This is a genomic window from Paenarthrobacter sp. NPDC058040, from assembly GCF_042885775.1.
In the GTDB taxonomy this organism is placed as follows: Bacteria; Actinomycetota; Actinomycetes; order Actinomycetales; family Micrococcaceae; genus Arthrobacter.
In genome coordinates, this window is record NZ_JBHVRN010000002.1 from 284,177 (window position 1) to 340,410 (window position 56,234).

Genomic DNA, 56,234 nt, shown 5'->3' on the forward strand with positions numbered 1-56,234 from the left:
AGGTCCTGACCACCTATCGGTCGTACCACGGGGGAACCACTACTGCGGTCAACATGACCGGCGACCCCCGCCGTTGGGCCAACGACTATGGAAATACCGGGACCGTCCATTTTTGGGGACCCTTCCTGTACCGGTCAGCGTTCCATTCAGAGACAGAAGAGCAGGAATGCCAGCGCGCGCTTGAACACCTTGAACGCACCATCGCCTTTGAGGGACCCACCACCATCGCGGCAGTCGTTCTGGAATCAATCCCGGGGACGGCGGGCGTCATGGTGCCGCCCCCGGGTTACATGCAAGGCGTGCGTGAAATCTGCACCACGTTTGGGATCAAAATGATTGCCGACGAAGTCATGACGGGATTCGGCAGGGCTGGATCCTGGTTTGCCATGGGCGACATGGGAGTCACGCCTGACCTGCTGACTTTTGCCAAGGGCGTTAACTCCGGGTACGTTCCCTTGGGTGGCGTTGCGATCAGCGACGAAATCGCGTCCTTCTTCGGCTCGCGCGTCTATCCCGGTGGCCTGACCTACTCGGGCCACCCACTCGCTGCCGCCTCCGCAGTTGCTGCGATCAACGTCATGGAGGACGAGGGCCTCATAGACAATGCGCGCCGCCTGGGACAAGAGGTGATCGGACCACGACTTCATGAAATGGCTCGCTCCCATCCCAGCCTCGGCGATGTGCGCGGTAAAGGCGTCATGTGGGCCCTGGAGCTGGTTAGCGACCCAGCTACCCGTGCGCCGATGGCACCCTATGGCGGTTCAAGCCCTGCCATGAACGAGGTTTCTGCGTTCTTGAAGGCTCAGGGAATGTTGCCGTTCGTCAACTTCAATCGAATTCACGTGGTGCCCCCTTGCAACATCTCGGATGCAGATACGCGCAAGGGACTGGACATGATCGATGCAGCACTTGCCATTGCGGACAAATATGTAGTCGGCAGTGACAGCTGACGACATGAAGAGGCGCCTCAACCAAGCCACACTGCACAAAATCAGCCATTCACAAGGAGTAATTCACATGGTGCGCGAGCTTTCACATTATGTAGGCGGGCAACGGATCGAGGGCACATCGGGCCGGTTCAGTGACGTTTATGATCCCTGCACGGGCGTGATCCAGGCGAGGCTTCCGCTGGCCAGCGCGGAAGAGGTCCGTAACGCGGTAGCGAATGCGGAGAAGGGCCAGCTCGAATGGGCGGCCATGAACCCGCAGCGGCGGGGACGGATCTTGCTGAAGTTCGTGGACTTGGTGAATGAGAACATGGACGAGCTCGCCGCGCTGCTCTCTTCAGAACACGGCAAGACCTTCGCCGACGCCAAGGGCGATATCCAGCGCGGCATCGAAGTGGTGGAGTTCTCCGCCGGGGCCCCACACCTGCTTAAGGGCGAGTTCTCGGACAGCGCCGGTGCGGGGATCGACGTCCACTCGTTGCGGCAGCCGCTCGGGGTGGTTGCGGGCATCACGCCGTTCAATTTCCCGGCCATGATCCCGTTGTGGAAGTCCGGCCCGGCGCTTGCCGCCGGCAACGCGTTCATCCTGAAGCCCTCCGAGCGTGACCCGTCCGTTCCGTTGCGCCTGGCCGAGCTCTACAGCGAAGCCGGGGTCCCGGACGGCGTCTTCAACGTGATCAACGGGGACAAGGAAGCAGTGGACGCCCTCCTGGAGGACCCGCGGGTCAAAGCGATCGGCTTTGTGGGGTCCACGCCGATCGCGCAGTACATTTACGCCACCGCGGCAGCGCACGGGAAGCGGGCTCAGTGTTTTGGCGGGGCGAAGAACCACATGGTGATCATGCCCGACGCCGATCTGGACATGGCTGCCGACGCCCTGATTGGTGCCGGGTACGGTTCCGCGGGAGAGCGGTGCATGGCGATCTCGGTGGCGGTCCCCGTGGGCCAGGACACCGCTGATGCGCTGGTGGCCAAGCTGAGCGAACGGGTCAAGGACCTCCGCGTCGGGCACAGCATGGACAAGGACGTGGACTTCGGCCCCGTCGTGGCCGCCTCGGCGAAGGAACGGATCGAGGGGTACATCCAGTCCGGCGTCGACGAAGGCGCAACCCTCGTCGCAGACGGCCGCGGCCTCACCGTCGAGGGTTACGACGGTGGGTTCTGGGTGGGTCCCACACTCTTCGATAATGTCACCAAGGACATGAAGATCTACAAGGAAGAGATCTTCGGACCCGTCCTGAGCGTGCTCCGCGCCGCTGACTACGACGAGGCACTGAGGCTTTGCAGCGAGCACGAGTTCGGCAACGGCGTCGCTATTTTCACCCGCGACGGCGATTCCGCCCGGGACTTCGCCAGCCGCGTGGAAGTGGGCATGGTCGGCATCAACGTTCCGATCCCCGTCCCGATCGCGTATTACACCTTCGGTGGCTGGAAAGCGTCCGGTTTCGGTGACCTCAACCAGCACGGAGCCGACGCCTTCCGCTTCTACACCAAAACCAAGACCGTCACCTCACGGTGGCCCTCCGGCATCCGCCAAGGCGCCAGCTTCATCATGCCTGAAGGAAGCTAGCCTTAGTCCATCTATGACAGCACGCAGTGACCAGCTGCCCTCAACCGACGCGAAAGCCAACCCCGAAAGGAGTCAGTTCATGAACGACTACACGCCGTGCACCTTTGAGTCAGGCCCCGCCTCCGCGCCGATTGGAGGTGGCCGCCCATGATCAAACGGCAGGCCTCCCCGGCGCAAGTAGCCGGCCCGCCGCCGTCGGGCCGGGCGACGCGCCGCCACAACCTGATGGTGCCAATGCGTGACGGTGTCGAGTTGGCGTTGGACGTGCTCCTGCCGGACGGCGAAGGCCCGTTCCCGACCGTGCTGGTCCGCACCTGCTACGACAAGAACAGGCACATCGACACGCCACGTCCGGTACTGCAGGCGCTGCTCGGAGCGGGCTACGCGATCGCGGCTCAAGACGTTCGTGGCCGGTTCAACTCCGACGGTCGGTGGGGGATGTACTTCGCCGAATTCGACGACGGGTTCGACACCCTGGAATGGCTGGCCGGGCAGCCGTGGTGCGACGGCAACATCGGCATGTACGGCGTCTCCTACGAGGCGTCGGTGCAGTGGTTCGCGGCCCGCAGCGGCAGCGAACACCTCAAAGCCATCGTGCCGATTGCGGCCACGCCGAGCTCTATGTGGAACAACGAACCCCTTCGCGGCGGGGCATTCCTTGCGCCGATGGTGCAGTACGCGGTGGACATGGGGTATCGCTCCTTCCAAAGTATCGACTTCGGCAACACGCTGTGGGCCGAGGACCGCCCCTCATCGATGGCGTTGCCATTCGCCGACGTTCCCGCAGCCCAGGGCTCGCAAAGCCCATGGATCGCGGAGATGCTGCAGCACCCCACGCTGGACGAGTTCTGGGCGCGCGGCGACTTCAGCTGCTGGGACCAGATCCGGACACCGGCACTGCACATCACCGGCTGGTGGGACATGAACCTGCCGGGTGCCCTGGACAACTACCCGGGAATGCGCGCTGGCGCGGCGACCGCCGAAGCTCGTGACGGTCAGCGGCTCATCATCGGACCGTGGCCGCACTGGATGAACAACACCCGTCAGCTCAACGGCGTCGACTTCGGCGACCAAGCCATCATCGACCTCGACGGGCACATCGTTGAGTTCTTCGACCGGCACCTGAAGGGCGTGCAGGCCGCGCCCGACGAGGACCCGGTGCACGTCTTCGTGATCGGCGCCAACGAGTGGTGGGCCTCGGACCAATGGCCGCTCGCCGAAGGCGCCGACCGCGAGCTGTTCCTCAGCTCGGATGGCAGCGCCAACAGCCTGCACGGCGACGGCGGGTTGACCTGGGAGAGCCCGGGCGACAGCCCCGCGGACGAATACGACTACGACCCCTTGAACCCGGTGCACGCGTTCTTCCACATGTGCGCCGACGGTCCGGTGGATGACCGGATCCCGAGCCAGCGGCCGGACGTGCTCTGCTACACAACCGCTGCCCTGGACAAGGACATCGACGTGGTGGGTCCGGTGCTGCTTCGGCTCTGGGCCGCCTCCTCGGCAACGGACACCGACTGGCACGCCCGCCTGGTCGACGTCCACCCGGACGGCTCCGCCCGGTACCTGTGTCACGGCGTGCTGCGTGCCAGGTTCCGGGACGGCTTCACTACACCGGCCCTGCTTGAGCCGGACCGCCCCTACGAGTACGAGATCCCGATGGACGCGGTGGGCATCCGGTTCGGCGTCGGGCACCGCATCCGACTGGAGATCACCAGCAGTTGGTCACCCCGTTACGACCGCAACACCAACACCGGCGCGGACAACCCGTTCCAGGAGAGCCGTACAGTTGTGGCGCACCAGACGATTCTGCACGACGCAGAGCATCCGTCCCGGCTCGTTGTACAGGTGGTCGAACGGGACGCCGATCAGGCGTCAGCGCCCCACCAGCCATGACCGCGATCAGGTAGAGCCCTGATCCGGCCAGCGAGCCGACGGCGGCGGCGCACCATAGCGTCGCGGCAGTGTTGAGGTTCAGTCCCTCACGCATGATCACCCCGGCAACCAGCGCGTTGGTGCGGATTCCAGCCCTCCGGGGCAGTCAGGGGTTGCAGCGGCTTTGTCATCTTGGCACTCCTCTTCAAAGTCATGCGACACAAAGAGGTAGACGACGCCGGGTACGGTCCTGGATCTCCACCAGCAAATCCAGGACCCCGGGGCGCTTTGTCCTCACTACAGGTGAGGGCCCGGCCTCGCCGCTACGAGGAATGGTGACTCCTGCTTCGAGGCCTCGGCCATGCTGCGCCTGACGAGTTCGTACCCGTTCTTCAAGCAGTCTGCGGGTGTCGCACCATACGGTCCCGCACCGGTCGACTCAGGAGACCACCAGCTGGCCGCGAAGCCGGGAGACCAGAGTCTCATCCAGGCCTGCGGCCCGCAGGGGCTCCAGGGCGTCGCCGTATTTCTCGTCGAGCTTCAGCAGGGCCAGCCGGAGGACCGAGGGCCTGGCATCCAGCATCGGAGGCAGGTTGTCCAAGTCCAGGGACTCAAGGAACTCCCGCGGACCAGCGGGCGAGTCACCATCCGCTGCTCCCCCGGGCTCGACGCCGTTGCCCGTCGTCGGAGCCGCCGGCGCAGCGGCCAGCCATCGCGCGACCATAGTACGGAGATTCCCGGCCGTGACGCCGTAGTCCCGGATGATCTCTTCATCCTCGGCACCAAGGATTCTCAACAGCAGCGCGGCCAGGATCCCGGTGCGGTCTTTGCCTGCGGCGCAGTGGAACACCAGGCCTCCCGCACTCCAGGCAATGAGGCTCAATATGCTCACCATTTGCCTTGAATGCTGCTCGACCAGGCGTACATAGATTTCGGCCATATCGTCGTCGTCGGCCGGCGTTGCGTAGCCGTCCATCACCTGACCGCCGAGCGCCACATTATGGTAGTCAATCCCGCGGGAGCCCAGCCGCGCAAGATTCACCTTGGCGGTTTCCTCCGCACCTCGAAGGTCCACCACATCAGTGATTCCGTGCTCCGCCAGGAGAAGGTCAAGAAACTCATCAGTTGCCGTACTGAGATCATCGCTGCGGAACACGCGCGATGAGCGCACCTCTCCGCCGGAGACAGGAATCCCGCCAAGGTCGCGGAAGTTTCCCGGTTGGGTAAAAATCGTTGAAGGCATAGTCGCCATCTTTCTCTTTGAAGCCCCTGTCCGAGGGGCTAGAAGAAACTGTGAATGTCTTGACGCTCGTGGGGCTCGCAGACGGGACTGCGCGGGCCCTGACCAAACAGCAGGAGGGGGCCCCCGGGTGCAGGTCCCGGGAGCCCCTCTTGTCTGGCCGCTGAGGAGAATCTAGGCGACTACTTTCTCGTACAGCCGCCCGCCATAGAGAAATTCGACGCCGTCGATGACCAAGTGCTGGAATTCGGTAGCCGATCCTTCGGGATCAGCGACGAATCTGGAATTCGACAGCAGGTGAGCCTGGAGCGGCGGCTGGTCAGGTTCTCCGGAGAGATCAACCTTCGCCGAAGCAGCCAGCAGAAGTTGCCCGTCCTCCCCGCGGGTCAACTCGATGCGGGTCGTCGTCGTTTCATAGGTGCCGAGCAGGCCACTGCTGTCGAAGTCCGCGCTGATGCCTTCATCGAGGGGTTTCGGATAGGTGAGTCCCAGCTCAGCACCGATGGCCGTCTCCAACTCCTTTGCCAGAAGGTACCCGCCACGTGAATTGGTCAGAACACTCATCGCAACATTTGCTTCCGGGAACGTGTGAAGACTGGCAATCTGACCGATAGTCGCCCCGCCATGACGAACAGCCCTCGCAGTCCCCCAGTCCGACAAAACCCAGCCCAACCCCCATGCCTTATCCACCGTGGAGACGCTGGACAGGTCCACCTGCGGTGCCCGCATCAGCCGCGCCGACTCCTCCGAAAGGATCCGCTTCCCATTCAGGCCCAGCCCATCACGCATATGCGCCGACGCGAACATGAGCAGATCCTCAACCGTGCCCGTAATGACCCCCGCCGGGCCCATCGACCTGACAAGAACCCAGTCCTTGGTCGGGACAACCTTTTCCCCGGACGCCGGATCAGCACTTGCCAGATGCCCCACCGCGGCACGGAACAGCGGAGCATCCTTGGTCCTGGTGATCACGTGGCTGAGCCCCAACGGTTCATAGAGATAATCAACCAGCACATCATCCCAGGCCCGCCCGCGGAGAACTTCAATGATCCTTCCGGCAACCGTGAACCCGGAGTTGCAATAACTCAGCGGCCCTCCAGGCGCGGTAATGCTGGTCGCCGTGGACAACGACGCAACGTACTTCTCAATGCAGTCATCGCCATACCCCGTGTCAGTGAAGAGATCACCATCGATCCCACTGGTGTGGGTCAACAAGTGGCGAACGGTAATCCGGCCCGAATACTCAGAGTTGGCAATCCTGAAGTCAGGAAGAACATCAACAACCAGGGTATCGAGAGTGAGTTTCCCCTCATCAACCAACTGCATGATCAGCGTTGTGGTCCAGATCTTCGTGATCGACCCGTACTGGAAGATCGTTTCTGGAGTGACCTCCACACCAGTGGCGAGACTGGTCACTCCAGTCGTCAAAACACGCAGATCCACACCGCCGGTTGAATCAAGCGCGATCAACCCAACCTGCACCCCCGGCACGGAGTGCTTCGCGGCAAGAGAATCAAGTCGCTCCTGCCACTCCGGCGCGGTCAGCAAATCAGAAGGAATTTTTACGGACATCGATGCTCCTAAAAATTATCAGTTCCCGAAGTGGGAGAAAACTGGACTGGAAGGTAAGTGAGATTTCCCTGCCCGTTACTCAGACTGGCGGAATGACCAAGGATCAATAACGCCAGACAGGTTGGCCGTAAATCCCCGCATGTAGATCTTGCTATCGAACCAACCCAACGGAAGGATGTCCGCATCGGAAACAAGCGCGCGCTCTGCTGCCTGCCATTCAGGGCATCCCGCAGTTCCAACAGTCCCCATTGCCGCAGCAACGTTCTTGTTATAGGTAGCATTCTGAATGTTGGAGAAGTTGTTCGACGTATTGCCGCTGAAGTAAGTAGTCAGAACGTTAGGAAAGGAGTTGAGGACATTAATGTCGACAATATCCCAGTCTGATGCACCTGGCTTGAAGAGTATGTCGATGATGGTCGCGACATCCGTGGATTTCAGGGTCACATCAACTCCCAGCTTTTTCCAAATGTCGGCCTGGTGCTCAAAGGCCGCATTCTTCTCAGCCCCAGAAGTGTAAACGAACGTGACGGCTAGCTTTTGGCCGTCTTTTTTGCGCGCACCGCCATCTGACATTTTCCAGCCGGCATCATCAAGTGTCTTGGCCGCGGCGTTCAGATCGAATGCCGGGATGGACTTGTAGACGTCGTCAAGGGCGCAGGTGCGTGGCTTCCCTACGAGGAGAGACTGGGTGGGACTTCCCTTGCCACCGGCAAGAATGTCGATGACTTCCGAGGTGTTCGTGCTTTGTACGAGAGCCTTCTTGACCGCAGGATCTGAATTTACCCGAGAACTTCGCTGGTTGAAAAACAACTCGCTCGAAGGTTGCTGAACGGAAAGGCCATTCATCTTAAGTGCGTCAAGCCGTCCGGTATCTGCTCCAGTGACAGAAGCAACACTCGCGTCTCCGGAAGCAAGCAGGTTGGCCCGGGTTGTGTTGTCCTCCACAACAGTGACCACTACCGACTTTGGCAATCCTGGAGTTTCAGAAGTTGTTCCCTCAGGCCCCCAGTTGTACCCTGTCCGACGGGTCATCGTATAGCTTTCTCCTGGCTTCACGTCGCTGAGGGTGTAGAGACCGGTTCCACCGAAAGCTCCGGCATACTTGGCGGGGTCCTTAAGCGCAGCGCTACAGGCAATAAAGACGCGGCCTACATTCTCAACGAGGAAAGGCGATGGAGTCTTCGACGTCAAGGTAACCGTTCGGCTCGCGTTGTCGGCCTTAGCCTTCAAGTCCTCCGGAACCTTCGCACCCAGCTCAGACGAGTTGTTCGCCGGATCCGTAATCCATGTGAAATTATCGGCTACTGTCTGCGCCGTCAGTTCGGATCCGTCGTTGCAGGTAATTCCGGGCTTCAGAGTGAAGGTGGCTTCCGTGGTCGTCGCCGTCCATGATTCAGCCAACCAAGGCCTTGGCTTTCCATCATTATCCAGGGAAATCAAATTATCATAGCCAAAGGCGATCACTTGCTTACCGTCTGAAGATGCATTCGACAACGGGAATAGGTTTCCGGGTTCTCCAGAAGCTGCGATTTTCAGTGTCCCGTCGGTCACCACTTTCCCGGACGATGTGTTTCCGTCCGGGCTGGATCCGCAGGAAGTCAGGGCAAGCGCTCCTGCCGCAAAAATTGCAGCACAGGGCATTAATTTCTTGTTCATTAAGGCATCCTTCAGGTAAGTAGACTCGAGAAGATAGGTATAACGACTGGTCGCGTTGGTTACATCGAATTGCGCGGTTCGGAAGCAGTTCTGGCTCCTGCAGCCTCGAACAACGGAACTCCGATCTGAGGGACTGCCTCGATCAGCAACCGTGTGGAAGGATGCTGGGGGTTGGCCAGGACTTCGTCTACGGCACCGAACTCGACGAGGTTTCCTTTGTCCATAACCGCAACGAAGTCACATACATAGCGAACGATGGCGAGGTTGTGTGAAATGAATAATGAGGTCAAACCCAGTTCCGACTGAAGCTTGCGAAAAAGGTTCAAGACGGTTCCTTGAACGGAAACGTCCAGGGCTGACGTCATTTCATCGGCGAGCAAAACCGACGGCTTGGCACCGAGGGCCCGAGCCAGGGCCACCCTTTGGCGTTGCCCGCCAGAGAGTTTCTGGGGGTACCTGGACGCGAAACTACGATCCAGTCCCACGAGGTCAAGCAACCCGTGAGTCTCTGCAACAAGTGTGCTCTTTGATCGCCGGACAACTGTTGGCTCTCCGGGTTGCCTGTCACCTGCGCGCAGCCCCTCAATGATCGAGTCGCCGATGGTCATCCGAGGATTCAGTGAAGAATATGGATCCTGGAAGACCATCTGCAGGGCCCGTCGATGGCGCCTACTGGCGCTCCCGGATCCCAAGAGGGACTTCCCATCCAAGAGAACTTCACCTGACGTAGCATGTTCCAGACCTATAGCAACCCGGGCAAGCGTCGATTTGCCTGAACCGGATTCCCCCAACAAACCAACAGTCGAGCCCGAGGGTACAGTAAATGACACGTCCTTCACGGCACGAACTGTCTTTGATCCACGTCCGAAATTCACTACGAGATTCTGAAATTCAAGTGTCGTCATGATCGCTGCTCCTTCATAAAGTCACCAACTGTTGCCAACGGGCGGGTCTTGTCTGTTGTCAGCGTTGGGATTGAGGCCATGAGCGCACGCGTGTACGGATGGACAGCCAGACCAGCGACCAAATCCGACGTTGAAATGTCTTCGACCAGCTCTCCCTGGTACATGACCAGGACCCGATCGCAGAACCCAGTCACCAGCGCAATGTCGTGGGAGATAAACATGACGGCTGAGCCGTGTTCGACTGAAACTCGATCCAAGACTTGAAGGACAGTTCGCTGGACAGTCGCGTCAAGCGCAGTGGTGGGTTCATCAGCAATGATGAGGCGCGGATTTCCCATAAGGCCCATCGCAATCATGGCCCTTTGGCGCATACCTCCCGAGAATTGGAAGGGATATTGCTTGAAACGCAGTTCGGGATCAGGTATCCCCACTTCGTTCAAGCGATCGATTGCCATATTCTTTGATGCGGACGCCGAATGGTGTCCGTGAACTTTGGCGACTTCAGAAACCTGTGGACCAATTCGTGTTGAGGGATTCAGGGAAGACATGGGGTCTTGGAAGACCATTGACATTGTGAGACCGAGCTTGGCCGCATGTGAGTCAATTTCCCGCCGGCTCAAACCGGCAAGTTCCACACCATCAAACATGATGGACTCCGCATCGACGCGGGCAGGGTCTTCAATGAGCTGGCTGATTGCGAGGGCCGTGAGGCTCTTCCCCGACCCGGACTCTCCAACTATGCCTACCCGTTCGCCGGCCGCAACATCAAAACTTACACTGCGGACTGGAGTTATCCATTGTCCAAGTGCGGGAAATGAAACGTGCAAATTCCGAACTGAGAGAACGTTGCCTGACGACGGACGTGCAGGTTCTTCGGCGTCCACCGCCCGCTCGATCGTGTCCCTTCGGCCTGGAAAACCCGCCATCTTTCGAAGCGAAATTACCGGATTCACACCCAATGCGCGCCCGATAGTGTCTCCAAGCATCGTCAGAACAATGCCAGCAAGGGTGACAGCCAGTGCAGGTGCCAAGGCCGCGGCTGGGGAAATGTAAAGCCTGGACAGTCCCTCAGCAAGCAATCGTCCCCAGTCATAGGCGGGAGGCTGCAGGCCGAGGCCCAGGAACGAAAGGCCAGCCATCGCAGTGAGACACCCAGCGGCCACCATCGTTGCGTTGACCACCACCACATCTGTGATGCTGGGGATGATGTGCCGAATGAGGATCACGAATCTGGGCACGCCGAGGATTTTTGCTGCGCTGATAAAGTCACGGCCGCTAACGCTGGCGGACATCGTCTGACATAGCCTCGCCATATCCGGAACAATAGCCAAACCGAGGGCAACGACTGCGCCTGTGGTTCCTTGGCCAAGAACTACGGCCAGGAAGAGCACCAGGAGCAAGGAGGGGAAAGCGATCATCATGTTCACGAACGCAACGACCATTCGCCCTATGGATGGCGGCAGGACACTGGGCAGGCAACCGACAACGATGCCCAGAGTCACTCCGATGACGGTGGCCACCATTCCATACATGAGGGACAGTTGTGTCGCGACAAGAGTCCTGAGGAGGATGTCCCGTCCTGAAGCGTCAGTTCCTAACCAGTGGTCAGCGCTGGGGCCTTGGGCAATCGACGTTACGTCAACAGCGGCCGCTTTGTCTCCAAAGATACTTGGAGCAAAAATTGCAATTCCAATGAGTATAAGAGTCCCAAAGACGGCAATCGCACCCGTTGGCGTGCGAGCCTGTTGCATGAGTGACCGAAACCGACCGGTACTTACTGCAAGGGGATCTTGGTTGGTCGATGACATGAGAGCCTCTAAGTCGTTGTGATTCTGGAACGTGGATCAAATGCCGCGATGAGCAGATCTACGATGAGGTTGATGAGCAAAATGATTCCGCCATAGACCAGGACTATGCCCTGTACCAAGGAATAGTCCCTATTAGCGATGGACCCGACGACAGTGGAACCCATTCCTGGCCAAGCGAACACGGTCTCAACGAATACGCTGCCCGCTATCAGACCTCCGAACATCAAGCCAGCCATCGTCAATGTTGGCGTAATCAGGTTCGCAAGCACATGCCGGGAATACAGCCGGGCCTTACTGATTCGTTTGGACCTCGCCGTCCTAACGAAGTCTGCCTCCAACACGGACAAAGTCTCGGCTCGCACAATACGTGCAATAGCGCAGACCGCCGGTAATGCCAGCGAAAGGACGGGCAATACATAAGAAGTCGGTCCTGAACGGCCCGCTACCGGAAAAATGGGGGAACTTATCGCGAAGAGGAAGATAGAGATTGCTGCAACAACGAACACTGGAGCCACGGTAAAGAACCCCGTGATCGCGGAGAAAGTGGTGTCAAGCCACTTATTGCGACCCCCTCGCGTCATCTCAGCCACCAGCATCCCGAACGGAATTCCTGTAACAAGAATGACGATGATTGTGAGGACGGCCAACTCCAACGTCGCCGGCATTCGTTGAGCGATAATATCGAAAACGGGGAGTCGGTTGCCGTAGGAAGTACCCAGGTTCCCGTGAAAAAGACGTTCCCAGAAATGGAAGTACTGACTAAGCCACGAGTCGTCGAGGCCTAGTTCTGTCCGTCTGCGCAGTACTTGTTCGGGGCTTGCATCGGCCCCTAGCGACAGCCTTGCAGGGTCCCCGGGCAAGAAGCGCACCATTAGGTATGCGGCGGTGACAAGGACGACCACCGAAATGACTAAACGTACAAACCGGCGTGCGGCGTATGCGATCCATGGGTTTCTGGTCCTGGCCGCGGTGACTTTCTGCGACACAACTTCGTTGTTGTTTTCAGGCGATGGTTTTGTTGCCGGGGGAGGCAAGCCAATCCTCTGATCCGTGGATATTGGGCTTTTCATACATTCAAGTTTTCCAGCGTGACGCAGATCATGTACAGTGCGCGTTGCAGCGATATTTGATTGACTATTGTCAAATTGAACAACGCATGAGTGCCAGGGCCGACCACAACCTTCCTGGGAGCCCGTACATGCTGAAAAGTCCCGTGTCCCACCACATGCGTGGCGGGACACGGGACTGTTCCAGTGGATGATCAGCGCGAATCGCGGCCACGATAATTGCGGATCACTTCCAGGAGCCGTTCACCATCCAACGCATGCGCGACGATTCCATCACGCCCGGTCATGTCCTCTGCGGCGAGCATCGCGTTGAGGATTGCCTCTTCCGTTGCATCGGACACGGCTTCAAAAACGGGAGTCAGAAGTTGGTGTGGGACTGCCCTGAGCTCGTGGGTCATGGAAAGGTCAGGGCTGCCGTAGTATTCGCCCGGGATGCTGTCATTGCCCGTTGAAAACGCAATCATGATGTCGCCGCTCGAATCAGAGGCGGCACCGCCCACGCGAGAGAGTCCGACGGCGGCACGCATCGCAAGTCGACGGCATTGACCCGGGAGCAGCGGCGCATCCGTCGCCACGATCACGATGATGGAACCGGCGCCCGCAGGAAGGCGGTGATACGCGGCGGAAGAACGGGAGGATATCGGAACGGGTACCTCCGACTCCGGAATCAGGAATCCCACAGGTACACCGTCCACGCGGAGGGCCTCCCGCGTGCCATAGTTTGCCTGCACGAGAACGCCCACCGTCCATCCACCGTCCTTCTCGGACAAGACCCGGGAAGAAGTGCCGATTCCTCCTTTGAACTCGTGGCAAAGCATCCCGGTTCCGCCACCGACGTTCCCCTCGGCCACCGGACCGGGTTGCGCCGCGTCGAGGGCATCGAAGACATGTTGGGCGGTGACGTGTTGGCCGTGAATATCGTTGAGGACGCCGTCGTAAGTTTCGCCGACGACGGGCATCGACCAGTACGTGTCCGTTCCCGAGGTTCGGGTGTCGTATTCGGCGATCGCATCGCGGACCACCCCGACGCTGAAGGTGTTCGTCAACCCGATTGGCGTCGTCAGCAGCCCACTCTCCCGGACCCATTCGAGACCGGTCAATTCACCGTTGCCGTTCAAACTCACGGCCCCGGCAAAGACGGGCTTGTCGCGCACGCTGTCGGCACGAGGCTGAACGATAGTGACACCGGTACGCACCGGGCCGTCAGATGATGGACTTGTGCCGGAGATCAGGGTTGTATGACCGACGCGGACGCCGGCGACGTCCGTTATGGCGTTGTGTTGCCCGGTGGCAAAAGAACCGATTCCGAGTCCGAGATCCCGAAGGCGTGTCATAAGTTCAGTCCATTCTTCGCGTGCTAGCTGTTTGGGTGCAATTCAGGTGTTGATTTCATCTAGGCGGGGCGGCGCAGTATGTACGAGCCACGGCTATCAAGGCCCATCACCCGGGAACCGGAAGCGAATTCGCTCATGAAGCATTCACGCACAACGGAGCGCCATTCCCGTGCGGCGCCGGGCTGCGTCCGGCGAAGTGACTCAATATCATCCGGTGTCGCCACCGAGACAACTGTTGACTCGGTGGCGACCGAAACATGCGGGTAACCGTTCGCATCCGTCACGATGAGTTCAGTTGCCTTGAGCCGAGGCAACTCATGTTCCGGACTGCCAGGGCTGCTGGAACCGACGATGTCACTGACAAGATCCCAGGTGATGAGAAGCCGATCTGACGCGTCCGAGCCGTTGATTGCGTCGTCCATCTGCCCGTAGAAATTTGGAAGGTACTCCGTTGGTAAGGCACCCAGTTTGACGATATTAAAGAAGGCATTCCGCCGAACGAGCGGATCAACTGTCCAAGTTATGGTGTGCATTGATGACTCAAGTGCCCACGCACGCTGATGCAACTTGATTGCCTGGCCCACTTTGCGGCCCCGCATTGAACCGGAAACACCCGTGATGTGGCTGTGGAGGCAACGCTGATCAGGTTGTTCGCAAAAGCCGACGCTCATCCCGACAAGTTTGGATCCAACATATGCTCCGGATACATAGTTTCCTGTCTTGGCCAATACCCTGAGGATGCCCAGGGTCATACTTAGGTTCGAGGCGTCCGGACGCCACGTCTCCTTGTAGAGCTCATAGGCATCACTGAGTTCGTCGGGCGCGTTGAGCGTCCGTACCGTGACGCCGGCGGAAGCGGCAGCGGCCTCCGCGAGTTGATGAGCCAGCGCTGCGACGTTGGACGCATTGCCCAGGGTGAGTTCAGTCATACTCACAAGCGTGCCGGAGGGCCTGGCCGCGTGTCTTGTGCGTCGGCACCCAATGTGAGCGCCGCACTGTGCTGTTTGACCAACCGCGGATTGGCCATGCCGTCACGCCATGAAACACCAACGGCGAAAGGCCCCACCAGAACGACTGGGAGGGCCTTGCGAAGCCCATCGCCAGGTTCGTGACGGGCTGAGAGCGTGCAAGAGTTCGCAGTGCTTACCCGCGGTCCGGACGCACGGATGCGGTGTGTACCGTCATTTCGGCGAGCACACCTGGGATCGGTTCGACTCCAAGTCCTGGTGCCGTCGGGATCTTGATGTAACCGTCCTCCAGCACAAACGGTTCAGTCAGGTCCTGTTCATAGAAGCGGTCGGAGGCAGAGATATCGCCCGGCAGCGTGAATCCGGGCAAACCCGCCAGCGCCGAGTTCGCAGCTCGTCCAAGGCCTGACTCAAGCATTCCACCACACCACGCCGGAATACCGTTGGCGCGTGCGATCTCATGGATGCGCTTTGCCTCCACGTACCCGCCTACACGCCCCGCCTTGATATTGATGACATCCGCTGCGCCCCAGGCAATCGCGTCGGCAGCTCGTTCGGCAGACACGATGGACTCATCAAGGCACATGGGAGTCCGCATCGTCTTCGCGAGGATTGCGTGCTGCCGCAGGTCGTCCTCGGCCAGCGGCTGTTCTATAAGCAGCAAGTCGAATTCATCGAACCGGCGAAGTGTGGGTGCATCGGCCAGCGTGTAGGCGGCATTGGCGTCGACCTGAAGAGGAATGTCGCCATACTTCTCGCGAACCGCTCGCACTGGCTCGATATCCCACCCAGGCTTCACCTTGAGCTTGATCCGCACGTAACCTTCGCCAAGGAAGTTTCCAACGACATCGAGGAGTTCGGGAATCGAGTCCGCGATCCCGACTGACACCCCCGACTTGACCTTCGAAACAGTTGCTCCAAAGTACGAGGCGAAAGAACGTCCGCTGGCACGCAGTTGCGCGTCCAAAATCGCCATCTCCAAGCCGGCTTTCGCCATCCGGTGTCCGATGATCGGTCGAAGTACGTGCCCCACCGTCTCTGCCGTGACATCGTGGCCGGCAGCTTGGTGCGCGAACAGCATGGGGACGAGATACTTTTCGAGAACGGCCCGGGTACCATCCACGTACTCCTCGGAATACAGAGGATCACTCATCGCCACACACTCCCCCCAGCCAATGGTCTGCACACCGTCTTCGAGAGCTGTAACCTTCACCAGCAGGGGCCGTCGTTCGGTCTGAGTACCGAATGATGTGGTGAATGGGCTCTTGAGCGGCATTCTTACCGTTATCAGCTCAACTTCGATGATGTTCATGCAGAATTCCTTTCGGTGCGGCGTGAACCGCGGGTGTGTTTGCCAAGGCGATCCGCTGATCGACGCCGCAACTTGACCTAACCTTGCCCGTTCGGAGGCCCTCATACATCGTTCGATAGAACAATCCTGCATCCGGCGACTATGCCGCCCGCACACTGACTGCAGAGCCCGTACCCAGGCGATGGGTGTCAGCCGAAGAGGCGTGACTGCAATATGAGACCAAAGCGTGTGTCGGCGTCGGAAAGGTCGATCCCGCCGATCTCGCACAGCCGCGCGAGACGAAACCGGAACGTGTTCCGGTGCACATGAACGGCGTCTGCGGCCATCCTGACGTCGCCGAAATGCTCCAGCCAGCTTCTGAGGGTCTCGACGTAGGCCGTGCCATGTTCTTCGTCATGTGAGATGAGGACTGCCAGCGGCCCACTTACTTGGACACCATCGTCTGCCAACGTGTTGGCAATACGCAGCATCAACCATTCCACCTGCACATCGGCCAGAGTCTGAACGGGCCCCTTTTCGAAGGTGCCACTTTGCAGGACGCGCAGGGCAGCATCCGCTTCTGACCTTGACTGGTCGAGATCCGTAACACTGTGGGCTACTGAACCGACTCCCGCGAGGAACCTGCTGGTCGTGTCCATACGGGCGATAAATTCCCGGGCAAGCCGAACAGCCCTCTGCTGGGCACGCTCGTCGTCGGCGCGGAGGGGCACTACCGCATAGATCGTGCCGCTGATCAGTGCCGCCAGTGCCCCCGGGGAGAGTGGGTGGAGGTACATGTTCAGCGAACTCACTACCCGTTGGAGTTCGGCTTCTGAACGAAGCGGGTCCTCAGCAGCTTCATGTCTGGTCCCGAAGGCGACAACACACGTCGGAAGCGAGGCAATATTCAATTGCTTGGCGGCGTCCCTCGCCTGCTGACCTCCCTCGATCAATGTACTCACCAGCCCGAGACGCTGCCTGGCAAACGAATCAGACGTTGCCCGGGCACGCAGCATGGTGAGAGCAATGACGCTCGCGGCCTCGACAAAACCCTGTTCACGCCGCTCCGTCAGCGGTTCGTGTACCACCGCCCAGATTGACCCGAGTACTTCCTCGCCGGCTTTTACCCTCATGGCAACGCGGGGAAACTCCGTGGGAATACTCGGCTGGATGAAGACCGGACGGTCAGATGTGTAGATGCGCCGGAAGACCCCTTGGGCGCGGTGGTCGTCTCCGTAGACGGCTGGCACTTGCAGCCCGAGGATCGTCAACCGGCGCGATTCGTCCGTGCCGGCTTGGTCGGCGGAAAAGGCCATAACCCGCGAGGAGAGGTCCTCGATGGTCACGGGCGCCTGCAAGAGGGCCGCCACCATGTTCGCCAATTCAAAGAGATCCGTAGGTTCGTCGGAACCGGTTCCGACCGCGAGCCCGTTGGAGTCAGGGACGCTGAGCGCGGAAGACAGCATTGATGCCACCTGGATCCAGGAAGCGCCCCGAATGAGTCCGAAGATCACCATGCCCGTCTCGGCGACGGCCTCCGCGATTGCCGGATCATTTGGGACTGGTTCCTTCATCACCAGGGCCACCGCCCCATCGGCCGAGAAGGATCTTATCTGTTGGGCAGCGCCCTCCGCACTCGCCATTCCCACCCAAAGCACCACCGTACCTGGCACCACAATCGGCGGATCAATCGGATCGTAGAAGGCCACTGAGCTGACGCTGGTCCCGGGTTCGAAGTGCCCGGCCTCAACTGAGAGAAGGGTGGAGCCAAGCCGATCGAAAAGGCGGCCGAGGGTCGCCGTACCAGACACCCCGGCAGGGTAGTGCAAATCGACCATGATGGAACTCTCCTTTCTGGGGCCAGCTGGACGCATTCCGGTGTCAGGACGCTTGTACGATACTCGCGCATCAAAGCCCTGAACAGACGCTATAGGTTCAGGTCGGTGCCGATGACACAGAAAACGCGTCCAATGCTGTCCTTTTTGTACAAGACGCACTCCACCGGATTGGTGCACCGTAGAAAGTGAACATTTCATGGCCCACTCTCAAGAAGGAACTCTCCGATGAATCACGCCGATCTGCTCGAAGGCGTCTATCGCGTGACCGTCAGCGTCGCCCCGTCCCCTTCCAGCGCTTCCGCCCTTCTCCGGCTTGTGTCGGTCATTCATCGTCGGGGTACCGATGTCCAAAGCGTTGATTTCACGGTCGCAGCTGACCACAATGCCCACATGACCGCCACATTCGCGTCGTTTCCAGGGCGGGCCGCCACTCTGGTCAGGTCTTTTCAGGGTGCCGTCTGCGTCACGGATGCCCGGCTGGAGGTTTGGTCTGCCGGCCACTGGGCACCCCAGACCCTTTAGCCTTCGAAGAGTGTCCGCCATGACCGGTCGAAAGTGCTTTGCCATACATCGACAACTCGCCCTTCCGCATCCGTGACGAGGTAACTTGACCACCGATCGAAGGCCGAGCAGGGGTGGGAGATCCCGAAATGAGCAATATCCCCCACGTCAAAGCCATTAGCCTTCTCCAGGACGGTGTGGTGGTCGTACAGCTTCCGGACCACGCCACGGGCCTTGGGCTTTGCTTGGCCGTCAACCCCGAACGCGGCCAAGAGCACCGGGAATCCGGCGTCGTACGGCAGATCACGCTTACCTGCTCCGACGATGACCAGGCCGGGTTCAGGGACGGACAACACCACCGCACGGACTTCCAACGCCGGGATGAGGCCAGGGACAGGGCTAACCCCCGCGTAAGTACCGTGGTCGTGGGCTACGTAGCAACCGGACCGAAGAAGCCGGATCGTGCCAGGCACTTGCTCGTCGGTAGGGAGAAACTCAACAACACGGTCCGGAAACGCGGACCCACCCATTGAAAAGATGGGTGTACCCGTCTCAAAAAGATGGGCGACGTCGAGATAAACGTCCCGCACGCGGCGACAGTGGTCGTCAACCGCTGCGATGGTGTCATCGCCTCGCTCATTCGGCGCGACGCCCTCGTAGCCTGCCACTCCAACCAACTTGAGTTCAGGAGCGTCCGCCACGAGCTCTGCAATCCGTCGGGCCTCAACAATGTCACGGAGGCCGGTGCGTCCATCCGGAGCTCCGATGTCCAAAAGCACTTCAAGCACGGGTCCGGGTTCCGCGAACGCCTGCGAGGCTGCTTTTACACCGCCCTCGGAGTCAACAAAGCACCGAATCTCCCGGCTGGAGTCTTCCGCCAGCAGGGATCTCAACTGTGAGAGACCGAACGAATCCACCACCTGGTTGGCGATGAGGACTGAGGAGTGCCCCCAAGCAAGCACAGTCGCCGCTTGGTCAACGGTTGCGACGGTGACTCCCGCGGCGCCTGCGGCGACCTGCCGCTCGATGATTGGCGCGGACATCGTTGTCTTGACGTGTGGCGCCAGAGCCACGTCCCGCTGACTGCACCAGAAGGCCATGATGTCGATATTGTGCTGAAGCGCATCAACGGACAGGCACAACTGCGGGTATGAAGCAGAGATCACTCTTGGTCCTTTGCAGCGGCTCATGCCACTTCGACAACGAGTTCGATCTCGACGCATGCATTTAAGGGAAGTGCGGCAACACCGACGGCCGAGCGGGCATGTACTCCCGCGTCGCCCAGGACCTCTCCGAGTAGTTTCGATGCCCCGTTTACCACGTCGGGCTGGCCCGTAAAGTCGCTTGACGAGGCAACGAAACCCACCACTTTCACCACACGGACCACGGAGTCGAGCCCCACCAAGTCCTCTATCGCGGCAAGAGCGTTGAGTACGCAGAGTTCCGCGGCTGCCTTCGCATCTGTGACTGAGACTTCGCTGCCAACTTTTCCGGGCCGTTCGATCACGCCCTGAACGATCGGAAGCTGCCCAGAGGTGTAAACCAAGTTCCCGGACCGGACGGCCGGGACATAGATACCAGCCGGTTTGCTCACTTCCGGCAGGGAGTAGTTCGATTCCGCGAGGCGCTGCTCCCACAGCGATGGGGTGCGGGCAGCACCCTGTTTTGGATCGAGTCTGCGAGGGGATGCTGTAAAGGACACGTAGAAATCTCTCTGTGGAAGACGGCTGCCGCGATCCAGTATTCTGCGCTTCACACGAGAAAGCATCGGCATTCCTGACGAATATCTGCGTCAAACCGGTGCGAAAGTACAAAACCCAACGCTCGCTCTCGACGGCGGCGGCGGACCGGCTGACGGCAAAGTACGACGACGGGCGCCGACTTTTGCGCGAAAGGCGGCCACCCGTCGTCGTGCGTTAAGTGCGGGCCCTGTTCCCCGCCCACACCAGCGTCGCCACCCAAACCAAAGCCGCGAGCACGGCATACCCGGCCGTGATGGCGGGGAGGCTGAGGGAACGGGTGAGTTGGCCGGCGACGAGGCTGGGCAGTGCGGATCCCGTGTAGGAGATTGCATAGATGACCGCCAGGAGCCCGGCGCGTTCCTTGGGGAGGGCATGGGGCAGGAGCTTGTTCATGCTGCCAGAGGTGGCAATGCCCATGCCGACGCCGCCCACCACGCCGGCGCCGATGAAGAGAGCCAGGATCCCGGCGATGCTCGCGAAGGCAAGGCCGGCACCGGCGGCGGCAACCAAAGTCATTCCCACCCGCTGCGCCGTGCCGGGACCCAGCCGCCCGGCAAGGAATCCGCCGAGGAAGCCCGGCGCCATGTACGAGGCGAAGACGGCAGCGGCGATGATCGGGCTGTGCGAGCCGAGGTTGTCGGCCGCGATGGAGGGACCGAAGGAGTTGAAGTAGCCACCGAACGCCCACGTCGCCACGAAAACGCCGGACGCGAGGGCAAGGTGCGGCTTCGCGGCAGCGGGCACGGCAAGGTTCGGGAGAAGGGACCGCCATGCGCCGCCCACGCGTTTGACCGTTTCAGGCCGTGTGGCCAGCGCGATGGCGCAGGCGATGAGGAGCAGGGCGAAGACGCAGAAGGTGAGCTGCCGCGGGGCTGGGGCGAACTCCACCAGGATGCCCGAGAGGAATACCCCAAAGGACAGCCCAACGGTGGCACCCGCCGTCGTGACTGCGCCGACGAGCCACCTCGGGTGCTTGGGTGCCGTGTCCACCACATAGGCGCCGATGGCGCTTGAGGCGACGCCGGCCGCGAGCCCTTGGAGCGACCGGCCAAGCAGCAGGGGCAGGAAACTGTGGACCCACAACAGCATGACGCATCCGAGGACGGCGAGCGCCAACGCCGCAATGGACACGGGGCGGCGGCCAAAGTGGTTCGAGAGCCGGCCGAGGAAGAGCAGGGCGAAGACGGCGCAGCAGAAATAGGCGACGGCCACCAGTGAGAATTGGTCGTTCGTGAGGCCATCGGCAACTCGGTAGGTGTCGTACAGCGGAATCACGGCAGCGCCGGCGGCGAAGACACTGGTGAAGGATGCGGTGGCGGCGATGAAACCCCGGCTTTCCTTGGCCGGGGCGGCGACTGCTGCGGTCCGCGGGCCGGTCGAGGCGGTCACGGCTGGGTTGTTCATTCCTGTAACGCTACGGCGGCATTCCGGGCTCAGGGAGTCACTGGCGTTACCCCTACAAGCGCTCCTCCCTTTGACGTAGCGCAGGTCACGTCCTATGATTTATGAATCGATTCAAGATGTAACCCTCCTCACGTCGAAGTGCGGGGAAGAGCTCTTGTTCCTTGCCAATGACGGACAAAGGAGACTCACGAATGAACGTCATGCACCGCCGGGACGTCCAGCCCACCTTCGAGACCGCCCCTCTCGAGAACGGACAGGGCCACAAAGACCCCAAGAAAGCCGCGATGAGCGGTTGGATCGGAAGCGCACTCGAGTACTACGACTTCGCCCTGTACTCGCTGGCTGCAACGCTTCTGTTCCCCACGATTTTCTTCCCCAGCGAAAACCCCACCGTGGGCATCATCGCTTCCCTGGCCACCTACGCTGTTGGCTACGTTTCCCGTCCGATCGGCGCAGTGGTCCTGGGCGCCTACGGCGACAAGCACGGACGCAAGAAAGTCCTCGTCTTCGCGATGCTGCTCATGGGCTTCGCCACCTTTGCCGTCGGACTGCTCCCCACGTACGGACAGGTGGGACTCCTGGCTCCCGTCCTGCTGGTGATCCTTCGCCTCATCCAAGGCTTCGCCGTGGCAGGCGAACTGGGCGGGGCCAGCGCCATGATCGTGGAGCACTCCCCCGACGCCCGCCGCGGGTTCTTCGCGAGCTTCAGCCTGCAGGGAACCCAGGTTGGTTCCATCCTGGCCACGGCCGTCCTGATTCCGCTCGCGTCCCTGCTCCCCGACGACCAGTTCCACTTCTGGGGTTGGCGCATCCCGTTCCTGCTGAGCGCAGTGGTGATCCTGGCCGGCTACATCATCCGCCGCCGCGTCACGGAACCGCCCGCTTACCTGGCACAGTCCGAGGCTGCCCCGGCCAAGCGCCGCTTCCCGCTGTTCGACCTTCTCCGCACCCACCCATGGGTCCTGGTCCGCTGCATCGCCATGACCTTCACCAACGTCATCGGCATGGCAACGCTCATCTTCGGCGTCTCCTTTGCAACGCAAAAGGGCTACGGCATCGGATTCTCCAGCAGCGAGTTCCTGTGGGTCACGATGGCCGCCAACGTTGCCGCGGTGGTCACGATTCCGGTGTTCGGCGCCCTGTCCGACCGCATCGGCCGGCGGACGCTGATGGTTGCCGGTGGAATCGTGGGTGGCCTGCTCACCATGGGGTACCTGTACGCGATCCAGCTGGGCAGCCTGCCCTTGGTGTTCGTGTGCGTCGTGATCGTGCAAGGCATCTTCTTCCAGATGTGGAACGGCACGTTTGCCACGTTCTTCCAGGAACAGTTCCCCATGCGGATGCGCGTTACCGGCTTCGCGGTTTCCCAGAACATCGGCCTCATGATCGCCTCATTCTTCCCGAGCCTCTTCACGGCGATCGCTCCTCCGGGCTCCGCGAACATCCCCATGGTCATTGGCCTGACCACCCTGGGCATCTGCCTGGTCTCCGCCGTCGCCACGCTCCTGTCCTCCGACACCAAGGGCAAGACGCTGGACGAGCTCGAAGCGAACTAATCTGGCCTCATGGCACGACCCGCCTCTTCCGCCCGCGCATGGATCGGCACCATTGCCTTCCTGTTCCTTGCGCCCGGAATTGTCGCGGGGCTGGTGCCGTGGACCATCTCCGGTTGGCGGCGGCACGAGTGGGGTGAGGCCTGGTTCGTTGAGCCGATCGCGATGGTTGCCATCGCCGTCGGGGTTGCCTTCCTGCTGTACGCGTTCGCGCTCTTCGCCATCCACCGCGGGACTCCGGCACCGGTGGCGCCCACCGAGACGCTGGTGGTCACCGGCGTCTACCGTTTTGTCCGGAATCCGATGTATCTGGCGGTCCTCACGATCGTCCTGGGGCAGGCCCTGCTGTTCGCGAACTGGTGGGTTGCGTTCTATGCTGCGCTGGTTTTCCTGGCTGTCTTTACGTTCGTGAAAGGTTATGAGGAGCCGACACTGACCGACAGATATGGCGAGCAGTACCTCGATTACCGACGCCACGTGCCGGGGTGGTGGCCGCGGCTCACGCCGTGGCGCGGGTGAAGGAAGCTACTGCGCGCCGATGTCGATTCCCGTCACGGGATCCCCGGCGCGTTCGTACACCAGGCAGAGGGCGCCCTTGGGGAAAGCCTGCGGCGGCCCCACCAGCCGGAAGGCCGCCGGGATTCCCGTCCCCTCGGTCCACAGCTTCTTGCCCTTGCCGAAAGTGAGCGGATAGACGTACAGGTTCAACCGGTCAACGAGGTCGGCGTTGAGCAAAGAACGGGTAAGGTCGCCGCTGCCCACTACGTGAATATCATCGAAGCGGTCCTTGATGGACGCCACCTCGGATACATTCGACAATGCCGTAGTGCCCTGCCACGACGGGTCCGTTAGTGAATGCGACACCACGAACTTGGGCATGTTGTTGAACTTGCCCGCAATGGGATCGTCGGCACTCTGGTTGGGCCAGTACCCCGCGAAGATGTCGTAGGTCCTGCGGCCCAGGAGCAGGGCGTCCATGCGGTCGATGCCGGCCATGATCACCGCCCCGGTCCCTTCGTCCGAGTAGGCCGCCTGCCAGCCACCGAACTCGAAACCGCCGGAAGGATCCTCGTCGGGACCGCCGGGTGCCTGGTAGACACCATCAAGGGTGATGAACAAATCGACGGACAGCATTCCCATGTGCGCTCCTCCAAGTGGTGGTTTGCCACCACCCTGCCACGGCGAGGGGTTCGTGACCAGAGCTCCCTAGGCGCAAGCGAGGTTGCCCTTGAGCACCTTTCCCGTCCACGCGTTTGATGTGCCGGGAACCTTGTAGTAGCCGCGGATCTCGTAGGACCACGTGCCAATCACTTCGTAGCCGGAGGTGTACGTCTTGCCTGCCGCCTTGCTGAGATCACCCGTGAATTCGAGGTTGCCTGAGCGGTCGAAGATCTTGATCTCGTGGTAGTTGGCGTTGGCCACCGTGCTGAACGAATTCACGGTGACGGTGGCCCGGATGGCGAACTGGCAGCTCATGGTGACGTTGGCGGCAGCGGGGGCGGCCAGGCTCGCTGCGGAAAACTGCGGAGAGGCTTGTTCAACATCCCGGAAGGCCGCGCTTGCCGCCGTCGAACCCGTAAACACGCCAGCCGCCACAACCAGGGCCACAGCGATGCTGCGCAGGAGGTTGAAGCGGCTTTTCACGACTGGTCCTTTCGCGTGGCGTGGTTGGGGGTGCTACTTGACGGTTTCGGTGCGCTGGGTGCCGGTGAAGGAGAAGGCGATGGTGGAGGTGGCGCCTTGGAAGGTGTTGTCCGCGGTGGTCGGGAACGCGGTGGTGACCTTGAGGTTGTCGGTCTTGGCCGAGGTCAGGGAGGTCAGGTTGTTCAGGACCTTGTTCGCGGTGATCACCGGGGCCGAGGCCAGCACGGTGGTCTTGGTCCCGCCGCACGTGTACGGGGCTGCAGTGCCGGTCCACGGAACCGAGCAGTTCTCGATGGTCAACTGCAAACCATTGACGGTATCGGTGGTCAGCAGCGAGCCGGTGGCGCCGGCGGAGGTGGTCAGGGTGACGTTGTTCAGGTCCGAGTTGCCCGTATTGGAGAGCGTGACGAGCTTTTCCACCTTGTCACCGGGCAGCAGGCCCGCGACCGGGACGTTCAGGGTGTTCGAAGCCCCGGTACCCAGGGCGATGGTCACGGTCCCGGCGGTCACGGCCTGGGAAGCGGAGGTGGAGGAGGTGAACGCACCGTAGGTGCCCATCCCGGCGACGGCGGCCGCGGTGCCCACCAGGGCAACGGAAGCGAGGATCTTGCCGGAAGTGGTCTTGAGGCTGATGGCCATGTGAATCAGTGTCCTTTTCAACGTGGCCACCGTTTCCCCGGACGGCCATTCTCTTGTTTCCAGCCTTTCCGGCTGACAAGAAACACTTTGACGCCCACACCTCTAGACGAAATCCCGCAAACCCGCAAGGGTTCAACAGGAAAACCTCAAGACTTACTCAAGCAGGCAGCTCAAGCCTGAAGCCGCAGCCCAGGCACTGCAGGACCTTGGTCCCCAGCCGTACATCGAGGAGCACCAGGTCCTCGCCGGGGATCGGTTTCGCTGTCACACTGCGCCTGACCTCGATGGGGATCCTGGTCATGGGTTCGCCACAGTGGAGGTAGCTGTCGCCGAAGAGGATCAGGCCTTCGAGGTTTGCCTTGGTGTTCAGTTTCGCGGCAACTTCGCGGAAGGGGGTGAAATGGGAGATCACGGACCCGCAGTCCGCGCAGCTGTAGGACACCGCCACCAACAGGCCTACCGTGTGCGCCCGGACGGACTCAATCGAGTGGAGCACCAAGTGCTCGTCCGAGCCGCACGTTGAGCACCACATCCGCGCCCCCTGTGGCACGGACATTTCGCCCGATGGAGTTGAATCCTTTGCCATGGCTGCACCTCACATAACTAAGCATCCTTACTAAATATTAGCGCAGGTGCGGTCAAATGATGCCTAAGTGTTCCAGTTGCGCCGACATGCCGGCACCGTCGGGGGCGTAAATCCAAGGAACTCCAGGCGTCGGCTGGGCGTCGGACGAACGGCCACCGGCAAGCACAGCTTCACCCACCGAGAGCTGCCTGATGGCGATCGCCTTCACGTTCTCCGGGTGGCGCTGCGCGAACTCAGAGTAAATGGCAACATCGTGCTGGCCGTCATCGCCCACCAAGAGCCATTTGATGCCCGGAAACTCTTCCGCAAGGCGTTCCAGGCTGCCCTGTTTGTGTTCCTTCCCGCTCCTGAACCAGCGGTCCGTGGTGGGCCCCCAATCGGTGAGGAGTTTGGGGCCGGCCGGATACAGGTTGCGGGACAGGAAGCGCGAGATCGCGGGTGCTACGTTCCATGCACCGGTGGAAAGGTACAGGACGGGCGCTTCCGGGGCCTTCCTGGTGATCCGCTCGTACAGCACGGCCATGCCCGGCGTCGGGGTACGGGCGTGCTCGTTGAGCACGAACGTGTTCCACGCCGCGAGGAAGGGACGCGGCAGCGCGGTAACCATCACGGTGTCGTCAATGTCGGAGATGAGCCCGAAATCCGCGTCGTCCGGCACCACCTGCACGGGCGCCTCCACCATTTTGGAGGCCCCGGCCTGCAGGGTCACCGTGTGCCAGCCGGGTGCAAGGCCAGCCGGAATCCTGGCGTCCACCACCCCGCCGCGGTCCGCCTCGACGTCGTACTCCACCCCATCCACCGTGATGCGGACGGCAGCGTGCGCCACAGGCGCACTCGTGAAGTTGCGCCAACCGCGCAGCCCATCCGTGAGCGGCTTCCGCTTACCATCCGCCGAGCCGTTTCCGGCATAACGCGGATCGCTGCGCACCACGCGCGCCAGCACCCGGACCCAGGACGTGGATCCATAGCCGGTATGCGGAATCACGGTCACCTCATGGCCACGGCGGATGGCGAGCCTGTTCTGGAACCGCAACCAGGCGTCGTCGATCCTTGTGGCCAGGTGCCGCCGGCCCGCGGTGGCGTACGACGGCGGGTGGCCGGCTCCGTCCGTCTCGGAAAGTGTGCGCGGTGTCTGGGAACGTGAACGCATGCGTCCAGTCTGGCACGGGCGGGCCTTGCGGGGTCCGAGGCCGACTGCGGGGCCCGGCCTTGCGGGGGAAGCGGCAACTTGGACGACGCCGCCGGTTAAGGTTGGGTAGACCACTACGCGAAAGGCTCGACCCACGTGACCAGCAGCCCGGAAACACCCCAGCAGGGATACGCCTCCAACCGCTCAGTGACCCGGGCCATCAGCATCCTGCGCGCCCTGGCGGCATCGGGCACACCCATGACGGTCACGGATGTTGCGCGAAAGATCGGACTGGCCCGGGCCACCACTTTCCGGCTCCTCATGACGCTGGAGGACGAAGGCATGGTGGACCGCAAGGACACGTTGTATTCCCTGGGGTGGGACCTCGGCCGCCTCGCGCAGACGGTGGACCCCGCATCGGGCGTCGTGCCCCGCATCAAGGACATCCTGGACGAATTTGCCGATGAATCGGGAGAAACAGTGACCTTCAGCCTCCGGCGAGGGCTGTACGAACTGGACCTGGTGCTGCAGTCCTCGCCCCGGATCCTTGGTGTCACCATGTCCGATATGTACGGCATGCAATGGCCGCACCACGCATCGGCCACCGGCAAAGTGCTCCTCGCGGAGCTCACTCCCGAGCAATTGCGCATGGCCTTGGGTGACAAGCTCGAAGCCCTGACATCCCGGACCATTACGGACCGCGACGTGCTGGCCAAGGAACTGAAGACGGTCCACGAGCGCGGCTGGGCCAGCACGGTGCAGGAACTGGAAGACGGCATCATCGCCTTCGGCGCTCCCGTCCGGGACTCGGTGGGAACCATGCTGGGCGCCGTGTCCGTCGTCGGGCCCCTGCACCGCATGGAAAGCCCGGAGAAGCAGGCAGAGCTGTCAGCCCGCCTGGTTGCCGTTGCCGGCAAAGTCCAGCAGCGCATGAACCCGTCCGCCGCGGACTAGCGCAGCGCCGGGCGCCGTCTGCGCCACACACTGCGCACGTGCTCGCGGATGGTCTTTTGGCTGCGCCGGCTGACCATGATCACGCACGCGACGCCGGTCACCAGGACGATCGCGCCGCCCGCCGCCACCGCCCAACGGGCGCCGAACTCAGTACCGATCCAGCCCATGAGCGGCGCGCCGATCGCCGTGCCGCCCTGGAGGATGGCCAGGTACAACGCCAGCACTCTTCCGCGGAACTGCGGTTCCACGGACAACTGGATGGTGGTGTTGCAGCTGTTGAGGAAGGTGATGGATGCCAGCCCCACAGGAATCAGGACAACGGCGTAGATCCAGAACGACGGCGCGATGCTCGCCACGAGCGTGAAGGCGCCAAGGAACAAGGCTCCGCCGAGCATGAAGCGCAGGCGGGGTCCGGAACGCCGGGCTGCCAGCAGCGCCCCCGCGAGTGTTCCGACGGCCATGATGGATCCCAGCGCGCCGAATTCCTCGGGCCCCATGCCGAACTCCGCCGTGGCCATCAAGGAGTTGGTGACCGGGAAGTTCATCCCGAAGGCTCCAAGCAGCCCCACCATCGCCATGATGAGCACCAGGTCCGGGCGCTGGCGGACGTAGCTCAGGCCGTCCGTGAACTGGTGCTTGCCGCGGGCGACGGGGGTCGAGGGTTCAAGCTGGGAGACCTTGACCCGGAACAGGGAAAGGATCAAGGCAACGAAGCTCGCTGCATTGAGGAGGAAGACCGGACCCGTGCCGATCCAGGCAATGAGTACGCCGGCAATGGCCGGGCCCGTCAGCCTGGCGCTGTTGAAGGACGCCGAGTTGAGGGCTACGGCATTGGCGATCTTGTCCGGCCCTACGAGTTCGGACACAAAGGCCTGCCGGGCGGGCGCATCCATGGCGGCAGCGAGGCCCAAGGCCGCCGCGGCAATGTACACGTGCCACAACTGGGCCACTCCGGTAACCACCAGGATTCCGACGATCAGCCCGCAGATGCCCATGGCCGTTTGGGTCCAGAGCAGGATCACCCGTTTCCGGTAGCGGTCGGCCAGCACGCCGGCGTATGGACCCAGCAACAGCATAGGCAGGAACTGCAAGGCAGTGGTGACGCCGACGGCGGTGCCGGAGTGATTGGTCAGGACAGTCAGGACCAGCCAGTCCTGGGCCACGCGCTGCATCCACGTGCCGATATTGGAGACCAGCGCACCGCCGGCCCACATCCGGTAGTTGCGGTTTTCCAGGGCCTGGAACATGGCGCTCATTTGGCGCTCATTTCCTGCATGATGTGCGCGGCCCGGCTGAGTATCTGCCGGTCCTCATCGCTCAAGCCTGCAACGCGCTGCGCCAACCAGGCGGTCCGTTGGCTGCGTGCCTCGGCCAGGACGTCCTGCCCGGCGGGGGTGATGCTGATCTGGACCTGGCGCCCGTCGCCGGGATGGGCTTGCCGGGACACGAAGCCTTGTTCCGTCAGGGCGTTCACGATCCGGGTCATCGAAGGCGCTTGCACATGCTCACGTTCGGCAAGTTCCCTGAGGGTCTGCGACTCGGTGTTGAGGTGGGCCAGCACGGTGTACTGGCCAGGGGTGATGACATCGCCTGTCGCTTCGATCCGAAGCCGGCGGGACGTGCGCATCACCGCGGTGCGAAGGTCGATGGCGAGGGTGTCGGGTTCGTTGGCCGTGGTCACTATGGAGGCGCCTCCTGAGGTTGGGAAAATAGTTAGCAGTGCTAATTAGCTTTGCTAACCAGTATGCTCCTTACCTCAGGAGGCTGTCCATTGAATGTGACGAGGCGGACGCCCTCAGCTCAGGCGCTGACCACCTGTTCCTCGGCACCGGCTTCCACGCTGGCGGAGGCCAGGCCTGCCACCACCTTCCGCGCTCCACGAACCGCGATCGCCACACTCATCAGGGTCGGGTTCATCGCCGTCGCAGTGGGGATCAAGGCATTGCCGCCCAGCACCAGGTTTTCGTAGCCCCACACGCGTGACCATGGATCGGCAACCGAAGTGCCGTCGTCGGAATCCCCCATCCGCAAGGTGCCCTGGTAGTGGAGGCTGGAACCGTTCGGCATCAAGCGGGGCTCAGCCACGAACTCACCCAACGCCTCGCCAGCGCGGCGTAGCCGTGCCGTAGCATCCTCGATCTCGGCAGTTTCCCGGTCCGTCAGGGCGTAGCTGATGGTCATGTTCGGGAAGCCGCGGTAGTCCAGCTCGTTGTCGTCAAAGACCACGCCGTCCTCGAAACGAGGGTGCTTTCGCATGCCGTAGCCCATGTTGACGTAGCCCCAACGGTTCAGCGCGCGGGGCGCATCGGCCGGCATCGGGAACGGGGTGGTCTCGGAATACATCACCTGCACGGAGAAGGGGTGGTCCGGCTCGGAGAAGGGGATGCGGTTGACGGCGGCAACCGGGTCGGCGGGATTCTGGGCACGGCGCGCGAGTTCCGCGTCCAAGTCCGACTCAGTGGCGAAGCGTTCCATCTTCTCCGCGTCGAGGGCCACCGTGGAGATCACCACGGGGTGCTCCGTCAGGTAGTGGCCCAGCGCGCTGGGACGAATGCCGGAGGCCCACAGCAGCTGCGGAGAGCGGAACGCATCCGCGGCAACCACCACAACATCGGCTTCCACAAAGGACGATTCCCCGGTGCGGAGGTCTTCCACCGTGACGCCGGTGGTCCGGTTCCCCTCGGTTTCCACCCGGCGGACCAGGGTCAGGTCGCGGAGTTCAAACCGCTGGGACAGCGGCGATGCCGGGTCAATGAGCGATCCAAGGACAACGTCCGCTCCGGCCCAACGCATGGAGCCATCAGGCTGAGGGTCACCGGCAACGGGGAGCGTACTTACCCCGTAGCCTTCGGGGAGCTCACCGGCAAATTCCTCCTCCAGGAGGGACCGGATGGCTGAGCCAACGCCGGAATCGGCAAATGCCGCGCTTTGGACGTGCAGGAGTTCCTTGGCCCGGCCAATGAGGTTGTCCCACTCGGCGTCGTCGATGAACGGGATCTTCTCGCTGAAGGCGGGCGACGGCGTGGCGCAGGTCCAGTGGGCTCCCTGGCCGCCGACGTTGGTTGCCGCAGCCGCCGCCGGGAAGGTCTCCGCGTGCGCCGACCCCGCACCCCCGAAGTCGAGGAGGTGGGTGCCCTGGCGTGCAGTGAACATCCCTTCGGTCACGGTTCCGGCCGGGATGCCGAGCGACTCGCGGAAGGCACCGGCCTGCGGGCCTTGGGACATCTCCCGGGCGCGGGCCTTCGCCTCGGCATCGGGGATATTGCGCACGCTTTCGCCGGGGCGGTCCGTCAATTGCGGGCCTGCCTCGAACATGATGACCTTGGCGTCCGGGATGCCTTCCACCAGCAAACGCGCATAGGTGGAGCCGATCGGCCCGCTGCCGACGACGGCGATGGTCGGGTTCGCGGACAAGTGCTGGGAAGTCATGGGTTTCTCCTTCGTGGAGGTCAGGCCGAAAGGGACTCGGCGGGTTCTGGAGTGGGAGTGCGCGGCTCATCCGACAAGCGCCCGTGCGGGAGCAGGAGGGCAGCGATGATGCCGATTGCGTAGGTGGCCGCGAGCGCAATGAAGATCGGCGTAAATACCTGGCCGTAGATTTCGGCAACCGCCTCCTGCGTGGCCGCCGATGCTTGGTGGACGGCGTGGGGAGTCAGGGACGCCGGATCCAGTCCGGCGGGCAGCAATTGCGCAACGCCGAAGGCGATACTGCCACCGATGATGGCCGTGGCAATCGTGGACCCCACCTGGCGCACCAAGTTGATGGACGCCGTGATCGCCCCGGTTTGGTTGTCCGGCGCAGCACTCTGGACTACGGCCACTATCAGGCTCATGAAAGAACCGGTTCCCATTCCCACCACGGCCATGACCAGCATGGGCACCCAGAGCGGGAGCCCTCCTGGCAGGCCCGCCATCAAGAACAGGCCGCCCGCGCCCATGCACGTGCCGATGATGGGAAAAATCCGGTACCGTCCGGTGCGGCTCGCCAGCCACCCCGTCACGAGGTTGCTCACCAGCATGCCCAGGACGGTTGCTATGGGAACCAGTCCGGAGACCGTTGCACTGACCTGGTACGCCATCTGGAAATACGTGGGCAGGTAGGCGGTAATGGAGAAGAGCCCGACGCCGATGATCGCCGAGAGTGCCGTGCCCACGGCAATGGTCCGGTCGGCAAAGAAACGCAGTGGAACCATCGGCTCCGGCGCCCGGACTTCGATAACGAAGAACGCGAAGAGCGCTATCGCCGCTACCACCAATGCAGCAACGGCCTGGACTCCGCCACTGCGTTCAGCGGCCCACGTGACGCCGAGGACCAAGGACACCAGCCCCAGGGTGAAGGCGGCGGCACCGGCCACATCGTAGTGGCGGGGAATCACTCCGCGCCCAAGCCGAGGGACCGCCACGAAGGCAAAGGCCAAGGCAACGAGGCCCACAGGGATGTTGATCCAGAAGACCCAGGACCATCCCCAGTAATCGGTGATGGCTCCCCCGAGGACCGGACCTACCAGGATGGCGATCGGGAAAGCGGCGCCGATGATGGCCATGTACCGCGGCCGTTCCCGGGGAGTGGTCACCTTGGCAATGATGGTTTGGGACATGAGCTGCAGCCCGGCTGAGCTCATGCCCTGGACCACGCGGGAAACCACCAGCCAGGTCATGTCCTGCGCGAACCCGCAGGCGAGCGAAGCTACGAGGAAAAGAAGCAGGGAGACCAGGAAGACCCTGCGCGGGCCAAGGACATCCCCGAGTTTTCCAAGGACGGGCAGGAGGACGGTGCTGGCCAGGGTATAGCCCACCACCACCCAGCCCATGAGTTCCAGGGCCCCGAGTTCGCCGGCGATGGTGGCGAGCGAGGTGGAAACGACCGTGTGGTCGAGTGCCCCGAGGAAGGACACGGTCAGCAGTGATGCGACCAGGAAGCGAAGTCTTAAGGGTGAGAGTGGCATGGTGTTCTGCCCGAACGATCGGGCCGTCGACGCGACGGGTTGTGCCCCGGCAGCATCCTCACTGCCGGGAACGGATCCGTGGAGGGATCCCGACGCCACTCTCATTCTAAGATGGCTTTAGTCTAAAAGCAACAAAAGATTGATGCTTTTAGACTCTGGCCCGCGCGCGGCTGCGGCTGCGTGCCCGGGGAACGGCAGGACCCACGACGGCGGCACCCACGGTAGCCGTCAGCTCACCGAGGCCTTCCACCACCATGCGGACCGCATCACCCTGGCCCAGGGGCGCGGGCGACAGTTCCCCGCGCCTGCCCCACAACTCGCCAAGGCAACCGCCGTTGCCGACGGTTCCGGAACCGAGGACGTCGCCAAAGACTACTTTGGAGTTCCTGGACGCGTAGGACACCAGCTCAGGGAAGGTCCAGCCCATATTGGACACGAGGTCCTCCCCCACGAGTTCCCCGTTGACGAAGACCTGGGCCAGCACGGCCAGGAATCCGTCGTCATCCAGATAGGGTTCCAGCTCATCGGCCGTCACGATCCACGGACCCAGGCTGGTCCCGAAGTCCTTCCCCTTGGCGGGACCAAGACGCACCTTCATCTCGCGCGACTGGATATCGCGGGCGGACCAGTCGTTCATGATGGTGTAGCCGAAAATTGCCTCTTCGGCTTCCCTGGCAGACAGGTTGGACCCTCCCGCCCCGCCAATGACGGCAGCGATCTCGAGCTCAAAGTCCAAGCGCTGCGTTACCGGCGGAATGACGGGCTCTCCCGGCCCCAGCACAGTGTGTGGATTGGTGAAGTAGAAGGTGGGTGCCTCGTACCATTCCGGCACCACCTCACTCTTTCCATCCACCGACGCAGAGACCCCTTCGACGTGTTCTTCGAAGGCCACGAAATCCCTGATCGCCGCCGGAACCAACGGCGCGAGTAGGCGGACAGCGCCAAGCGGGCGCCCGGCGTCGTGGTTCAACCGTCCGTACAGCTCCCGGGCGCCGGCCAAACCACGCGCCAGGACCTCGGCCACCCGCAGGCCGTTCGGAAACGGGACTGCGGCGCCATCGATGATGAAGCCCTCGCCTGTTTCTGCACCGTCCTGCCAGCGCGCGATTTTCATGCCCGGACCCGTTCGCTTAGGAGGGCCGCGGCGTTGCCGGACAGGATTTGTCCGGTCACATCGTCCGGCAGCCCGGCTGCGCGCACCTCGGCAACCGGATCCTCCGGCCCCATGTCGAACGGGAAGTCGCTACCCATGAGGACCTGGGACGGTCCCGCGACCTCCACGAGGTGACGCAGGGCCGAAGGATCGTGGACCACGGTGTCGAACCAGATCCGGCGCAGGTAGCTGGAGGGCTCCTCGGCACAGCCGTGGGCCTCCGGCCGGACCCGCCACGCGTGGTCGGAGCGGCCGATCGCGGTGGGCAAGTAGCCGCCGCCGTGGGCAGCCAGGATTTTCAGGGCGGGGTGGCGGTCCAGCACGCCGGAGAAGATCAGGTGCGAGAGCGCCACGGCATTTTCGGCGGGCTGGCCCACCGTGTTGGACAGGTAGTACCGATCCAGGCGCTCATCAAGGCTGCACCCGAAGGGGTGGAGGAACACGACGACGCCGAGTTCCTCCACGCGGCTCCAGAAGGGTTCCAGTCGCTCGTCGGACAGTTCCACGTCACCGGCGAAGGACGAAATCTCGATGCCTGCAAGGCCCCGGCCGAGGATGGCGTCGTCGACGCATTCCACGATCCGCTCGGGGTGTTGCAGTGGCACCAGGCCCAGTCCCGTCAGGCGCTCCGGTGCTTGGGCAACGTGTTCGGCCACCAGGCGGTTGGCCTCCGTGGCGGTCCAGACGGCAAGGCCCTCTTCGGCCCACGGATAGAAATGGTTCGGGGAGGCGCTGACCCACTGGTGGTCGACGCCCTGCGCGTCCATGGCAGCCAGGCGGGCACGGACATCCGTGAGCTTGGGGAACCGCTCGCCAATCATGCGGCCCGAGGCGGCCAGGCTCGCCGGACCGTTGCGTCGTGCTTCCAGTTCGGCCGCTGCCTTGAAAGCCTCCGGTGCCCGACGTTCCACCTCGGCCTGGAGGGATGGAAGCAGCACGTGGGCGTGGACATCGATGGTCATGCGGGGACCGCCATCTTCTGGGCAATGCCGAAAAGCAGACCCGGAGCATCCGCGTCCTTCTTGCCTTCGATCTGCCACTCGCCGAGCTGGACGGAGGCGTCCACCACAGCTTGGACGCGCGGAATCCGGCGCTCGTGGAAGCTGTCCCAGAGCTTCTCGCTGAGCTCGTCCGAGCCCACGAGGAGTTCGGCAAGAACCACGGCATCTTCGAGGGCCTGGGCGGCACCCTGGGCAATCGTGGGTGGGCAGCTGTGCGCGGCATCGCCGATGATCACCACCGGTCCGCGGTTCCAGCGGCCGGGTACCAGGTGCTTGGTGAACCAGGTGTAGTTGACCTTGGCTCCCTGGTTCAGGTCCTCGCGGATGGAATTCCACGGGCCGCCGTAGGCCATGGATTCGCCCAGCATGATTCCCGTTGCCTCCGCGTCAGAGACCCCGAAACGGTCCTGGGCTTTTTCCACCAGGAACGCGTACATGGTGTCCTCGCCGGTGGGCGTGTAGCCGGCAATGTACACCGGACCGCCGTAGTAGAGCTCGCTGTGTTCCACGTCCTTGGGACGCGAAACGAAGGCCCGCCAGATGCCCATGCCGGTGCTCTCCGGGGTGGTGTCGATCCCCATCAGGCTCCGGACCGAGGAGTTCACGCCGTCCGCGCCAATCAGGAGATCGTAGGTTCCTGCCGAGGCCTCGTTGACGAAGACCTCCACTTTGTTGTCCCCGGTGACGTCGAAGCCGGACACCGTGGAGCCGAAAGACACCTTCGCGCCGGCCTTCTCCGCGTGCTCCAGCAGGATCTTGGCAAGGTCGGGGCGGTACATGCCCATGCACGCGGGGTAGTCCGGGCCTCCGGTCTTGACCTCGGGAAGCTGCGCGATCACCGGAGCGTCCGGGCCCGGTGCGCGGAGGGTCAGGCCTTCGAAGGCCATGCCCTTTTCCCGTACGTCTTCCCACACGCCCAGGGCATCGAATACGCGGAGGGCATTGCCCTGCAGCGTGATGCCCGAACCGAGCGCGCTCAGTTCCGGCTTCGCTTCGAAAACCTCGACGGCGACTCCCGCCTTGGCGAGCTGGATGGCCGTCGCCATGGCAGCCACACCGCTGCCGGCTATCGCCACTTTCTGTACTGCAGTCATGATGACCCCTTGTTTGTCTCGGGTGTATTAGAGGATCGCGACGGGATTGATGGGCGAACCCACCGCACCCGTGATCGGCAACGGCGCCGCTACCAGGAGGAACTCGTAGCGACCCTTGGCCCGGCACTTGTCGGCGAGCGCGTCCAGGTCCCACAGCTCACCCACGGTGAGTCCCATGTTCGGGATGACCACTTGGTGGAGCGGTTGAAAGGCCGGTACGTCGAACTCGTTGGGACGCACTTCGAAGCCCCAGGTGTCCGTGGCGATGGCGGCGATTTCCGTGCGGTGGAGCCAGCCCGCCGTCGTCAATGAGAGCCCGGGCGCCGGGCCTCCGGCGTAATCGCCCCAGCCCTCACGCCGGGCGCGGGTGAGCTGGCCGGTGCGCACCAGGACTATGTCTCCCGGGCCTGCCGTGCTGGTGGCCCCTTGGGCTTCGATGCAGGCTTCCAGGTCCGCGGTGGTGATGGCGTAGCCGTCCGGGAGCTCGCCCGTTTCAGGGTTGAGGTAGCGGCCAAGGTCCAGCAGCACACCGCGGGACACCGGCGCAGCGGCAGCGTGTTCGATGCCGGTAACGAGGTCGCCGTCGCTGGTCACCACGTCCCCCGCACGGCGGCCGTTCCAAGCGGCACCGTGATCGAAGATGTGCCCCAAACCGTCCCATTGCGTTGAGCATTGGAGCGGCATGGTGATGACATCGTCCGCTCCGCCCAGGCCGTGCGGGAAACCTTGGGTGCCTCGTTCTGCATCCGTTCCCGTGTCCAGCATGGTGTGGACGGGGTTGGTCCGGCGGCGCCAGCCCTTTTGGGGGCCGTTCATGTCGAAGGGCTGCGAGAGCGAGATGACCTCGCCGTCCAGCACCAGGGACGCGGCCTGCTTGCGCTTGGCGGCGTCGATGAAGTTCAGGGTTCCCAGGACGTCGTCATCGCCCCAGCGTCCCCAGTTGCGGTAGGCCTTGCCGCGGCGGGCGATTTCGCCGTCGGGGTCGTTACGGTCCAGGAGGTCCGGGCTTTCCAGGTTCATGGTGGTCACGACTTTTCTGCTACGCAGCGGACCACTTGGGTACCCAGGCCCTGGATGCTGCCGGTCATCACGTCGCCGTCGCGCAGGAGCCTGCCCCAGTGGGCTCCGTTGCCGGCAGGGCTTCCGGTGAGCAGCAGGTCGCCGGGCAGCAGCGGCATGTTCTGCGATGCGGCCGAGACCAGTGCCGGGATGTCGAAGAGGAGATCATCCGTGGTGGCGTCCTGCATGACATCACCATTGAGTTCCAGCCTCACCTTGAGTTTCGCGGGGTCCACGAACGGCGCAGGTACCAGGAAGGGTCCCGTTGGAAGGAAGCCGGGGGCGTTCTTTCCGCGGTACCAGTCCGTGCCGATTTCCTTCATGTCGCGGCGGAAGACAAGGTCGCGGGTGGTGATGTCGTTGACGATCGTGTACCCGGCAACGTGGCTCATGGCGTCTTCCTTGGACACCCGGAAGGCTTCGGTTCCAATGACGACGGCGAGTTCCAGTTCCCAGTCATGCTTTTGGCTATAGGCCGGGAGCACCAAGGGCACATCGTCACCCACCACGCAGGCCGGCAGGCCAATGAAGAAGTAGGGCTCGCCGTTCGCCTGGCGGTCGTCCATCATCTTCCCGGCCCACTCGCGGGCTTCCTCCGGGGAGCGCGGGTCATCCTTGGCCAGCCCGGCCACCACCAGGTCGATGACGTGCGTGCGGTAGTTCGCGCCCGTCTGCAGGACCTGCCGTGGTTCCACGGGAGCGGTGAGCGTCACGCTGTCCAAGGGCAGCCAAGGTCCGTCTTGTGCAGCCAGGTCTTCGAGGCGGTCCCAGTCGGGCGCAGCGAGGAATGCGTTAAGGTCGGCGGCACCGAGCTCCTGCGGACCCAGTGGGCGGATCCGTTCGCCGGCAATGAGTCCCAAGCTGGCGGTCTTCCCGTCGCGGTAGCGCGCGATGGCAAATGGCGCTTCCATTTGTCCTGACGTCGTCGTCAACGTAACTCCCCTCGTGGACCATTTGCGGCCCACTTTCATTTAATGTCGGAAATCGACATAAGTAAATCAATTTGTGGTTATACAAGGCATCACCGGCATGGATACCCCTGCCGGTGATGCCTCGAGTGGTTAGCCCTGGCCTGTTTCTCTAGCCCTGGCCCTGGCGGGCGTAGGGGTTGAAGAGCGCTTCCTTGATCTCGTCCGGGACGCCTTCTTCCGTGGCGCTGGGGCCGTCGGCGGGCGGGAAGGACTCGGTCATGGACATCGGCATGGCACCGTTGCGGTACATGTTGTTCGAACCCAGGGAAGGGGTCCAGGTGTTGGGCTCCCAGTCCGGGACGTAGTTGCGGTAGCCGCCGGTGTTGAGCTCGATGCGCAGGCTTGACGGTTCGCGGTAGTAGAGGAAGTTCTGCTCGCCAATGCCGTGGATGGAGGGGCCGTATTCGATCGGGACGCCGTTCTCGATCAAGGTGTCGGCAGCGATCAGGAGTTCCTCGCGGGTGTCCACCCAGAAGGCGTAGTGGTTGATGCGGCCTGCGCGCGAGGAGCCGTCGAGCACGACGCCGAGGTCGTGGGACTTTTCGTTCGTGGTCAAGACGGAGAACACCGAGATGGGAGCCTCGTCAAGGACCGTCCTGGCCATGATCCGGAAGCCGAGGACGTCGTTATACCACTTGGCGAAGCCGTCAACGTCGGACGTCGCGATGGTGACGTGGTCCAGCTGGCGCGGGGCACCGGCAACCATGCTGCGGCGGGCCGGACGATCCGGGTAGGTGGAGAGTTCGCTGCCTTCGGCCTGGTAACGGGTGACGTCCCAGTGCAGGGTCATGCTGTGGCCCCACGGACCCGTGAAACGGTAGGCCCGCCCGATGCCATGAACGTCGATCCATTCACCGGTGACGCCTGCGGCCTCGATCCTGCGGGCCGCCTCCTCCAGCGCCTCGGCACTGGAGGTACGCCATGCCATGGTCTCCAAGGCCGGCTCGTCGCCGGGGACAACCACAACGCTGTAGCGGTAGTAATCGCCCCAGCACCGCAGGTAGACGGCGCCGTCAACGCGGTCAACAACCTTGAGCCCTACCTGCTTTACGTAGAAGTCAACGGAGGCTTCGACGTCGGGCGTGGTGATGGCCACGTAGGAGAGGTGGGAGAGAAGCTTGATCATCTTCGATCCTTTCAATAATTCGTTTGGCGACTGGTTCTGTGAAGCTGCCCACATCAAGTCTCTGGCCCGTCCGGTACATCAGGGAAGACGATATTGCCTATGCCGAAGATCAGCCTTGGTTATGCTCCGGCCGGAGTTCGGCAAGGATCTCCTGGTCCTCCAGCAGCTCGGTCAGGTCCGGCAGCGGACACGCGGCTGCAACGGCTTCGAGGGCCCGACGGAGGGCCAGCCGGGCGGGGCCCTCGTAGCGGGCAGCCGATGTGGTGGATCCGTCTGCCGAAGCCGTCGTGAGCCGGACTCCGTGCCCCGCAGCGTCCGATTCGACCACCGACCGGACCTCGCCCAGCGCCGCTACCCGCAGCATGGGAGCGGCTGCCGTCCCGGACAATCTCGTGGCCAGCACCGTCACGGGGAGGTGCCCGGAGGGCGGCGTGGCTTGAAGCAGGGCCGTTCCACCTCCGGACCGGATGCGCTCCAGTGGCCCACCTGCCAGCGTTGTTGCCCAGCGCAGGCCGTCGCGCAGGGCGGACGCCAAGCCGCCAGGGGCCGCGGCGCATTCGATGGTCACCAGCGTCGCCGGGCTGCCGGCGCGGGCGGACACGGCAGCAGCAACGTCGTCCTGCCTCGCGAACGGCCGCTCGACCGCCACTGGGATGGACAGCAGGCCCCGGAGGGTCGCCACCGCTTCCGCCGGAACCTTTTGCGGATTACCGACGACGGCGGCCACGGCACCGTTGGCTTGCGCGTCCAGCAGCGCGGTCCACCATTGCCCTTCGCCCGGGACCACAACCACCGCACCCCGGGCCGCTTCCGCTTGCCGGGCGCCCATGGGCAGTTCCGCAACCGCGGCACGGTAGCCCGCAGTCGTGGCGAAGACAGGAACGGCGGCGCTCATGGGCGGGCTCCTGCTGCTGCGGCCCCGGACATCATGGTTTCGAAAACCCGCTCGGCCAGCTCGATCGGATACAGGGCGTCAGCCAGGATGAGGTCATAGTCAACGGGGCGCGAGCCGTCCACGAGCTGCGCGAAATGCTGCCACTCCGCTTCATAGCCATCGAGCCGCGACGATGGGTGCTCGGTTACGGAACCATCGGCATGACGCGTAGTGACCGAACCGCTGCCGGCATGCACGAACGGCGGCGGGCAGTCCAGGTCAAGCCGCAGGCTCTCCGTAAAGAAGGTCATCCGCCAGAGGGAATCCGGTCCACCCGGGAGCATGGTGAGGGCAAGCTGGACGTCGATCCCGCTGGCGGTATACCCCACGGCGTAGCCGATGGGTGGGACAAACCGTGCGTACTGCACAGCCTCGATGTCCGGCGCGAAATGCCGGATTGCCGGGAGGTCGTGGATCGCAAGGCCTGTGATCAGTTGCTTCACGATGGCTGCGGCGACGGCAGGATTGTTCGTGTCCGGCCGCCCACGGGACGGAGCCTCGAACGGCCCTCCATCGAAAACCACCGCGTGGTAACGGCCATTGGGAGGCAGGGCCAGAGTGACGGCGATGGATTGCACCGGCTCGCTTTGCCGTTCAAGCAGTTGGCGAGCTCGGAGCCAACCGGGGTCATGGAGATGGTTGGTGCCCACCATCAGCGCAACTCCGGCATCGCGGCATGCGGATACGACGGCGGCAGCCGCTTCCCGGGTAGTGGCGAGCGGCTTCTCGCAGAAGATGGCCTTCTTGCCGGCACTGAGCGCGGCATGTATCTGCCGTTCGTGTTCGGCGGGCGGAGTACAGATAGCCACGACATCGACGTCGGGATCGGCAAGCAGCTCCCGATCTCCTGAAGACCACCGTGCACCTAATGGCCCGGCCAGCTGCTCCGCCCTGCCGCTGCCTCCATCGGCAACGTGTCCCACCCGGAACCCGCTCCCGAGGCGGCGCACCGTAGGAAGGTGCAGCGCTCCGACACCCGGTCCTGCGCCCAGAAATCCTATGTTCACAACATCCCTCCATGCTTTTGTCAGTATTATCCATAAGTAAATGCATTTCTGGCTATAGTTGTGGTTTTCCGCACCTTAGTGCCCTTCCTGTGGAAGAATCTGGAGGTATGACCACAGATTCGACGCTCCGGTTCGGCGCACAGACGGACGAAGTCACGAGCCTGCTCCGCATCGTCAACCTCGTCCGCACAGGCGAAGCAACCACCCGCCCCGAGATTGGCCGCGTCACGGGCCTGGGCCGCGGCGTCGTCACCCAGCGCGTTGACCAAGCGATCCAGATGGGCTTCCTGGGCGATGGCGAGTTCGGCGCCTCATCCGGCGGCCGGGCACCCCGCACGCTTCGCTTCCAGTCGGAACGGGGACGCATCATCGTCTGCGCCCTCGGCGCTCTCCACATCCGGGTCGGCTACGCCGAACTGGATGGCGACATCGTGGAGCAAAAGCACCGCGAGTGGGACATCGCCCGCGGACCCGCGGAAACACTCAAGGCAGCCATGGAACTCCTGGACGACTTGCTCAAGGACGCCGAAGAGAAGCCAGTGTGGTCAGTGGTGATCGGCGTGCCAGGACCGGTGGACTTCAGCACCGGACAGCCGGTGGCCCCGCCCATCATGCCGGGGTGGAACGGCTTCGACATCCGCACGCCGTTCGAGGAACGCTTCGACGCCCCCGCCTGGGTAGACAACGACGTCAACCTGCTGGCCTTGGGCGAACGCGCCCGGCGCAGGGACGCCTACGCGGACCTGATCTTTTGCAAGATCGGCTCCGGAATCGGGGCCGGCCTGCTCTCCCAGGGACGCATCCACCGCGGAGCCAACGGCGCCGCCGGGGACATCGGCCACGTCCGCGTGCCGGATTCGGATGCCCTGTGCCGCTGCGGCAAGGTTGGCTGCCTTGAAGCCGTCGCCGGCGGTTGGGCCCTGATCCGCGATGCAGAGTTGGCCATCAAGGAAGGCGCCACCGGACCGCTCGCCACCTCAGTAGAGAAGGGGAACCCGCTCTCCCCCGAGGCGATTGCCTTGGCAGCGGTGAACGGTGACGCCCTCGCTGTCCGATTGCTGCAGAACTCTGCGCGCGTGGTCGGAGAGTCGATCGCCGGGCTCGTGAACATGTTCAACCCCGGCATCATCGTGATCGGCGGCGCCATGGCCTCCGCCGGAGAGGTCTACCTGGCGGAGGTCCGGCAGCGCGTTTACGAGCTTTCCCTCCCCCTGGCCACGAGGGACCTGCGGATCCTCCTATCGGTAAACGACGAGCGTGAACCGCTCCGTGGCGGCGTCGAACTGGCACGGGAGCAACTCTTCGAAGCGACCTTCCCGCGCTGGTTCGCGCAGGGCAAGCCGGGACCGGTCAAGACCCTGGCGGCATCCTAGCGGTCGGACTGCTCCCACAAACCGCCCGTGTGAGCCCGCCAGGCCTGCCTGGCCCGTCAGGCCACGTCGCGGGAGACTCCGGCGGGTCTGTCGTGGGAAACCGGGAGCTTCGCTTCCAGGTGGAACGGCAACACCAGCGGCCCATCTCCGCCCGCCTGAAGATATGGGATCATCAGCTCGAAATCGACCGAGACATCATGCCCCGCGAGACCCTCCCACGGCCACGTGGCGGGAAACGCCAGCACCAGCCGGTCCTGGATGAACCACCAGCCGGGCTCGTCCGTCAGGGCAGCGGCGGGCACGGATCGTTCGCCGAGGTTGACCGTCAGTTGCCCGGCGACCGGCCGCCCGTCCAACTCCACTGCCAGCCCCGAAACGCTGGACAGTGGCATGGAACGTATCCAGGGCAGGCCAATCCGCAGCTCACATCCCTTTGGCACCACCGTCAACGCATCCTCGCGCAAAGCGTTTTGCAGCATCAGCCACTCCCTTTCCCGGGCATCTTTGCCCAACTAGTGATTTTTGCCTGATTCTGACATAAGTTTGTCAGTAACAAACTTATTTGGAAAGGCCCTCCCATGGATTCCACCCTTCCCGCCGGCTGGACGCTCGCCGCCAGCGCCTTCAACTGGACTCCGCAGGTCATCGAAGCCCGCCGAACAAGCACGGAGATCGTGACGGGCATAGCCCGGGACAACGTCGCGAAAATCGTCGAGGTGGAGCCCGGCCTGCTCTGGCGGACGTTCCCCGCCCCGCAGAACCACGAGGTTGATGCCTTCCGTGAGGCGCTCCATGCCGCAGGAGGCCGGGTCAACACGGTTGGTTGCAGCCTGGACGACTACACGACGGCGGCCGGTCGCCGCACCACCGGGCAGCGCCTTGAATTCCTGGTCCCCCAGCTCGACGCCGCCCACCGCGTGGGTGCCACCGGCGTCCGGCTCCCGATCGGTCAAGCGGGGCCTGAGCTCCTGGGCCTGATCCAGCCCGTGCTCCACGATTTGGACCTGGTGCTGTTCGAGGAGATCCAAGGGCAACAGGACCCGCTCAATCCCCAGGTACGCCCTGCCCTGGACCACATCGCGGCGCTGAACGATCCGCGGATCAGGGTGCTCGTGGACATCAGCATGCTGATGCCAGCGCTGCCGGTCAGCTACCTCGAGGAACTGGCACGCGGCGGCGTCTCACCCGTGCTGTGCAGCAGGCTGGAGACGGAGTGGAAAGATCCTGCCACCAACCAGGCCGTAGTCGCTGCGCTCCGGGCCGGGACCGTGCCGGGGCGAATCCACACCTTGTTCATGAACCTGCTGATCCGGTTTGGCCGCAGCGACGCCGCGGACCTGCGTGACATCCTGCCGCTGGTTGGCGCGTTCCACCTCAAGTTCTGGGACCTGGATGATTCGGACCGGCGGGTCTCACGGCCGATCGAGGAGCTGGGCCGGCTGTTGGCGTTTGAAGGCTTCAACGGAACCCTGACCAGCGAGTGGGGCGGTCACGAATGGCTCAGGGACGACCCCTCGGAGATGACCCGCCGGCATCTGGCGCTGGCGGAAGCATCGCTCGCTGCCGGCGCGGCGCGCGAACCTGCGCGGCAAGTCCGCTAGCCCGCGCGGGCGTCAGCCTGGCAGCACGGCGGACCAGCCGCCGTCGATCATCAGGTTGGCGCCCGTCACGTAGGAGGCCTCATCGGAGGCAAGGAACAGGGCGCACCGCGCCACCTCGTCCGGTGTGCCGATGCGCCCCAGGGGTATGTGCTGGGCGATGGCATTCATGGGATGCCCCGGCGCGAGCAGGTCGCCCTCGGTGGCGGAGGTCCGGATCATGCCGGGGCTCACGGCATTGACGCGGATTCCCAGGGGCGCGCCCTCGGCGGCCAGCTGCTTGGTCATCGCCACAACGGCACCTTTGGTGGCAGTGTGGGCGAGGCGTCCGTTGGTCACCGAACCGGTCACTCCGGCAGTGGAGCCAACAAGCACGACGGCGGAGCTCCCGGCCGCTGCCAACTGTCGCCAGAAGTGCCGCACGGGAAGGAAAACGACGTCCATCTCATGGGCGACGTTCCACTGCCAGTCTGCGAAGGAAATCTGCTCGACGGGAGCGAAGCGCGTGGCCGCGGCATTGGCGTAGAGGATGTGTATCTGGCCGTGGTCTTTCGCCACCTGCCCGGCCCAGGCGGCCACTGCGGCGTCGTCCGTGAGATCCACCCGGGTACTGCTGGCCTGGCCACCGGCCTGCCGCACCATCTCCACGGTGGCGGCAGCGCCGTCGTCGTCCATGTCACAACCCACCACGACGGCACCTTCGTCGGCGAACGCCAAAGCGGCCGCGCGGCCCTGGCCGCTGGCGATGCCGGTGATAACGGCGGTTTTGCCTTCGAGCCTGGGTCTGCGCGACCGCATCATGGCACCCCTATTTGGTACTGAACGCTGCGTCGAAAGCCGCGGCGGACGGTTCGTAGGAAGCGAGTTTCCGCACGAAGCCGAGGGCCGCCGGTGCACCCACCAGGCGGTCCATTCCGGCATCCTCCCACTCCACGGACAACGGCCCGGTGTAGTCGATCGCGTTCAGCATGCGGAAGGCGTCCTCCCACGGAACGTCCCCATGCCCCGTGGAGATGAAGTCCCAGCCGCGGCGCGGGTCTGCCCATGCCAGGTGCGAGGACAACCTGCCGTTGCGGCCGTTGCCGAGTCGCTTCTTCGTGTCCTTGCAGTGCACGTGGTAGATGCGTTCCTTGAAGTCCCACAGGAAGCCGACGGGATCAATGTCCTGCCAGACCATGTGGCTCGGGTCCCAGTTCAGGCCGAAGGCCTCCCGGTGGCCGATCGCTTCCAGCGCGCGCTGGGTGGTCCAGTAGTCATACGCGATCTCGGACGGGTGCACTTCGTGTGCGAAGCGGACACCCACCTCGTCGAAGACGTCCAGGATGGGGTTCCACCGGTCCGCGAAGTCCTGGTAACCGGCGTCGATCATCTTCTCGCTGGCCGGCGGGAACATCGCCACGTACTTCCAGATGGCCGAGCCCGTGAAACCGGTGACCGTCTTGACGCCAAGCTTCGCGGCCAGGCGGGCCGTGTTCTTCATTTCCTCGGCAGCGCGGCGGCGGACGCCTTCCGGGTCGCCGTCGCCCCAGACGACATCCGGCAGGATGTCCCGGTGGCGCTGGTCGATGGGGTCATCACAAACAGCCTGGCCTTTGAGGTGGTTGGAGATGGTCCACACTTTGAGGCCGTTCCGCTCCAGGATGTGGAGTTTTTCCTGGATGTAGGCGTCGTCGTCCCAACGCCAGGGGTCAAGGTGGTCGCCCCAGCACGCGATTTCAAGCCCGTCGTAGCCCCACTCTCCAGCGAGCCGGGCCACCTCTTCTAACGGCAGATCGGCCCACTGTCCCGTGAACAGGGTGATTGGTCGTGCCATGTTGTGTGTCCTCTTTCTATGCCTTCACCGGGACGTCCGCTGCCACGCGCGTCCACACCGATTCGTTCTCCGAGCTGCGTTCCACGGCTTCCAGGACGCGCTGCACACGGAGGCCATCGGCAAACGTGGGGTGCGGGTCCGTGTTCCGTGCGATGCCTTCCACCAAGTCCTTGACCTGGTGGGAGAAGCCGTGTTCGTAACCGAGCATGTGCCCGGCCGGCCACCACGCCGAGACATAGGGATGAACCGGTTCGGTGACCAGGATCTTGCGGAAGCCCTGGAGGTCCGCCGGTGCCGTGCGGTCGTAGAACTGGATGCTGTTGAGGTCCTCCAGGTCGAACGCCAAGGCGCCCTTGTCCCCGGAGACCTCAATGGACAGCGCATTCTTGCGGCCGGTGGCGAAGCGGGTGGCCTCGAAGGATGCCAGGGCCCCCGAAGCCAGGCGGCCCGTGAAGATGGCGATGTCGTCCACAGTCACTTGTCCGTAGCCGGCGGCGGCCTTGCCCGACAGACCAGTACCGCTGCCCTGGAGCGGGCGCTGCTTGACGATCGTGTCCAGCACACCGGAGACGCGTTCCACGTCCATGCCGGTGACGTACTCCACCAAGTCGATCGCGTGGGCTCCGATGTCCCCCAAGGCACCGGACCCCGCGTGCTCCTTTTGGAGCCGCCAAGCCAACGGCATCTCCGGGTCCACCAGCCAGTCCTGGCGGTACGAAGCGCGGACATGGGCGATCCTTCCCACCACGCCCTCGGCGATGAGCTGACGCAGGAACGTCACCGCCGGGACCCTGCGGTAGGTGAAGCCGACCATGGCCTTCACGCCCCGCGCCGCAGCCCGTTCGGCAGCGGCAGCCATTGCCTCGGCTTCGGCCACCGTATTGGCCAGCGGCTTTTCGCAAAGGACGTGCTTGCCGGCCTCCAGGGCCGCGATGGCGATCTCTGCGTGGGAGTCACCGGGGGTCACGATATCCACGATGTCGATGTCATCGCGGGCAATGACTTCCCGCCAATCCGTGGCAGATTCGGCCCACCCCCATTTGGTGGCGGCTTTGGCAACGGCAGCGGCGTCACGGCCCACGATCACAGCCATCTCGGCCCCTGCCGGAAGGTCAAAGACCCGCGGTGCCGTGCGCCAGCCCTGGGAATGGGCGGCACCCATGAACCCGTAGCCGATCATGGCCACGCGCAGGGTTTTCACGCCAGCACAACTTTGCGTTCGACGGCCACGCGGTTGCCGACGTAGTGCATGGGTGCGATCTGCATGTACAGCAGGCGGAGGGTCAGGACAACCTCGACGTCGATCTCCTCACCGGCGTCGGGTACGCGGTCAAGCGGGATGATGACGTCCGGCTTGTCCGCCACGAACCACAGCGTCTCCCACTGATCCGGGAGTTCGGCAATGCTGTAGGACTTGCCCTGCAACTCGAAACGCAAAGCGGACTTGGGGATTTCGACGCCGTTGACGGTGGCCGCAACGTCGTCGACGGCGGACAGCCACAGGCTGCGATACCACGGCAACTGCACCGAAACGGAAATGCCTTCGGGGTGCCGGCGGACGTCAGCGTCCTGGAAAAGGGAGTTGTGCGTTGCCATGATGATCCTTACTCGAAAGTCTCGACGAAAGTCTGGTGGGGAACCGGCGGCTGCGGTTCCAGGGTTTGCCTCGTGGACGGGCTGTAGGGGTGGTACTCGGCGGGAACGGGCTCATCCGCAGGCGGCATGAAGACCGGCTTGCCGTCGTCACCGAAGTACATGAGGTCCAGGGCGAAAGCGTGCTGGTTCTTCTCCGCGAAGCTGATCCAGTTCTCCTCGAAGGGTGCCCGGAGCAGTTCGTAGCAGCGGAACTTCCAGATCTTCCATTCGCCGTCCTGGCGGAGGAAGTCCACGGCATACTTGCACCAAACCCAGTGGGCCCAGACCTTCTTGCCCTGCACTTCGCCGGGCGAATACATGTAGTCCGGGCTTTCCTTGGCCACCTCCGGATCGGTCAATCCGGATTCGTTGCCGGTCATGATCCACACACCCTTGGCGGTTTCTCCGTCGGCTGCCACCTCGATCACCGGGGTGGTGGTGTAGTGCAGGATCAGCTTGCCCACGGGAGTCGGACGGCCCTGGTGGTAGCCGATCACGCTGTCGTAGTCCGTGTACTGCCCGGCGTTCGTGTACCTGGCCCTGATGCCGGGAGTGCCCGGCTTCACCCAGAGCGGGATGATCTGCTCATCCTGGAAGGCGTTGTGCAGGTACATGTAGCGGTTGAACAGGTTTTCAATGTCACCGCGGTCGTTGGCACGGCGGGCCAGGCGCTGGGCTTCCTTCAGTTCGGCCCGGAGTTGCTCGATCTCCGCCGTGACGTCCGTAGCAATGGCTGACATGCGGGTCCTCCCCTAGGCCGTTGCGACGGAATCGCTGGCGCGGGCGTCCTCGATGGCACTGCGCATCAGGGCATGCTGCTTCTTCACCAGCTCGATCGGATCGGACTCGCCCAGGTCGGCGAACGCATGGCCTTCCCATTCGCTGGACAGGAAGCCCGTGTAGCCACCCTTGACGAACTGGCGCACGATCCGTGGAATGTCCATGGCCGGCTCGTCGCCGTTCTGGTCAATGTCGTAGAACTTGGCGTGCACGTGGAACATCTGCGGCATGATGTCCAGCCACTCTTCGGGAGCCACCAGGCCGTGCATGTTGAAGGCAAGCCGGGTGAACGGCCCGAGGTTCGCGGGGTCGAAGTTGTTGGAGCGGAGGTAATCCTCGAACTCCTGGTTGCGTTCCTGCATGGGCAGGGGCTTGCGCCAGATGTCCTGCATGACCGCGAAGTGTTCCTCCGGCAGGCCCATCTGGGTCAGCGTGCGGTACAAGGTGGGCGACAGGCTGTGCATCGTGGAGCTGAAATCCGCGGTGAAGCCCAGGCGTTCACTGCCGAGTTCCTCATACATCTCGCGGATCTGCAGGATCTTGGGGTCGTTCGGGCCCTGCGGAGCGTGGATTTCGTAGCCGAGCTTCTGGTCGTACTTCTCGGCCAGGGGCAAAAGGCGGCGCAGCAATTCCTTGCCGGCGGAGCGGATCACGATCTTGTTGAAGCCCAGGGTGTTCGCCGTCTTAAGCTGGCGGGCAAAGAAGTCGAACTCCTCGTCCGGGGTCATGTCGCGTTCCTTGCGGCGGCCCATGTCCAGGTTGGTGCCTACCGCGCTGGGAGTCAGTCCGTAGCGGTCCATGCTGTCCCGCCAGAGCTTGACGAACTCGTCGTCGACGTCCGGGTAGGTGCGCAGCATCTGAGCGATGTTGAACTCGACGCCGGGTCCCAGGCCTTCATCGGCGACTGCCTTGATGAGGGTTTCCGGGGTGTAAAGACCTGCCGCGAATTCGGAGGTCAGGGAGTAAAGGGTGATGCCAAGCTCGATGCCCGAGCCCGCGATTCCGTTTGACATGGTGGTATCCGTTTCTTCTTAGCCGAGGACCGGCTGGGCGAGGTGGCTGTTGAGGATGCGGCGGGCTTCGGCGGGATCGGTGATCATGGCCGAGCCTGCGTTGGAGGCTGCAGAGCGCTGGACCGCCTGTTCCCCGCGGATGATCTCGAAGGGGTCCTGCCAGTTGTTCCAGTGCCAGCCTTCGTATTCGCTGGAGATGGCACCGGAGTAGCCGTTCTCCACGAGCTGGCGGACCAGGTCCCGCACTGGAACGGAAGGCTCTTCGCCGTGCTCGTCGATGCCAAAGAACTTGCCGTGCACGTGGCGCACGAACGGCATAATTTCCAGCCAGGTATCGATCGGGGCGGGCCCGAAGAGTCCCGTGCCGTTGATGGCGAAGTCGATGCCGAGATCCGGACGGCCATTCCGCGCTGCCAAGCCGATGAAGGCTCCGAAGCGTTCACCGTGGATCTTCTGGGTGTTGGGCGGACCTTCGGCATGGAAGCCGTTCCACAGCTCCACTACCTGCTGGAGCAGTTCCTCGGAAGCGCCCCGGCGTCGGTAGGCCTCAATGAGGGACGGCGCGAAGCCGGTGACGGTTGCGCCCCAGTCCGCGGTAAACCCGAGAAGCGGCGAATTGAGTTTCTCGTAGCGGTCGCGCAGGGCAAGGACGCGCTCGTGGGCGCCGTGCTGGTCTGCGTGGACCTCCAGGGCCAGGGTGACCCCGTACTTTTCAGCCACCGGCAACAAGCTTTCCATGGCGTCCGGAGTCAGGGAGATCTGGACGCGGGCGATCGGGAAGCCGAGCCTGGAGGCCACTTCGATCTGCGTCCGCATGTACTCCACGAGTTCGTCGTGGTTCATGAGGCGGTCCCTGCGGATTCCGGTATCCACGTTGACGGCCAGGGAGGTGGGCACCAGGTCCACTTCGGCCACGAGGTCCCGGAAGTGGCCGACGAACGAGTCGTCGATCTTGTCCGGGAACCCACGAAGGCTGGAGAAGCCGATGATTTCCAGTCCGGGGCCGAATCCTTCCGCGGCCACCTTGCGGATGAGGCCGTCCAGATCGTACTGCCGGCCGTGGAATGCGCGGGTGAAGCTGTAGAGCGTTACGCCCTGGATGGGAGTGCCGGGGCCGGTCATCACTGTCCTACCTTCATGGTCTTGGTGCAGTTCTCTTCAATGTGCAGGACCCCGTGGTCCGTAATGATGTACGGGATGTAGAGCTTCAGGTCTACGCGGACCTCGTGCTCAGCCACAGTGTCGGCCAGCGGCAGCTCCCCGGAGAGGACAGCCGAATCCAGTGGGTACCACCACTCCCCCGTCTCTTCCACGAGCTCATCGAAACTGAAGGTGCGCTCATTCATGGTCCAGCGCAGCGACTCCTTGGGCGCAGCCACACCGTCGATGGTGAGCGCGGCTTCGGCGATGCATGAGCCCGGGAGGGCCCGGTACCACGGGATCCGGACTTCGACGGCGGTCCGGTCGCCTTCTGTTGTGAGCGTTCCCTGCTCGATCATGCGGTCGGCAATCATCGGGACTCCTTGTCTTGCCCGCGGCACCAGTGCCGACGGACTTTTTCCTTATTTCGTAATTCTATTGTCTGATTCTGACATAAGTAAAGAGCTGTCCAGCTCCGACGCGATTTTTCGGGCCCCCCGCACCGCCAAAGCAACGGCCGTCAACGTGGGGTTGCACGCTGTGGGGGTCGGGATGACGCCGTTTCCTGCCACGAACAGGCCAGCCACTCCCCACACCTCACTGTCGGGTGAGCACACGCTCTCTCCGTCATCGGCGACTCCCATACGTGTGGAGCCCTGGTAGTGCAACGACGCGCCGGGCGGAAGCACAAACGGACGCTCATCAAGCGGGTGGCCCACAGCTTTGCCCAAGCGAACGATCTCGGCCTTGGCCCGTTCAATGACCTCGTGGTCCTTGGCCGTCAGCTTGTAATGGATGCGCATGGCCGGCAGGCCGTAGGCATCGCGGACGTCCTCGTCGAACGTAACGCGGTCCTCGCGCTGCTGGTCCTTAGCGCAGAACAGGCCCAACCCCACGATCGATCCCGGCACCACCGGATCATCGTCCGCGAGTGGTACGGGGGAAGCGTCCAATTGCATGATCTGGCCGTGGAACGGGACGTCATCGGTGTACGGAACCCAGGCGACGCCGCTTTGCTGGGCCAACGCCCCGCCAGCCCGCGGCTCCACGGGCTTAGGAGCCGTGACACCTTCGAGCCTGCTGGCGAAAACCACCTGCGGCTGGTCGTTGAGGTAGCGGCCCAAGGCCTCGGGTCGGATGCCCGAGGCCCAGAGCAGCTGCGGTGTCCGCAGCGCGTCCGCGGCTACCACCACAAAGCGGGCGGCGACACGATGACTCCGCCCGGTCCGGCGGTCCTGGACCTCGACGCCGGTGGCCGTGCCGCCGTCGTACGCCACCTTGGTGACCAGGGACTCGTCGAAGAGTTCGAAGCGCGGATTCTGCCGGGTCGCCTCCCCCATGACGACGTCGGCTCCCGACCACAGGAGGCGGCCGTCCGGCTCGCGATGGACAGCGAGCGGCATGGGCTGGACCCGCAAGGCGGCTTCGCGGCCTTCGTCCACGGCGGCCGAGAGGCGGTCATGGACGATGTCGGAGAAGGGGGCGCCGTCGAACGCGTGCGTCGTCACGCCGAGGAGGCGCTCCGCGTCGGTCAACAGCGCATCCATGTCCGGCACGAAATCGATGCGCTCCTTGCCGGAGGGGCGTGGGCACGCAGCCGTCCAGTGTGCGCCCATGCCGCCGACGTTGCTGGACATCGCAGCCACCGGCAGGCCATCCTCGCCCGGGAAGGCGTAGCCCTCGCCCAGCAAATACGTGCCGGGCCGCGCCCTGCGTTCGCCGCTCTTGACGGCACCTGGCGAGTTGACCGTGGCGGCTCCTGCGCCCGGGCCCTCGGAAGCGCGCTGGGCCAAGGTCCGGCGTTCCTCGTCCGCGATGTTCTTTACGTGCGCGCCCGGCGGATTGCTGACCGTGGGGCCCACCTCGAACATGGCGATGGTGGCGCCGGGCGCTTCTTCGCTAAGGATCCGCGCGTAGGCCGACGCCGTGGGGCCACTGCCCACGATGGCGACGTCCACCGAGGACGGATAGGACCGCTCACTCACCGGGAGGCCACCAGTTCCTGGATGCGCCGCACCGACTTGGCAGACTCGATGGTCGGGTAGTATTCGAGGCCCACGGGGCCGGTGTAACCGCTGGCCTTCAGGTCATTGAGGCGCGCCGCCCAATCGATGGAGCCCGAGCCCGGCTCGCCGCGGCCGGGTGCGTCGGCGATCTGGACGTACTTGACCAGGCTGCCGGCATTGGCCAGTTCCGCCGCGACGTCTTCGCCCTCCACGGTTGAGTGGTAGAGGTCGTACAGGATGCCGAAATCAGGCGAATCGACGCCACGGGCAATGTAGACGGCTTCGGAGGTGCGGTCCAGCAAGGCACCGGGGTGGTCGACACGGATGTTGACCGGTTCCAGGACCAGGGTGATTCCGGAGCCGTGGATGTGGTTGATGCCCTTGGTGAAGATCTCGATGAGTTCGTCCAGCTGGTCCTGGCGTTTGCGGCCGCCGAAGCCCGTGCCGCTGCCCACCACGATGCGCGGGCAACCCAGTTCCTGGGCCACCTTCACCCCGGCGTCGAGCCCCTCATAGAAGGGTTCGTGGTTCTTGGGCGGAATCATGAACTGCATGCGGGGTTCGGCGAGTTGGGCCGTGAGCTGGACGCCCGTCTCCTCAAGGGCTGCCTTCAGTGCCGGGATGTCCTTGCCCGTTGGTCCCCACATTTCGACGGCGTCAAAACCGGCGGCCGCTGCGGCCCGGACACGATCGGCGGCACTTTCGCCGGCTTCAGAGAACAAAAGGTCGATATTCGGCGCAAGTTGGAACATGGCTGTCTCCTGGAAAGTCGATGGGTTTGTTGAATGAGCTGGGTCTAGCCCTTGAGGCCGCCGGAGAAGCCTTGGATGAAGCGCTTCTGGGCGAAGAGGAACAGGGCGAGAATCGGAATCATGGACACGATCACGATCGCGAAGATGGAGTTCCACTGGGAGACCAGGGAACCGATGAAGTAGTACATGGCCACGGGAAGCGTCTGGTTGCTGGAGCCGCCCAGGAAGATGAGCGACGTGAAGAAGTCGTTCCACACGATCAGGCCGGCAAAGATCGTCACCGTTCCCGTGGCCGGGGCCATCATGGGGAAGACCACCTTGGAGAAGATCTGGGTCTTAGTGGCGCCGTCAATGGTGGCCGCTTCCTCGAAGTCCGTTCCCAGCCCGCGGAAGAAGTTGGAGTACAGGAAGATCGAGAGCGGCAGCAGCATCCCGGTGTAGAGGACGATCAAGCCCCAAGCCGAGCCGGTCAGGCCAAGCGTACGCGCACCCATGTACAGCGGAACCGCACCCAATTGTCCCGGCAGGATGATGGCAACGAGGAAAAGGTAGTAGGCCAGCTTGCTCCAGCGGCGGGTGTGCCGCGAGATCACGTAGCCCGTGATGGAGCCCAGCGCAATGAGGCCCACGATGCTGCCGGCCGTGATGATCAGGCTGTTCACCAGGCCAAGCACCACATTGGAGTTGCCGGTGGCGGTCAGGACCGCCGTGAAGTTGCTGAAGTCAGGGTTCGACGGCGGTGCCAGCGGCGACGTCGTGTAGATCTCGCTGCTGGACTTCAGGGCCGTGGTGACCAGGAAGTAGAAGGGAGAAAGGAAGAGGAGAGCCAGCGCCCACAGTCCGACTTCGCGGAGAAGGGTGAGTTTCGTATAACGGAACATGGTCAGTCCTCGGGGTTCGAACGGGTCAGCCGCTGCTGGATGACGGCGAAGAACAGGATGATGACGGCCAGCACCAGGGCCAAGGCAGCGCCGCCGCCGAAGTTCCCCAGGGCAAAGGCCTGCTTATAGACCTGGGTGGCCAGGGTTTCGGTAGCGCCTGCCGGGCCACCACCGGTGAGGGCCATGATGGGGTCGAAGACCCGGAGGCCCTGGACGATTCCCAGCGTGGTGGCGATGGCGACGGCCGGGCGGATCGCCGGAAGCGTGACATTCCAGAAGCGCTGCCACAGGTTGGCTCCGTCGATTGCTGCGGCTTCCTCGATTTCCACGGGAACGCTGGCCAGGCCTGCCATGAAGATCACCATTGCGAATCCCGTGCTGCCCCAGACCAGCACAACCAGGACTGTCCAGATGGCCCACTGCGGGTCGGCGAGCCACGGCTTGGCAAGGTCTTCGGCTCCGATGGACCGGAGGAACACGTTGATGGGGCCATCGAAGTCGAAGATGTACTTCCAGATGTACGCGGTTGCCAGCGGGCTCAGCACCACGGGCATGAAGAACAGGGTCCGCAGGATGTAGCGGGTCTTCAGCACGCGGTTCAGGCCCAGAGCGATGAACAGGCCTGCAACGTTGCCGATGAACACCGAGGAGAAGGCCAGGAACAACGTGTTCATCAGGGCCCCGAGCTTGGTGGGGTCCTTGAAGATTGCCTCGAAGTTGGCCAGTCCCACTACCTTGAAGGCACCTATGCCGGTCCAGTTGGTGAAGGCGAAGAACCCACCGATGCCGGTTGCCACGTAGTGGATGGCGATCACCAGGGCAATGCCCGGCAGGGCCCACCACCAGTGTCCGAATTGCAGGGACCCGCCCCGGGAACGGACCTTTCGGACCGTTCCCGGAGTGCGCCTGCCTCGCCGGGAAGCGTCAGCTGCTTCGGTCTTGGATTGCATCGTCGCAGTCATGGTAATCCTTGCTTATCCCTTGGAGTAGAGCGAACGGTGGTGGTGGGAAGCCGGCTCAGCCCCAGGCCGAATCCATGGCCTGAAGGACCTGGTCAACGGACTTCTGGCCGGTCAACAATCCCTGGACTCCCGTGGCGAGGGCATCGTAAACGGCGGAGTTGGGCCACTGGCTGTTCGGAAGCGGACCGTACTTGCCATCCTTGATGAGGTCCCCGACGTTCTTGTAGGCGCCGGAAGCGTAGTCATAGCTGTCCAGTCCGCTGACCGGGAGGGCGCCGTCGATCTCGGCGAATGCCTTGGTCTGCTCAGGCTCAGCGGCCCAGTCGAGGAACGCCTTTGCAGCGTCCTTGTTCTTGGACGCAGCGTTGATGGAGAAGGAGTAGTTGGCGCTGGCGTAGACGAAGCCCTTGTCTCCGCTTTGCTCAGAAGGAAGGGCACGGACTGCGAAGTCGGAATCGGCAGCGGCGGTCTTGAGCTGCTTCCATGACGGCGCCGGGATGAAGCCGGCCATGGACGTGCCGCTGGCGAGGCCCTTGGTGATGGCATCGAAGCCCGCACCTGCGGCGCCCTTCTGGAAGCAACCGGCGTCGTTCAGCTTCTTGACTGCTTCGAGGGAGTCTTTCCAGCCCTGGGAGTCAGCGAACTTGGTCTGGTTGCCGGCACGCTTCTCGTTCCACTTAGGGTCTTCGGCGTACACACGGGAGGCGGCCAGGGACATCGCCATGAGGCCCGTGTTGGGCGCGGCGGAGCCGGCCAAGGCGAAGAAT

At 63.2% G+C, this 56,234-nt stretch carries 53 protein-coding genes (2 of these 53 running past the window's edge); 9 read left to right on the forward strand and 44 right to left on the reverse strand.

The annotated features are described in order from the left end of the window. The 3 genes from ACFVSJ_RS04145 to ACFVSJ_RS04155 form a co-directional block, all read left to right on the forward strand. Positions 1-950: the 3' portion of an aspartate aminotransferase family protein gene (locus ACFVSJ_RS04145; RefSeq protein ID WP_387434669.1), read on the forward strand. Its footprint begins 421 nt before the window's first position; only the last 950 of its 1,371 coding nucleotides appear in the window; the start codon falls outside the window, past its left edge; its stop codon occupies positions 948-950. Between the two features lie 67 nt (positions 951-1,017). Beyond that, entirely contained in the window at positions 1,018-2,517 is a 1,500-nt protein-coding gene (locus ACFVSJ_RS04150; protein ID WP_387434671.1) for a CoA-acylating methylmalonate-semialdehyde dehydrogenase, read from the forward strand. A 147-nt stretch (positions 2,518-2,664) separates the two neighbouring features. Further along, positions 2,665-4,413 carry a CocE/NonD family hydrolase gene (locus ACFVSJ_RS04155; protein WP_387434673.1) on the forward strand — a complete coding sequence of 583 codons (1,749 nt, stop codon included), beginning with the start codon at positions 2,665-2,667 and terminating at the stop codon, positions 4,411-4,413. A gap of 418 nt (positions 4,414-4,831) precedes the next feature. Here ACFVSJ_RS04155 and ACFVSJ_RS04160 read toward each other — a convergent pair whose 3' ends face one another. The 10 genes from ACFVSJ_RS04160 to ACFVSJ_RS04205 all read right to left on the reverse strand — a co-directional run bounded on the left by ACFVSJ_RS04160 (position 4,832) and on the right by ACFVSJ_RS04205 (position 18,071). After that, a complete protein-coding gene (locus ACFVSJ_RS04160; protein ID WP_387434674.1) occupies positions 4,832-5,635 on the reverse strand; it encodes a tyrosine-protein phosphatase in 804 nt (267 codons plus the stop codon). 171 nt (positions 5,636-5,806) lie between these two features. Beyond that, entirely contained in the window at positions 5,807-7,204 is a 1,398-nt protein-coding gene (locus ACFVSJ_RS04165; protein WP_387434675.1) for a serine hydrolase domain-containing protein, read from the reverse strand. A 75-nt stretch (positions 7,205-7,279) separates the two neighbouring features. Next, the gene (locus tag ACFVSJ_RS04170) at positions 7,280-8,860 is read right to left on the reverse strand and encodes an ABC transporter substrate-binding protein (RefSeq protein ID WP_387434677.1); all 1,581 of its coding nucleotides are present in this window, start codon (positions 8,858-8,860) and stop codon (positions 7,280-7,282) included. A 59-nt stretch (positions 8,861-8,919) separates the two neighbouring features. Continuing rightward, positions 8,920-9,765, reverse strand: a complete 846-nt coding sequence (locus ACFVSJ_RS04175) for an ABC transporter ATP-binding protein (protein WP_387434679.1) — start codon at positions 9,763-9,765, stop codon at positions 8,920-8,922. Then, positions 9,762-11,297, reverse strand: coding sequence for a dipeptide/oligopeptide/nickel ABC transporter permease/ATP-binding protein (locus tag ACFVSJ_RS04180; RefSeq protein WP_387434681.1), 1,536 nt, complete (start codon positions 11,295-11,297; stop codon positions 9,762-9,764). The genes ACFVSJ_RS04175 and ACFVSJ_RS04180 overlap by 4 nt, the downstream gene beginning before the upstream one ends. 284 nt (positions 11,298-11,581) lie before the next feature. Continuing rightward, a complete protein-coding gene (locus ACFVSJ_RS04185; protein ID WP_387434682.1) occupies positions 11,582-12,643 on the reverse strand; it encodes an ABC transporter permease in 1,062 nt (353 codons plus the stop codon). Positions 12,644-12,834: 191 nt separating this feature from the next. Next, positions 12,835-13,974 (reverse strand): P1 family peptidase, encoded by a 1,140-nt coding sequence (locus ACFVSJ_RS04190; protein WP_387434683.1) that lies wholly within the window; start codon positions 13,972-13,974, stop codon positions 12,835-12,837. A gap of 59 nt (positions 13,975-14,033) precedes the next feature. Next, a complete protein-coding gene (locus tag ACFVSJ_RS04195; protein WP_387434684.1) occupies positions 14,034-14,903 on the reverse strand; it encodes a GNAT family N-acetyltransferase in 870 nt (289 codons plus the stop codon). 214 nt (positions 14,904-15,117) lie between these two features. Further along, positions 15,118-16,254, reverse strand: coding sequence for an o-succinylbenzoate synthase (gene menC / locus ACFVSJ_RS04200; RefSeq protein ID WP_387434685.1), 1,137 nt, complete (start codon positions 16,252-16,254; stop codon positions 15,118-15,120). Between the two features lie 188 nt (positions 16,255-16,442). Beyond that, the gene (locus tag ACFVSJ_RS04205) at positions 16,443-18,071 is read right to left on the reverse strand and encodes a PucR family transcriptional regulator (RefSeq protein WP_387434686.1); all 1,629 of its coding nucleotides are present in this window, start codon (positions 18,069-18,071) and stop codon (positions 16,443-16,445) included. Positions 18,072-18,296: 225 nt separating this feature from the next. Between ACFVSJ_RS04205 and ACFVSJ_RS04210 the strand changes: the two genes are divergently transcribed. Then, positions 18,297-18,593: a hypothetical protein gene (locus tag ACFVSJ_RS04210; protein WP_387434688.1), complete on the forward strand. Its 297-nt coding sequence runs from the start codon at positions 18,297-18,299 to the stop codon at positions 18,591-18,593. Here ACFVSJ_RS04210 and ACFVSJ_RS04215 read toward each other — a convergent pair. The 3 genes from ACFVSJ_RS04215 to ACFVSJ_RS04225 form a co-directional block, all read right to left on the reverse strand. Continuing rightward, the gene (locus ACFVSJ_RS04215; RefSeq protein ID WP_387434690.1) at positions 18,590-19,738 is read right to left on the reverse strand and encodes an alanine racemase; all 1,149 of its coding nucleotides are present in this window, start codon (positions 19,736-19,738) and stop codon (positions 18,590-18,592) included. The two genes, ACFVSJ_RS04210 and ACFVSJ_RS04215, sit on opposite strands and share 4 nt — an antisense overlap. A 20-nt stretch (positions 19,739-19,758) precedes the next feature. Beyond that, complete coding sequence (locus tag ACFVSJ_RS04220; protein ID WP_387434691.1) at positions 19,759-20,274, reverse strand: RidA family protein; 516 nt, start codon at positions 20,272-20,274, stop codon at positions 19,759-19,761. Between the two features lie 214 nt (positions 20,275-20,488). Next, the gene (locus ACFVSJ_RS04225) at positions 20,489-21,718 is read right to left on the reverse strand and encodes an MFS transporter (RefSeq protein WP_387434693.1); all 1,230 of its coding nucleotides are present in this window, start codon (positions 21,716-21,718) and stop codon (positions 20,489-20,491) included. 191 nt (positions 21,719-21,909) lie between these two features. Here ACFVSJ_RS04225 and ACFVSJ_RS04230 point away from each other — a divergent pair, with 191 nt between their 5' ends. Together ACFVSJ_RS04230 and ACFVSJ_RS04235 are read left to right on the forward strand one after the other, a co-directional pair. Beyond that, positions 21,910-23,274, forward strand: a complete 1,365-nt coding sequence (locus ACFVSJ_RS04230; RefSeq protein ID WP_387434694.1) for an MFS transporter — start codon at positions 21,910-21,912, stop codon at positions 23,272-23,274. Between the two features lie 9 nt (positions 23,275-23,283). Further along, entirely contained in the window at positions 23,284-23,790 is a 507-nt protein-coding gene (locus ACFVSJ_RS04235) for a methyltransferase family protein (RefSeq protein WP_387434696.1), read from the forward strand. Positions 23,791-23,796: 6 nt separating this feature from the next. Here the strand turns inward: ACFVSJ_RS04235 and ACFVSJ_RS04240 are convergent, their stop codons facing one another. From ACFVSJ_RS04240 to ACFVSJ_RS04260, 5 genes are all read right to left on the reverse strand, one after another. Further along, positions 23,797-24,411, reverse strand: a complete 615-nt coding sequence (locus ACFVSJ_RS04240) for a dihydrofolate reductase family protein (protein ID WP_387434697.1) — start codon at positions 24,409-24,411, stop codon at positions 23,797-23,799. A 66-nt stretch (positions 24,412-24,477) separates the two neighbouring features. Continuing rightward, positions 24,478-24,915: a hypothetical protein gene (locus tag ACFVSJ_RS04245; protein WP_387434699.1), complete on the reverse strand. Its 438-nt coding sequence runs from the start codon at positions 24,913-24,915 to the stop codon at positions 24,478-24,480. Between the two features lie 33 nt (positions 24,916-24,948). Further along, on the reverse strand, positions 24,949-25,554 hold the full coding sequence (locus ACFVSJ_RS04250) for a TasA family protein (protein ID WP_387434700.1): 606 nt from the start codon (positions 25,552-25,554) through the stop codon (positions 24,949-24,951). A gap of 157 nt (positions 25,555-25,711) precedes the next feature. Beyond that, positions 25,712-26,140 carry a hypothetical protein gene (locus ACFVSJ_RS04255; RefSeq protein ID WP_387434701.1) on the reverse strand — a complete coding sequence of 143 codons (429 nt, stop codon included), beginning with the start codon at positions 26,138-26,140 and terminating at the stop codon, positions 25,712-25,714. Between the two features lie 52 nt (positions 26,141-26,192). Continuing rightward, the gene (locus ACFVSJ_RS04260; RefSeq protein WP_387434703.1) at positions 26,193-27,290 is read right to left on the reverse strand and encodes an App1 family protein; all 1,098 of its coding nucleotides are present in this window, start codon (positions 27,288-27,290) and stop codon (positions 26,193-26,195) included. Positions 27,291-27,425: 135 nt separating this feature from the next. Here ACFVSJ_RS04260 and ACFVSJ_RS04265 point away from each other — a divergent pair, with 135 nt between their 5' ends. After that, positions 27,426-28,223 (forward strand): IclR family transcriptional regulator, encoded by a 798-nt coding sequence (locus tag ACFVSJ_RS04265; RefSeq protein ID WP_387434704.1) that lies wholly within the window; start codon positions 27,426-27,428, stop codon positions 28,221-28,223. Here ACFVSJ_RS04265 and ACFVSJ_RS04270 read toward each other — a convergent pair. The 12 genes from ACFVSJ_RS04270 to ACFVSJ_RS04325 form a co-directional block, all read right to left on the reverse strand. Next, positions 28,220-29,479, reverse strand: coding sequence for an MFS transporter (locus ACFVSJ_RS04270; protein ID WP_387434705.1), 1,260 nt, complete (start codon positions 29,477-29,479; stop codon positions 28,220-28,222). The genes ACFVSJ_RS04265 and ACFVSJ_RS04270 overlap by 4 nt on opposite strands. Then, positions 29,476-29,850: a MarR family winged helix-turn-helix transcriptional regulator gene (locus ACFVSJ_RS04275; RefSeq protein ID WP_387434790.1), complete on the reverse strand. Its 375-nt coding sequence runs from the start codon at positions 29,848-29,850 to the stop codon at positions 29,476-29,478. Before ACFVSJ_RS04275 ends, ACFVSJ_RS04270 begins: the two co-directional genes overlap by 4 nt. Before the next feature lie 173 nt (positions 29,851-30,023). Further along, on the reverse strand, positions 30,024-31,652 hold the full coding sequence (locus ACFVSJ_RS04280; RefSeq protein ID WP_387434706.1) for a GMC oxidoreductase: 1,629 nt from the start codon (positions 31,650-31,652) through the stop codon (positions 30,024-30,026). Between the two features lie 20 nt (positions 31,653-31,672). Further along, on the reverse strand, positions 31,673-33,169 hold the full coding sequence (locus tag ACFVSJ_RS04285) for an MFS transporter (RefSeq protein ID WP_387434792.1): 1,497 nt from the start codon (positions 33,167-33,169) through the stop codon (positions 31,673-31,675). 148 nt (positions 33,170-33,317) lie between these two features. Next, a complete protein-coding gene (locus ACFVSJ_RS04290) occupies positions 33,318-34,283 on the reverse strand; it encodes a fumarylacetoacetate hydrolase family protein (protein WP_387434707.1) in 966 nt (321 codons plus the stop codon). Beyond that, positions 34,280-35,284: an amidohydrolase family protein gene (locus ACFVSJ_RS04295; RefSeq protein ID WP_387434708.1), complete on the reverse strand. Its 1,005-nt coding sequence runs from the start codon at positions 35,282-35,284 to the stop codon at positions 34,280-34,282. Before ACFVSJ_RS04295 ends, ACFVSJ_RS04290 begins: the two co-directional genes overlap by 4 nt. Beyond that, positions 35,281-36,417: an FAD-dependent monooxygenase gene (locus ACFVSJ_RS04300; protein ID WP_387434709.1), complete on the reverse strand. Its 1,137-nt coding sequence runs from the start codon at positions 36,415-36,417 to the stop codon at positions 35,281-35,283. The genes ACFVSJ_RS04295 and ACFVSJ_RS04300 overlap by 4 nt, the downstream gene beginning before the upstream one ends. A 27-nt stretch (positions 36,418-36,444) precedes the next feature. Further along, positions 36,445-37,437 carry a cyclase family protein gene (locus ACFVSJ_RS04305; protein ID WP_387434793.1) on the reverse strand — a complete coding sequence of 331 codons (993 nt, stop codon included), beginning with the start codon at positions 37,435-37,437 and terminating at the stop codon, positions 36,445-36,447. A gap of 5 nt (positions 37,438-37,442) precedes the next feature. Then, positions 37,443-38,387, reverse strand: a complete 945-nt coding sequence (locus tag ACFVSJ_RS04310) for a fumarylacetoacetate hydrolase family protein (protein WP_387434711.1) — start codon at positions 38,385-38,387, stop codon at positions 37,443-37,445. 169 nt (positions 38,388-38,556) lie between these two features. Further along, a complete protein-coding gene (locus ACFVSJ_RS04315) occupies positions 38,557-39,573 on the reverse strand; it encodes a VOC family protein (RefSeq protein WP_387434712.1) in 1,017 nt (338 codons plus the stop codon). A gap of 109 nt (positions 39,574-39,682) precedes the next feature. Continuing rightward, positions 39,683-40,468 carry a hypothetical protein gene (locus tag ACFVSJ_RS04320; protein ID WP_387434713.1) on the reverse strand — a complete coding sequence of 262 codons (786 nt, stop codon included), beginning with the start codon at positions 40,466-40,468 and terminating at the stop codon, positions 39,683-39,685. Further along, positions 40,465-41,514: a Gfo/Idh/MocA family protein gene (locus tag ACFVSJ_RS04325; RefSeq protein ID WP_387434714.1), complete on the reverse strand. Its 1,050-nt coding sequence runs from the start codon at positions 41,512-41,514 to the stop codon at positions 40,465-40,467. The genes ACFVSJ_RS04320 and ACFVSJ_RS04325 overlap by 4 nt, the downstream gene beginning before the upstream one ends. A gap of 107 nt (positions 41,515-41,621) precedes the next feature. Between ACFVSJ_RS04325 and ACFVSJ_RS04330 the strand changes: the two genes are divergently transcribed. Beyond that, complete coding sequence (locus tag ACFVSJ_RS04330; RefSeq protein ID WP_387434716.1) at positions 41,622-42,887, forward strand: ROK family protein; 1,266 nt, start codon at positions 41,622-41,624, stop codon at positions 42,885-42,887. A 56-nt stretch (positions 42,888-42,943) separates the two neighbouring features. Here the strand turns inward: ACFVSJ_RS04330 and ACFVSJ_RS04335 are convergent, their stop codons facing one another. Further along, entirely contained in the window at positions 42,944-43,366 is a 423-nt protein-coding gene (locus ACFVSJ_RS04335) for a hypothetical protein (protein WP_387434717.1), read from the reverse strand. A gap of 99 nt (positions 43,367-43,465) precedes the next feature. Between ACFVSJ_RS04335 and ACFVSJ_RS04340 the strand changes: the two genes are divergently transcribed. Continuing rightward, the gene (locus ACFVSJ_RS04340; RefSeq protein WP_387434719.1) at positions 43,466-44,488 is read left to right on the forward strand and encodes a restriction endonuclease subunit R; all 1,023 of its coding nucleotides are present in this window, start codon (positions 43,466-43,468) and stop codon (positions 44,486-44,488) included. A gap of 12 nt (positions 44,489-44,500) precedes the next feature. On the opposite strand, the gene ACFVSJ_RS04345 is transcribed toward ACFVSJ_RS04340, so the two are convergent. The 13 genes in view from ACFVSJ_RS04345 to ACFVSJ_RS04405 are tightly spaced (at most 55 nt apart) and all read right to left on the reverse strand, a layout consistent with a single transcriptional unit that may run on beyond the window. Beyond that, positions 44,501-45,283: an SDR family NAD(P)-dependent oxidoreductase gene (locus ACFVSJ_RS04345; protein ID WP_387434721.1), complete on the reverse strand. Its 783-nt coding sequence runs from the start codon at positions 45,281-45,283 to the stop codon at positions 44,501-44,503. Between the two features lie 10 nt (positions 45,284-45,293). Then, positions 45,294-46,298, reverse strand: coding sequence for a sugar phosphate isomerase/epimerase family protein (locus ACFVSJ_RS04350; protein WP_387434723.1), 1,005 nt, complete (start codon positions 46,296-46,298; stop codon positions 45,294-45,296). 16 nt (positions 46,299-46,314) lie between these two features. Beyond that, on the reverse strand, positions 46,315-47,478 hold the full coding sequence (locus ACFVSJ_RS04355) for a Gfo/Idh/MocA family protein (RefSeq protein ID WP_387434794.1): 1,164 nt from the start codon (positions 47,476-47,478) through the stop codon (positions 46,315-46,317). Positions 47,479-47,495: 17 nt separating this feature from the next. Next, entirely contained in the window at positions 47,496-47,894 is a 399-nt protein-coding gene (locus ACFVSJ_RS04360; RefSeq protein ID WP_387434725.1) for a DUF6379 domain-containing protein, read from the reverse strand. A gap of 8 nt (positions 47,895-47,902) precedes the next feature. Beyond that, positions 47,903-48,673 carry a nuclear transport factor 2 family protein gene (locus ACFVSJ_RS04365; protein ID WP_387434727.1) on the reverse strand — a complete coding sequence of 257 codons (771 nt, stop codon included), beginning with the start codon at positions 48,671-48,673 and terminating at the stop codon, positions 47,903-47,905. A 12-nt stretch (positions 48,674-48,685) separates the two neighbouring features. Continuing rightward, positions 48,686-49,726 carry a sugar phosphate isomerase/epimerase family protein gene (locus tag ACFVSJ_RS04370; RefSeq protein ID WP_387434728.1) on the reverse strand — a complete coding sequence of 347 codons (1,041 nt, stop codon included), beginning with the start codon at positions 49,724-49,726 and terminating at the stop codon, positions 48,686-48,688. 18 nt (positions 49,727-49,744) lie between these two features. After that, the gene (locus ACFVSJ_RS04375; RefSeq protein WP_387434729.1) at positions 49,745-50,848 is read right to left on the reverse strand and encodes a sugar phosphate isomerase/epimerase family protein; all 1,104 of its coding nucleotides are present in this window, start codon (positions 50,846-50,848) and stop codon (positions 49,745-49,747) included. Next, a complete protein-coding gene (locus ACFVSJ_RS04380) occupies positions 50,848-51,240 on the reverse strand; it encodes a DUF6379 domain-containing protein (protein ID WP_387434730.1) in 393 nt (130 codons plus the stop codon). Before ACFVSJ_RS04380 ends, ACFVSJ_RS04375 begins: the two co-directional genes overlap by 1 nt. A gap of 48 nt (positions 51,241-51,288) precedes the next feature. Continuing rightward, positions 51,289-52,851, reverse strand: a complete 1,563-nt coding sequence (locus tag ACFVSJ_RS04385) for a GMC oxidoreductase (protein ID WP_387434732.1) — start codon at positions 52,849-52,851, stop codon at positions 51,289-51,291. Next, positions 52,848-53,624, reverse strand: coding sequence for a TIM barrel protein (locus tag ACFVSJ_RS04390; protein ID WP_387434734.1), 777 nt, complete (start codon positions 53,622-53,624; stop codon positions 52,848-52,850). Before ACFVSJ_RS04390 ends, ACFVSJ_RS04385 begins: the two co-directional genes overlap by 4 nt. A 44-nt stretch (positions 53,625-53,668) precedes the next feature. Further along, positions 53,669-54,505, reverse strand: coding sequence for a carbohydrate ABC transporter permease (locus ACFVSJ_RS04395; RefSeq protein ID WP_387434736.1), 837 nt, complete (start codon positions 54,503-54,505; stop codon positions 53,669-53,671). 2 nt (positions 54,506-54,507) lie between these two features. Beyond that, positions 54,508-55,467, reverse strand: a complete 960-nt coding sequence (locus ACFVSJ_RS04400; RefSeq protein ID WP_387434738.1) for a carbohydrate ABC transporter permease — start codon at positions 55,465-55,467, stop codon at positions 54,508-54,510. A gap of 55 nt (positions 55,468-55,522) precedes the next feature. Next, positions 55,523-56,234 carry the 3' portion of an ABC transporter substrate-binding protein gene (locus tag ACFVSJ_RS04405; protein ID WP_387434739.1) on the reverse strand. Its footprint extends 575 nt past the window's final position, so the window shows 712 of its 1,287 coding nt (coding positions 576-1,287); its start codon lies off the right edge, out of view — the gene reads right to left on this strand; the stop codon is at positions 55,523-55,525.

What these genes read in the sequence shown, in the direction of transcription:
- ACFVSJ_RS04150 (WP_387434671.1), top strand. Translation starts at nt 1,018, where the DNA reads ATGGTGCGCGAGCTTTCACATTATGTAGGCGGGCAACGGATCGAGGGC.
- ACFVSJ_RS04155 (WP_387434673.1), top strand. Translation starts at nt 2,665, where the DNA reads ATGATCAAACGGCAGGCCTCCCCGGCGCAAGTAGCCGGCCCGCCGCCG.
- ACFVSJ_RS04160 (WP_387434674.1), bottom strand. Translation starts at nt 5,635, where the DNA reads ATGCCTTCAACGATTTTTACCCAACCGGGAAACTTCCGCGACCTTGGC.
- ACFVSJ_RS04165 (WP_387434675.1), bottom strand. Translation starts at nt 7,204, where the DNA reads ATGTCCGTAAAAATTCCTTCTGATTTGCTGACCGCGCCGGAGTGGCAG.
- ACFVSJ_RS04170 (WP_387434677.1), bottom strand. Translation starts at nt 8,860, where the DNA reads ATGAACAAGAAATTAATGCCCTGTGCTGCAATTTTTGCGGCAGGAGCG.
- ACFVSJ_RS04175 (WP_387434679.1), bottom strand. Translation starts at nt 9,765, where the DNA reads ATGACGACACTTGAATTTCAGAATCTCGTAGTGAATTTCGGACGTGGA.
- ACFVSJ_RS04180 (WP_387434681.1), bottom strand. Translation starts at nt 11,297, where the DNA reads ATGTATGGAATGGTGGCCACCGTCATCGGAGTGACTCTGGGCATCGTT.
- ACFVSJ_RS04185 (WP_387434682.1), bottom strand. Translation starts at nt 12,643, where the DNA reads ATGAAAAGCCCAATATCCACGGATCAGAGGATTGGCTTGCCTCCCCCG.
- ACFVSJ_RS04190 (WP_387434683.1), bottom strand. Translation starts at nt 13,974, where the DNA reads ATGACACGCCTTCGGGATCTCGGACTCGGAATCGGTTCTTTTGCCACC.
- ACFVSJ_RS04195 (WP_387434684.1), bottom strand. Translation starts at nt 14,903, where the DNA reads ATGACTGAACTCACCCTGGGCAATGCGTCCAACGTCGCAGCGCTGGCT.
- menC (WP_387434685.1), bottom strand. Translation starts at nt 16,254, where the DNA reads ATGAACATCATCGAAGTTGAGCTGATAACGGTAAGAATGCCGCTCAAG.
- ACFVSJ_RS04205 (WP_387434686.1), bottom strand. Translation starts at nt 18,071, where the DNA reads ATGGTCGATTTGCACTACCCTGCCGGGGTGTCTGGTACGGCGACCCTC.
- ACFVSJ_RS04210 (WP_387434688.1), top strand. Translation starts at nt 18,297, where the DNA reads ATGAATCACGCCGATCTGCTCGAAGGCGTCTATCGCGTGACCGTCAGC.
- ACFVSJ_RS04225 (WP_387434693.1), bottom strand. Translation starts at nt 21,718, where the DNA reads ATGAACAACCCAGCCGTGACCGCCTCGACCGGCCCGCGGACCGCAGCA.
- ACFVSJ_RS04230 (WP_387434694.1), top strand. Translation starts at nt 21,910, where the DNA reads ATGAACGTCATGCACCGCCGGGACGTCCAGCCCACCTTCGAGACCGCC.
- ACFVSJ_RS04235 (WP_387434696.1), top strand. Translation starts at nt 23,284, where the DNA reads ATGGCACGACCCGCCTCTTCCGCCCGCGCATGGATCGGCACCATTGCC.
- ACFVSJ_RS04240 (WP_387434697.1), bottom strand. Translation starts at nt 24,411, where the DNA reads ATGGGAATGCTGTCCGTCGATTTGTTCATCACCCTTGATGGTGTCTAC.
- ACFVSJ_RS04250 (WP_387434700.1), bottom strand. Translation starts at nt 25,554, where the DNA reads ATGGCCATCAGCCTCAAGACCACTTCCGGCAAGATCCTCGCTTCCGTT.
- ACFVSJ_RS04255 (WP_387434701.1), bottom strand. Translation starts at nt 26,140, where the DNA reads ATGGCAAAGGATTCAACTCCATCGGGCGAAATGTCCGTGCCACAGGGG.
- ACFVSJ_RS04260 (WP_387434703.1), bottom strand. Translation starts at nt 27,290, where the DNA reads ATGCGTTCACGTTCCCAGACACCGCGCACACTTTCCGAGACGGACGGA.
- ACFVSJ_RS04270 (WP_387434705.1), bottom strand. Translation starts at nt 29,479, where the DNA reads ATGAGCGCCATGTTCCAGGCCCTGGAAAACCGCAACTACCGGATGTGG.
- ACFVSJ_RS04275 (WP_387434790.1), bottom strand. Translation starts at nt 29,850, where the DNA reads ATGCGCACGTCCCGCCGGCTTCGGATCGAAGCGACAGGCGATGTCATC.
- ACFVSJ_RS04280 (WP_387434706.1), bottom strand. Translation starts at nt 31,652, where the DNA reads ATGACTTCCCAGCACTTGTCCGCGAACCCGACCATCGCCGTCGTCGGC.
- ACFVSJ_RS04285 (WP_387434792.1), bottom strand. Translation starts at nt 33,169, where the DNA reads ATGCCACTCTCACCCTTAAGACTTCGCTTCCTGGTCGCATCACTGCTG.
- ACFVSJ_RS04290 (WP_387434707.1), bottom strand. Translation starts at nt 34,283, where the DNA reads ATGAAAATCGCGCGCTGGCAGGACGGTGCAGAAACAGGCGAGGGCTTC.
- ACFVSJ_RS04295 (WP_387434708.1), bottom strand. Translation starts at nt 35,284, where the DNA reads ATGACCATCGATGTCCACGCCCACGTGCTGCTTCCATCCCTCCAGGCC.
- ACFVSJ_RS04300 (WP_387434709.1), bottom strand. Translation starts at nt 36,417, where the DNA reads ATGACTGCAGTACAGAAAGTGGCGATAGCCGGCAGCGGTGTGGCTGCC.
- ACFVSJ_RS04305 (WP_387434793.1), bottom strand. Translation starts at nt 37,437, where the DNA reads ATGAACCTGGAAAGCCCGGACCTCCTGGACCGTAACGACCCCGACGGC.
- ACFVSJ_RS04310 (WP_387434711.1), bottom strand. Translation starts at nt 38,387, where the DNA reads ATGGAAGCGCCATTTGCCATCGCGCGCTACCGCGACGGGAAGACCGCC.
- ACFVSJ_RS04315 (WP_387434712.1), bottom strand. Translation starts at nt 39,573, where the DNA reads ATGATCAAGCTTCTCTCCCACCTCTCCTACGTGGCCATCACCACGCCC.
- ACFVSJ_RS04320 (WP_387434713.1), bottom strand. Translation starts at nt 40,468, where the DNA reads ATGAGCGCCGCCGTTCCTGTCTTCGCCACGACTGCGGGCTACCGTGCC.
- ACFVSJ_RS04330 (WP_387434716.1), top strand. Translation starts at nt 41,622, where the DNA reads ATGACCACAGATTCGACGCTCCGGTTCGGCGCACAGACGGACGAAGTC.
- ACFVSJ_RS04335 (WP_387434717.1), bottom strand. Translation starts at nt 43,366, where the DNA reads ATGCTGCAAAACGCTTTGCGCGAGGATGCGTTGACGGTGGTGCCAAAG.
- ACFVSJ_RS04340 (WP_387434719.1), top strand. Translation starts at nt 43,466, where the DNA reads ATGGATTCCACCCTTCCCGCCGGCTGGACGCTCGCCGCCAGCGCCTTC.
- ACFVSJ_RS04345 (WP_387434721.1), bottom strand. Translation starts at nt 45,283, where the DNA reads ATGCGGTCGCGCAGACCCAGGCTCGAAGGCAAAACCGCCGTTATCACC.
- ACFVSJ_RS04350 (WP_387434723.1), bottom strand. Translation starts at nt 46,298, where the DNA reads ATGGCACGACCAATCACCCTGTTCACGGGACAGTGGGCCGATCTGCCG.
- ACFVSJ_RS04355 (WP_387434794.1), bottom strand. Translation starts at nt 47,478, where the DNA reads ATGATCGGCTACGGGTTCATGGGTGCCGCCCATTCCCAGGGCTGGCGC.
- ACFVSJ_RS04360 (WP_387434725.1), bottom strand. Translation starts at nt 47,894, where the DNA reads ATGGCAACGCACAACTCCCTTTTCCAGGACGCTGACGTCCGCCGGCAC.
- ACFVSJ_RS04365 (WP_387434727.1), bottom strand. Translation starts at nt 48,673, where the DNA reads ATGTCAGCCATTGCTACGGACGTCACGGCGGAGATCGAGCAACTCCGG.
- ACFVSJ_RS04370 (WP_387434728.1), bottom strand. Translation starts at nt 49,726, where the DNA reads ATGTCAAACGGAATCGCGGGCTCGGGCATCGAGCTTGGCATCACCCTT.
- ACFVSJ_RS04375 (WP_387434729.1), bottom strand. Translation starts at nt 50,848, where the DNA reads ATGACCGGCCCCGGCACTCCCATCCAGGGCGTAACGCTCTACAGCTTC.
- ACFVSJ_RS04380 (WP_387434730.1), bottom strand. Translation starts at nt 51,240, where the DNA reads ATGATTGCCGACCGCATGATCGAGCAGGGAACGCTCACAACAGAAGGC.
- ACFVSJ_RS04390 (WP_387434734.1), bottom strand. Translation starts at nt 53,624, where the DNA reads ATGTTCCAACTTGCGCCGAATATCGACCTTTTGTTCTCTGAAGCCGGC.
- ACFVSJ_RS04395 (WP_387434736.1), bottom strand. Translation starts at nt 54,505, where the DNA reads ATGTTCCGTTATACGAAACTCACCCTTCTCCGCGAAGTCGGACTGTGG.
- ACFVSJ_RS04400 (WP_387434738.1), bottom strand. Translation starts at nt 55,467, where the DNA reads ATGACTGCGACGATGCAATCCAAGACCGAAGCAGCTGACGCTTCCCGG.